Source organism: Cupriavidus basilensis (assembly GCF_000832305.1).
GTDB classification, from domain to species: Bacteria; Pseudomonadota; Gammaproteobacteria; order Burkholderiales; family Burkholderiaceae; genus Cupriavidus; species Cupriavidus basilensis_F.
The window spans coordinates 2,119,926-2,176,617 of the sequence record NZ_CP010537.1; the positions used below are offsets into that span (position 1 = coordinate 2,119,926).

At 64.3% G+C, this 56,692-nt stretch carries 51 protein-coding genes (1 of these 51 running past the window's edge); 20 read left to right on the forward strand and 31 right to left on the reverse strand.

Going from position 1 to position 56,692, the window contains the following annotated elements; genetic code table 11:
• From RR42_RS30075 to RR42_RS30085, 3 genes are all read left to right on the forward strand, one after another.
• Window positions 1-311 carry the 3' end of a succinylglutamate desuccinylase/aspartoacylase family protein gene (locus RR42_RS30075; RefSeq protein ID WP_052495074.1) on the forward strand. The gene continues 724 nt to the left of window position 1, outside the view, so only the last 311 of its 1,035 coding nucleotides appear in the window; its start codon lies off the left edge, out of view; the stop codon is at window positions 309-311.
• A gap of 82 nt (window positions 312-393) precedes the next feature.
• Window positions 394-1,782, forward strand: a complete 1,389-nt coding sequence (locus RR42_RS30080; RefSeq protein WP_043355397.1) for an MFS transporter — start codon at window positions 394-396, stop codon at window positions 1,780-1,782.
• Window positions 1,783-1,798: 16 nt separating this feature from the next.
• Entirely contained in the window at window positions 1,799-2,164 is a 366-nt protein-coding gene (locus RR42_RS30085; protein ID WP_043355400.1) for a RidA family protein, read from the forward strand.
• Window positions 2,165-2,576: 412 nt separating this feature from the next.
• Here RR42_RS30085 and RR42_RS30090 read toward each other — a convergent pair whose 3' ends face one another.
• From RR42_RS30090 to RR42_RS30105, 4 genes are all read right to left on the reverse strand, one after another.
• Window positions 2,577-3,911, reverse strand: coding sequence for a spinster family MFS transporter (locus RR42_RS30090; RefSeq protein WP_052495075.1), 1,335 nt, complete (start codon window positions 3,909-3,911; stop codon window positions 2,577-2,579).
• A 183-nt stretch (window positions 3,912-4,094) separates the two neighbouring features.
• Window positions 4,095-5,066 (reverse strand): quinone oxidoreductase family protein, encoded by a 972-nt coding sequence (locus RR42_RS30095; RefSeq protein ID WP_043355401.1) that lies wholly within the window; start codon window positions 5,064-5,066, stop codon window positions 4,095-4,097.
• A 73-nt stretch (window positions 5,067-5,139) separates the two neighbouring features.
• Window positions 5,140-6,198 carry a 3-keto-5-aminohexanoate cleavage protein gene (locus RR42_RS30100; protein ID WP_043355403.1) on the reverse strand — a complete coding sequence of 353 codons (1,059 nt, stop codon included), beginning with the start codon at window positions 6,196-6,198 and terminating at the stop codon, window positions 5,140-5,142.
• A 58-nt stretch (window positions 6,199-6,256) separates the two neighbouring features.
• The gene (locus tag RR42_RS30105) at window positions 6,257-7,105 is read right to left on the reverse strand and encodes a TauD/TfdA dioxygenase family protein (protein WP_043355406.1); all 849 of its coding nucleotides are present in this window, start codon (window positions 7,103-7,105) and stop codon (window positions 6,257-6,259) included.
• 348 nt (window positions 7,106-7,453) lie between these two features.
• On the opposite strand from RR42_RS30105, the gene RR42_RS30110 reads away from it, so the two are divergent.
• From RR42_RS30110 to RR42_RS30125, 4 genes are all read left to right on the forward strand, one after another.
• Entirely contained in the window at window positions 7,454-8,491 is a 1,038-nt protein-coding gene (locus RR42_RS30110) for an AraC family transcriptional regulator (protein ID WP_043355408.1), read from the forward strand.
• 791 nt (window positions 8,492-9,282) lie between these two features.
• Window positions 9,283-10,389 carry a porin gene (locus tag RR42_RS30115; protein ID WP_043355410.1) on the forward strand — a complete coding sequence of 369 codons (1,107 nt, stop codon included), beginning with the start codon at window positions 9,283-9,285 and terminating at the stop codon, window positions 10,387-10,389.
• 432 nt (window positions 10,390-10,821) lie between these two features.
• The gene (locus tag RR42_RS30120; RefSeq protein ID WP_043355412.1) at window positions 10,822-11,082 is read left to right on the forward strand and encodes a hypothetical protein; all 261 of its coding nucleotides are present in this window, start codon (window positions 10,822-10,824) and stop codon (window positions 11,080-11,082) included.
• A gap of 98 nt (window positions 11,083-11,180) precedes the next feature.
• Window positions 11,181-11,444 carry a hypothetical protein gene (locus tag RR42_RS30125; RefSeq protein ID WP_043355414.1) on the forward strand — a complete coding sequence of 88 codons (264 nt, stop codon included), beginning with the start codon at window positions 11,181-11,183 and terminating at the stop codon, window positions 11,442-11,444.
• Window positions 11,445-11,587: 143 nt separating this feature from the next.
• Here RR42_RS30125 and RR42_RS40565 read toward each other — a convergent pair whose 3' ends face one another.
• From RR42_RS40565 to RR42_RS30180, 12 genes are all read right to left on the reverse strand, one after another.
• On the reverse strand, window positions 11,588-11,749 hold the full coding sequence (locus tag RR42_RS40565) for a hypothetical protein (protein ID WP_158408324.1): 162 nt from the start codon (window positions 11,747-11,749) through the stop codon (window positions 11,588-11,590).
• Between the two features lie 314 nt (window positions 11,750-12,063).
• Window positions 12,064-12,438, reverse strand: coding sequence for a hypothetical protein (locus tag RR42_RS40870; RefSeq protein WP_043355415.1), 375 nt, complete (start codon window positions 12,436-12,438; stop codon window positions 12,064-12,066).
• A gap of 717 nt (window positions 12,439-13,155) precedes the next feature.
• The gene (locus tag RR42_RS30135) at window positions 13,156-14,676 is read right to left on the reverse strand and encodes a sulfatase (RefSeq protein ID WP_043355416.1); all 1,521 of its coding nucleotides are present in this window, start codon (window positions 14,674-14,676) and stop codon (window positions 13,156-13,158) included.
• Between the two features lie 145 nt (window positions 14,677-14,821).
• Window positions 14,822-15,700: an SMP-30/gluconolactonase/LRE family protein gene (locus RR42_RS30140; RefSeq protein WP_043355418.1), complete on the reverse strand. Its 879-nt coding sequence runs from the start codon at window positions 15,698-15,700 to the stop codon at window positions 14,822-14,824.
• Window positions 15,697-16,464: an SDR family NAD(P)-dependent oxidoreductase gene (locus tag RR42_RS30145; RefSeq protein ID WP_043355420.1), complete on the reverse strand. Its 768-nt coding sequence runs from the start codon at window positions 16,462-16,464 to the stop codon at window positions 15,697-15,699. Before RR42_RS30145 ends, RR42_RS30140 begins: the two co-directional genes overlap by 4 nt.
• Window positions 16,465-16,526: 62 nt before the next feature.
• Window positions 16,527-18,182, reverse strand: a complete 1,656-nt coding sequence (locus RR42_RS30150; RefSeq protein ID WP_236702074.1) for a sulfatase-like hydrolase/transferase — start codon at window positions 18,180-18,182, stop codon at window positions 16,527-16,529.
• Window positions 18,183-18,267: 85 nt separating this feature from the next.
• Window positions 18,268-20,127 carry a sulfatase gene (locus RR42_RS30155; RefSeq protein WP_236702075.1) on the reverse strand — a complete coding sequence of 620 codons (1,860 nt, stop codon included), beginning with the start codon at window positions 20,125-20,127 and terminating at the stop codon, window positions 18,268-18,270.
• 93 nt (window positions 20,128-20,220) lie between these two features.
• On the reverse strand, window positions 20,221-21,420 hold the full coding sequence (locus RR42_RS30160) for a formylglycine-generating enzyme family protein (RefSeq protein WP_043355424.1): 1,200 nt from the start codon (window positions 21,418-21,420) through the stop codon (window positions 20,221-20,223).
• A 178-nt stretch (window positions 21,421-21,598) separates the two neighbouring features.
• Window positions 21,599-22,795: a porin gene (locus RR42_RS30165; protein WP_043355426.1), complete on the reverse strand. Its 1,197-nt coding sequence runs from the start codon at window positions 22,793-22,795 to the stop codon at window positions 21,599-21,601.
• 123 nt (window positions 22,796-22,918) lie between these two features.
• Complete coding sequence (locus tag RR42_RS30170) at window positions 22,919-23,683, reverse strand: class II aldolase/adducin family protein (protein WP_043355428.1); 765 nt, start codon at window positions 23,681-23,683, stop codon at window positions 22,919-22,921.
• 154 nt (window positions 23,684-23,837) lie between these two features.
• The gene (locus RR42_RS30175; RefSeq protein WP_173430734.1) at window positions 23,838-26,015 is read right to left on the reverse strand and encodes a beta-glucosidase; all 2,178 of its coding nucleotides are present in this window, start codon (window positions 26,013-26,015) and stop codon (window positions 23,838-23,840) included.
• A gap of 30 nt (window positions 26,016-26,045) precedes the next feature.
• Window positions 26,046-27,467: an MFS transporter gene (locus tag RR42_RS30180; protein ID WP_043355429.1), complete on the reverse strand. Its 1,422-nt coding sequence runs from the start codon at window positions 27,465-27,467 to the stop codon at window positions 26,046-26,048.
• 249 nt (window positions 27,468-27,716) lie between these two features.
• On the opposite strand from RR42_RS30180, the gene RR42_RS30185 reads away from it, so the two are divergent.
• Complete coding sequence (locus tag RR42_RS30185) at window positions 27,717-28,403, forward strand: TetR/AcrR family transcriptional regulator (protein WP_236702076.1); 687 nt, start codon at window positions 27,717-27,719, stop codon at window positions 28,401-28,403.
• Between the two features lie 119 nt (window positions 28,404-28,522).
• Here RR42_RS30185 and RR42_RS30190 read toward each other — a convergent pair whose 3' ends face one another.
• The 4 genes from RR42_RS30190 to RR42_RS30205 form a co-directional block, all read right to left on the reverse strand.
• The gene (locus RR42_RS30190) at window positions 28,523-29,839 is read right to left on the reverse strand and encodes a serine hydrolase domain-containing protein (protein WP_236702238.1); all 1,317 of its coding nucleotides are present in this window, start codon (window positions 29,837-29,839) and stop codon (window positions 28,523-28,525) included.
• 165 nt (window positions 29,840-30,004) lie between these two features.
• A complete protein-coding gene (locus RR42_RS30195) occupies window positions 30,005-30,466 on the reverse strand; it encodes a MarR family winged helix-turn-helix transcriptional regulator (protein ID WP_043355431.1) in 462 nt (153 codons plus the stop codon).
• A gap of 128 nt (window positions 30,467-30,594) precedes the next feature.
• Window positions 30,595-31,218: a UbiX family flavin prenyltransferase gene (locus RR42_RS30200; RefSeq protein ID WP_043355433.1), complete on the reverse strand. Its 624-nt coding sequence runs from the start codon at window positions 31,216-31,218 to the stop codon at window positions 30,595-30,597.
• Window positions 31,219-31,220: 2 nt separating this feature from the next.
• Window positions 31,221-32,690, reverse strand: coding sequence for a UbiD family decarboxylase (locus RR42_RS30205; RefSeq protein WP_144409991.1), 1,470 nt, complete (start codon window positions 32,688-32,690; stop codon window positions 31,221-31,223).
• A gap of 151 nt (window positions 32,691-32,841) precedes the next feature.
• Between RR42_RS30205 and RR42_RS30210 the strand changes: the two genes are divergently transcribed.
• The 3 genes from RR42_RS30210 (at window position 32,842) to RR42_RS30220 (ending at window position 36,802) form a co-directional block, all read left to right on the forward strand.
• Entirely contained in the window at window positions 32,842-33,726 is an 885-nt protein-coding gene (locus tag RR42_RS30210) for a LysR family transcriptional regulator (RefSeq protein ID WP_043355434.1), read from the forward strand.
• 430 nt (window positions 33,727-34,156) lie between these two features.
• Complete coding sequence (locus tag RR42_RS30215) at window positions 34,157-35,503, forward strand: MFS transporter (protein WP_052495078.1); 1,347 nt, start codon at window positions 34,157-34,159, stop codon at window positions 35,501-35,503.
• A 90-nt stretch (window positions 35,504-35,593) separates the two neighbouring features.
• Entirely contained in the window at window positions 35,594-36,802 is a 1,209-nt protein-coding gene (locus tag RR42_RS30220) for a porin (protein ID WP_052495079.1), read from the forward strand.
• A gap of 99 nt (window positions 36,803-36,901) precedes the next feature.
• On the opposite strand, the gene RR42_RS30225 is transcribed toward RR42_RS30220, so the two are convergent.
• From RR42_RS30225 to RR42_RS30260, 9 genes are all read right to left on the reverse strand, one after another.
• Window positions 36,902-38,167, reverse strand: coding sequence for a Zn-dependent hydrolase (locus RR42_RS30225; protein ID WP_043355435.1), 1,266 nt, complete (start codon window positions 38,165-38,167; stop codon window positions 36,902-36,904).
• Window positions 38,168-38,202: 35 nt separating this feature from the next.
• Window positions 38,203-39,558 carry a dihydroorotase gene (locus RR42_RS30230; RefSeq protein WP_043355437.1) on the reverse strand — a complete coding sequence of 452 codons (1,356 nt, stop codon included), beginning with the start codon at window positions 39,556-39,558 and terminating at the stop codon, window positions 38,203-38,205.
• Window positions 39,559-39,912: 354 nt separating this feature from the next.
• Window positions 39,913-41,391: a M81 family metallopeptidase gene (locus RR42_RS30235; RefSeq protein WP_043355439.1), complete on the reverse strand. Its 1,479-nt coding sequence runs from the start codon at window positions 41,389-41,391 to the stop codon at window positions 39,913-39,915.
• 44 nt (window positions 41,392-41,435) lie between these two features.
• Window positions 41,436-41,558: a hypothetical protein gene (locus RR42_RS41540; protein WP_269083402.1), complete on the reverse strand. Its 123-nt coding sequence runs from the start codon at window positions 41,556-41,558 to the stop codon at window positions 41,436-41,438.
• 25 nt (window positions 41,559-41,583) lie between these two features.
• Window positions 41,584-43,218 carry an ABC transporter ATP-binding protein gene (locus RR42_RS30240; protein ID WP_043358217.1) on the reverse strand — a complete coding sequence of 545 codons (1,635 nt, stop codon included), beginning with the start codon at window positions 43,216-43,218 and terminating at the stop codon, window positions 41,584-41,586.
• Window positions 43,219-43,230: 12 nt separating this feature from the next.
• Window positions 43,231-44,172 carry an ABC transporter permease gene (locus RR42_RS30245; RefSeq protein ID WP_043355442.1) on the reverse strand — a complete coding sequence of 314 codons (942 nt, stop codon included), beginning with the start codon at window positions 44,170-44,172 and terminating at the stop codon, window positions 43,231-43,233.
• 46 nt (window positions 44,173-44,218) lie between these two features.
• Complete coding sequence (locus RR42_RS30250) at window positions 44,219-45,160, reverse strand: ABC transporter permease (protein WP_043355444.1); 942 nt, start codon at window positions 45,158-45,160, stop codon at window positions 44,219-44,221.
• Between the two features lie 111 nt (window positions 45,161-45,271).
• On the reverse strand, window positions 45,272-46,858 hold the full coding sequence (locus tag RR42_RS30255; RefSeq protein ID WP_043355446.1) for an ABC transporter substrate-binding protein: 1,587 nt from the start codon (window positions 46,856-46,858) through the stop codon (window positions 45,272-45,274).
• A 27-nt stretch (window positions 46,859-46,885) separates the two neighbouring features.
• Window positions 46,886-47,383 (reverse strand): MarR family winged helix-turn-helix transcriptional regulator, encoded by a 498-nt coding sequence (locus tag RR42_RS30260; RefSeq protein ID WP_043355448.1) that lies wholly within the window; start codon window positions 47,381-47,383, stop codon window positions 46,886-46,888.
• Window positions 47,384-47,740: 357 nt separating this feature from the next.
• Here RR42_RS30260 and RR42_RS30265 point away from each other — a divergent pair, with 357 nt between their 5' ends.
• The 8 genes from RR42_RS30265 to RR42_RS30295 all read left to right on the forward strand — a co-directional run bounded on the left by RR42_RS30265 (window position 47,741) and on the right by RR42_RS30295 (window position 54,911).
• Complete coding sequence (locus tag RR42_RS30265; protein ID WP_236702077.1) at window positions 47,741-48,127, forward strand: helix-turn-helix domain-containing protein; 387 nt, start codon at window positions 47,741-47,743, stop codon at window positions 48,125-48,127.
• A gap of 4 nt (window positions 48,128-48,131) precedes the next feature.
• Complete coding sequence (locus RR42_RS30270; protein WP_236702078.1) at window positions 48,132-49,451, forward strand: type II toxin-antitoxin system HipA family toxin; 1,320 nt, start codon at window positions 48,132-48,134, stop codon at window positions 49,449-49,451.
• Between the two features lie 164 nt (window positions 49,452-49,615).
• Entirely contained in the window at window positions 49,616-49,822 is a 207-nt protein-coding gene (locus tag RR42_RS41845; RefSeq protein WP_419188894.1) for a helix-turn-helix domain-containing protein, read from the forward strand.
• 536 nt (window positions 49,823-50,358) lie between these two features.
• Complete coding sequence (locus RR42_RS30275; RefSeq protein ID WP_043355453.1) at window positions 50,359-51,045, forward strand: hydrolase; 687 nt, start codon at window positions 50,359-50,361, stop codon at window positions 51,043-51,045.
• Between the two features lie 217 nt (window positions 51,046-51,262).
• The gene (locus RR42_RS30280; RefSeq protein ID WP_043358219.1) at window positions 51,263-52,084 is read left to right on the forward strand and encodes an alpha/beta fold hydrolase; all 822 of its coding nucleotides are present in this window, start codon (window positions 51,263-51,265) and stop codon (window positions 52,082-52,084) included.
• A gap of 154 nt (window positions 52,085-52,238) precedes the next feature.
• Window positions 52,239-54,089 (forward strand): amidohydrolase, encoded by a 1,851-nt coding sequence (locus RR42_RS30285; RefSeq protein WP_043358220.1) that lies wholly within the window; start codon window positions 52,239-52,241, stop codon window positions 54,087-54,089.
• A 16-nt stretch (window positions 54,090-54,105) separates the two neighbouring features.
• Window positions 54,106-54,546: a DoxX family protein gene (locus RR42_RS30290; protein WP_043355456.1), complete on the forward strand. Its 441-nt coding sequence runs from the start codon at window positions 54,106-54,108 to the stop codon at window positions 54,544-54,546.
• Between the two features lie 68 nt (window positions 54,547-54,614).
• Window positions 54,615-54,911: a XapX domain-containing protein gene (locus RR42_RS30295; protein ID WP_043355459.1), complete on the forward strand. Its 297-nt coding sequence runs from the start codon at window positions 54,615-54,617 to the stop codon at window positions 54,909-54,911.
• 31 nt (window positions 54,912-54,942) lie between these two features.
• Here the strand turns inward: RR42_RS30295 and RR42_RS30300 are convergent, their stop codons facing one another.
• Entirely contained in the window at window positions 54,943-55,458 is a 516-nt protein-coding gene (locus tag RR42_RS30300) for a type II toxin-antitoxin system YhaV family toxin (RefSeq protein ID WP_043355464.1), read from the reverse strand.
• A complete protein-coding gene (locus tag RR42_RS30305; RefSeq protein WP_043355466.1) occupies window positions 55,455-55,784 on the reverse strand; it encodes a type II toxin-antitoxin system PrlF family antitoxin in 330 nt (109 codons plus the stop codon). Before RR42_RS30305 ends, RR42_RS30300 begins: the two co-directional genes overlap by 4 nt.
• A 482-nt stretch (window positions 55,785-56,266) precedes the next feature.
• Between RR42_RS30305 and RR42_RS30310 the strand changes: the two genes are divergently transcribed.
• Window positions 56,267-56,677 (forward strand): CBS domain-containing protein, encoded by a 411-nt coding sequence (locus RR42_RS30310; RefSeq protein ID WP_419188895.1) that lies wholly within the window; start codon window positions 56,267-56,269, stop codon window positions 56,675-56,677.
• The last annotated feature ends 15 nt before the right edge of the window (window positions 56,678-56,692 follow it).

A 56,692-nucleotide genomic window follows, 5' to 3' on the forward strand; every position in this document is an offset into this window, starting at 1 on the left:
TGCATGCAACCGGACTGACGCGCGACGACAACCCGCCCCCACCGTGTCATGACACGCAGTTCATCGCCGTGGATGGCGCTAGCCACTATCTGTTTGCGCCTCGCCACGGCGTATTTGAACCGTGCTTCAAGCTGGGGCAGCAAGTGGCGGCAGGCGACCTGGCCGGTCGCCTCTTCGATCCGTACGCCCCTTGGGAACCGTCGCGCGAATTGCATTTCAATGGTGCGGGCATGGTGGTCTGCGCCCGCACCTTCGCAGGCGTCGAACCCGGCGACTGTATCGCGCTGCTCGCCGCCCCCATCACCCTATAGCCCGTTTTCAGCGGCAATACAAAGCCTGGCGCCCGTCCATAGCGCACGCCAGGCCGTCTTTTGCCGTGTCGAGGAGCCCTTCATGCAGTCCACCCAAAAAGCCGCGCCAGCCCTGGACGCCGGCGCGCCCCGTACCGAAGAGCCGGTCATTGCGTCAGCCGGCACGCCGTTCTCACATGGATACATCGTATTCATGTTCTTCATCTGCTTCGCCTTCTCCTATATCGACCGCCAGGTCGTCAGCATCCTGGTGCAGTCGCTCAAGACATCGCTGTTGCTTAGCGATACCCAGATCGGGCTTCTGCAGGGCGCGACGTTCACGCTTTGCTATGCCACCGCAGGCCTGTTTGTGGCCAGGCTGGTGGACCGCTCGAACCGCGTACGCCTAAGTGCCACCTGTGTCGCCATCTGGGCAGTGTCCACGGCCATGTGCGGCACCGCCAGCAGCTTCGGCGAACTTCTGGTCTGGCGCGCCGGTACAGCAATTGCCGAGGCAGCCCTCAGCCCTGCTGCTCTCTCCATCTTCAGCGACATGTTTCCGCCCCGCAAGGTCACACGGGCCAGCGGTGTTTTCATGCTGGGGCCCTACGTCGGCGGCGGTGTCGCACTGCTCGGCGGTGGCGTGCTGCTTGGCTGGATGGACCAACCCGCAGTGGCGGATTGGCTGACAGGTCATGGCCTGCTGCCGTGGCAAATGGTCTTCTTCGTGGTCGGATTGCCGGGCCTGGCCCTTGCAGCACTCGTTTTGGCGACCATTCGCGAACCGGTGCGGCGCGGGCTGCAGACCGCCCAAGCTGCCACTGAAGCAGCGCCACCGATAAGCGAAGTCCTGCGCGAATTGTTCGTACGAAACCGGTTCTGCCTGCCCTACTTCTTCGGCTACGTTGCGCTTATTCTGCTGTTCTACTCCTACGCCGCCTGGTTCCCGACCCTGCTGATCCGCAGCTTTGGATTAACCGCGAGCGAAGTCGGCAAGATGACCGGTCCGGTCTACATGCTCGGAGGCATGGCCGGCGTCATCAGCGCCAGCCTATTTGTCGGTAAGGTAAATGACCGCGATGCGCTGAAGAAAGTGCTGCGTATCGCCTCCGTAGCTGCCACCTTGCTGGTCCCAATTGCATGCGCGGCCCCGCTGGCACCGGTGATGTGGATGTCGCTTGCACTGTACGGCCTGTGCGCCTACGCAACCAGCATCGTCATGGCACTGGCGCCCGTACCGCTGCAGATTGCCATCCCCAATCGCATGCGCGGTCGCTCCGTGGCACTGCTGGTGTTTCTCACCAACGCTATTAGTGGCGGACTGGGCCCGTTCGCGGTCGGCTCCATCAACGAGTGGTTGGGCCATCCCAAGGCCGGACTGGCAATCGCCCTGGCAATTGTGGGTACGTCGGCAGCGGCAGTCAGCGCCTTGCTGTACTTCATCGCTGTCAAGCGTGTCGGACAGGCCGCCACTGCCGGCAATAACCAGTGAACAGGAGCAATTTCCGATGTCAGTTCAGAAGCCGTATTCCGACTGGGTGGAGCGCGCAGGATGGATCTACTTCTCGGGGAAAACCGGTGCGGGTGTGGACGGGGCGATCCCAGCAGACTTTACCGGCCAAGCCACTAACGCGATGTCCAACTCGTTCACCGCGCTACGCGATGCGGACTGCGATTGGCGCGACGTCGTGAAGGTGACAGTCTTCCTTACCGATATGAAAGACTATCAAAGTTTCAATGCCATCTACCTCAAATTCTTCGGAAATGAATTCCCGGCTCGCTCCTGCGTTGCCGTCGCCGACCTGCCCCGGTCGGCGAAAATTGAGGTTGAAGTCGTAGCGTATCGCGCCACGGCAAGCATCGAACATAGCTGAGTATTTCTCCATAGGAACTATGGCAGGTATACCTATCCTTCCTGCACCACAAAGTTCATTGGAGATGCGCCTTAAGTTCTTTCACAAACCTTGAGGGGCGGCCCGCCGTGCGTATCAGGTGGACCTCCCACTTGAAAGGTTCGATGCATACGATCGAGCTCGAAGAGTTGCCGCGTAGCGCCAATGTCCCGGCGAGCGCGACATGGTCGACGGGAATGATCGCACACGGGCGCTGCGAGCGCGGGAAGCCTCCGCAATCACGGGCTTGCGCCGCGGCTCGGTGTAGATCCATCACAGCCTGTCGTTTCGGGAACGCGATCAGTTGCTGATTTCACAGCTGCGTTGGCAAAACGAGCGTGAGCCGCATCTCTCTTCGCTGGGTCTGTCGAAAGGGTGACGCGACCAAAACCCATCAGGCGGATGCCGATGCGAGCGGTACTTCGTTATAAGTCTGCAGGCGGTTGTCAGCCCGATGCAGATCCGATTCATAATGGCGCGCCGCCAACAGGAAACATGCGGCAGCGACCAAGCCGAAGGCAGGCATCACCGCAAGGGCCGTCTGCAGGCCAAGGGCGTCTGAAATCGCCCCCCCGACGAATGGCCCAACCGCAAGGCCAAACATGTTCTGAAAGAGCGAAAGTAGTGCGGCGCCGGTGGAACGCACGCCCGGGTGAACGACGTCGAGCACAATACCCGCCGCCGGCCCTACCGTACACGTCATCAGGAAGCCGCCGAACGCGATCAGCAGAAACTGCTGGCTGGCCGGCATCGTAACGGTAAAGGCCGCAACAAAAACCAGCAGGGTCGCCACGCACAGGACAGCCACGGCGAGAGGCTTGTTGCGTGGCCGGCGAGCAGCCGCCCTGTCCACCACGAGACCCCATGCGAAGGCCCCCAGCGCGCCGCACAACACGATCAGCGCTGCCTGCTTGGCGGCGACGTCCGGGGCTGCGCCGTGGAACCGGTTGAAGTAGCTGGGGAGCCAGGCCCAGACAGTGGATACCACGATGAGCTGAAACGCTGCGCCCACGCAGGTCCACCAAACCGTACGCGAGTCAGACAACGCGCTTGCGACGTGCTTGATGAAGTTCCATGGTGACGCCTTCGCCTTGTTCAGCCGGGATGTCAGCTCCACGGTCTTGTAGTCAGGCACGAGCAGGTAGAGCAGCGCGACTGCCAGTCCCGGGAAGCCCACCACGCCGAACGCTGCCTGCCAGCCCCAGCGCTGAGCGATCACACCGCCCAGCATGACGCCGAGGACAGCACCCATGGAGCCGGCGGCAAAGAACGCTCCTAGCAACATGGAGCGCATGCGCTTGGGGAACAAGCTTGCAATCAGTGCCGCACCGACGGAACCATAGCCACTTTCGCCAACGCCGACCATGGCGCGTGCGGCAAATAACTGACTGTAGTTGCGAGTAAACATGCATGAGATAGTCGCTACGCTCCATACCGTTGCCATCACGGCGACACTCTTGACCCGGCTCATCCGATCGGCCAGAAGCGCGACGGGCAGGCCGCCCAGGGCGACAACGATGGAGATGACCGACACCAGTGCGCCAAGCTGCTTGTCCGACAAGCTCCACGCCTCTTTCAAGTGGGGAAACAACGAGACAATGACCTGCCGGTCGATGTAGTCGAACAGCATCAGCGCAAAGGTCATGGCAAAGGCAAACCAGGCTCGGGGCCGGCTGACCAGATAATCGTCGCGATCATCGGGTCCAGAATGCGGGGTGTGCGGGTTCATGCGTGTCTCCATAGTGGGTTGGCTCTTGCATTGAGAGCCACCTCTGATGCTTGCACAGTCTGCTACGTGCCACTGACATTGCCGGCAGTCTTCCGGCATGGGGCGCTCAAGGTCAGGCTGACACGCGCAGCAATGCGCCCTTGATGCGTGCCGCGCGTGCCTCGGCAACGCGACAATGCCCTGTCAGGGCACCAGGACGGTGGCGCCTACTGTCTTGCGCGACTCGAGCGCCCGATGCGCGTCGGCGGCATCGGCCAGGGCAAAGGTCTGCTGGGGTTCGCTCGCGATGCGGCCGGCCAGCACGTGGCCGAACAATTCCTTGGCCATGTCCAGCATGTGCGCGCGCGGCTGGATATAGTGCATCATGGCGGGCCGCGTGAACCAGATCGAACCCTTCACGGCCAGCATCTGGGAATCGACGATCACCGCTCCCGACGAGGTGCCGTTGCTGATCAGCGAACCGCGCGGCTGCAGGCAGTCCAGGGAGGCTTCCAGCGTGTCCTTGCCCACCGAGTCATAGACCACCGGAACCCCCTTGCCATCGGTGATCTCCTTGACGCGCTGCACGATGTTCTCGCGCGAGGTCACGATGGTGTGCGCACAGCCGTTGGCCTTGGCGATCGCGGCCTTCTCGTCGGTACTCACGGTTCCGATCATGGTGACGCCCATCGCCCGCGCCCACTGGCAGGCGATCAGCCCCACGCCACCCGCAGCCGCGTGGTAGAGGATGGTCTCGCCACCCTGGAGCGGATAGACCTGACGGAACAGGTATTGCGCCGTCATGCCCTTCATCATCAGCGTGGCGGCGGTGCGATCGGAAATGCCATCGGGCAGCGGGATCAGCACCGCGGCCGGCATCACGCGCGCCTGTGCGTAAGCGCCCTGCGGCCCGATCAGGTAGCCGACGCGGTCACCCACACGGATGTCCGTCACACCGGAACCCACAGCCTCGACCACACCGACCGCGTCGGAGCCCAGCCCGTTGGGCAGCGCCAGCGGGTAGCGGCCGGTGCGGAAATAGATATCGATGAAATTCAGCGCGATGTACGTGTGGCGCACGCGAGCCTCGCCGGGGCCGGGCTCGCCTACCTCGACGTCTTCGAACTTCAGCACTTCCGGGCCGCCGGTTTCGTAGAAGCGAATGGCTTTTGACATGATTGTCTTCCTGTGTATGTTCTGTGGGGCTTTGCGCCATCGGCTCAGTGGGTCACCGACAGCGCTGCGGCGCTCAGGCGACCTTGCGCAGGTGGCCCTGCTGGCGGCCGATGCGATTGGGCGCGAAGCCGTTGGCCGCCAGGGACTCCTCCACGGTGTCGTAGAACACGCCGATCTTGGAAATCTCGCGCGCCTGCCGCGCGGTGGCGATCGGGCGGCCGAACTCACGTGAAATGCGCACCAGTTGCTCGATCTGCTGGACCGTGCTGAACTTGCTGGAGCGCTGCTGGTTCCAGAGGTTGTCCTCGATGCCGCAGCGCACATGCAGGCCCATGGCGATGCCCATCATGTTGATCGGCAGCACGTTGAGCACGGAGCTTTCCACCGTCAGCACTGCGCCATCGGGCACGGCGCGCACGATGTTAGCCATGTTGTAGATGTTGGGCGCGTCCATGCCGCCGCTGATGGCCACCCAGTTCATGACCAGCGGGCCCTTGTAGATGCCCCTGCGCATCAGGCGCTCGACCGACTCGAAGCTGTTGATGTTGTAGCACTGGAAAGCGCTTTGGATGCCGGCAGCCGACAGGCGGCGGATGTGCTCCTCGACCCATCCTGGCTGCGAGGGCACCGTCATTTCCTTGTAAGCCTGAAAGGTGGCCGGATCCTCCATCGACGTGCCGCGCAGGTCTTCGTAATCGAAGTGCTCCAGCACATTCATCTGCGAGGTGTTCACGGTCACCGTGACCTGGTCGGGCTTGGGGTCGAGATCGGCAAGCATGTGGCGCGTATCATCGGAGAGCCACTTGGCGGCAGCGCCATCGGTCTCTGGCGCGAAGGAGATCGAACCACCCACCTGGATGATCATCTCGGGCACGGCCTTGCGCACGCCGGCGACCAGCTCGTTGAACTTGGACAAACGCTTGGAGCCGCGGCCATCGAGTTCGCGTACGTGCAGGTGCAGCACCGTGGCTCCAGCGTTGTAGCAGTCCACGGCCTTCTGGATCTGCGCCTCCATCGTCACCGGGATGTCCTCGGGAAAGTCAGAGGGGACATAGGACGGCGCGTAGGGCGCGGCCGTGATGATGAGCGGCTGCTGGTTTTCGGGGAACAGGTGTCCGTCGAGAAAATTCATGGCGTGTCTCCAGGGGAAAGGGGAAGGAACAAAGGGATAGGGCCAGCGGGAGCGAGGGTCAGAACACCTTGTCGCCGATGATGCCGGCGCGCTCCATCTTGCGATGGCTGGGCGGGTAGTCCATCACGGCGTAGTGCTGCGTCGAGCGGTTGTCCCAGATGGCGATGCTGTTCGGCTTCCAGCGCCAGCGCACCTGATACTCGGGGATCAAGGCCTGGCCGATCAGGTACTGCAGCAGCGCCGATCCGCCTTGGGTGAAGTCCTGGCCGTAACGCACGTTGGCCGCGGTGTGGAAGTTCGTGAAATGGGTGGCGAAGCCGTTGACGAACAGCACCTTCTCGCCGGTCTCGGGATGGGTGCGCACCACGGGATGTTCGGCATCCGGGTACTGGGCCTTGAGTGCCAGGCGCGTCTCAATCGGCATGGCCGCACCGAATGTGGCTTCGATGCTGTGCCGCGCACGCAGGCCGGCGATCTGGAGCTTGACCTGGTCGGGCAGCTTCTCGTAGGCCAGCGCCATGTTGGCCCACATGGTGTCGCCGCCCACCGGCGGGCATTCCACGCAGCGCAGCACGCAGCCCATTGGCGGCGTCTCGCGCCAGGTGGCGTCGCAATGCCAGCCGTTCTCGTAACGATCGTTGGGAGCCTCTGGCGATTTGTAGATGCGCACCAGGCCCGGGTGATCCGGGTCGCTGCCGACCACGGGGTGGTCCTCGAGCTCGCCGAAGCGGCGCGCGAAGCCCACATGCTCGGCGCGCGTGATGTCCTGGTCGCGCAGGAACAGCACCTTGTGCTTGAGCAGCGCGGCCCTGATCTCGGCGAACAGCCCATCGTCGTGCACGGCGTCCGCCAGGTCCACGTTCACGAGCTCGGCACCGATGGCGCACGTCAGCGGTTCGATATGCATGGTTTGTCTCCTTCTTTTTTGTTCAGATCACCACCACGGACGGGCCCGTCGTCTTGCGGGACTCAAGGTCGCGGTGGGCACGCCCCGCTACATGCGGCGCGTAGCGCTGGTCGGGCGGCTCTTGCGTTGAGAGCTACCGCCAACGTTTTGCTCGGTCTGTGGTGCAACGCGGGCTCTGTACTGCCAGAAAGACGGCTTGAAGACTGAAGCCACGCTGTGTGCCATTGATCTCGCGCCGCCGGACATCGGGGATCAGAGCCACATCAGATCCACATCGGAAGACTATCTCTGCAAGACCAAATGCGATGTATTATTTGGGACATTCAATGTCTAAATTGGGACACGCCCATGCCCGGCTACACACCCTTGATCCGAAGCGCGAGTCTTACCGGCTATACGGAACTGGCGCGCCACCATGGACTTAACCCTGAGGCGATGCTGCGCAAGGTGGGGTTGAGTCCTCGAAGCCTTCTCGATCCCGACATGCCGGTCACTTCCATGGCGGTGCGCCAGCTGCTTGAGGACAGCGCATCGATGACAGGCGTGGAAGACTTTGGCTTGCGGCTGGCCAGGGACCGGCGGCTGGCCAACCTGGGCCCGATCAGTTTTGTGATGCGAGAAGCACCTAACGCCAGGCAGGCGCTGGACAACCTGTGTCGCTATATGCGCCTGATCAATGCGGCGCTGCTGACTAGCATTGAAGACTTCGGCGATGCCGTATTGATTCGCGAAGATATCCTGGCCACCGGCAAGTATCCGGTGCGGCAGTCCATTGAAATGGCCGTGGGCGTGCTATATCGCACGATCCAGGAACTATTGGGGCCAACCTGGCGGCCCCGAAGCGTCTGTTTCGAGCACCGTCAACCGCACGGTGCCACGTGTCACAAAGCGCTGTTCGGCTCGGTGGTTGAATTCAATGCGAGTTTCAATGGCATCGTCTGTGCCGCAAAGGACCTCGCGACGCCCATGCCGGCCAATGACTACCGTATGACGCCATACGTCCGTCGCTTTCTCGACCAGGCCTTGTCTGGATCCAATGAGAGTGCGACGCACACCGTTCGGCAGGTCGTGGTTGCCATGTTGCCCGGGGGCAGGTGTACGTCGGACCAGGTGGCAAAGCACCTTGGCGTGGATCGCCGAACTTTGCATCGCCGGCTCGTTGCGGAAGGCACGAGTTTTTTGTCACTGCTCCAGGCGGTCCGAGCTGAACTCGCCTCCCGCCAGATCCTCGACAGCGATCGCTCCCTCGCCGAACTCGCCGACCTGCTCGGTTTCTCAAGCTCCAGCGCTTTCGCTTTCTGGTTCAGAAAGCACTTTGGCATGACGGTGTCGAGCTGGAAGAAAACCTCACAGGCAGTCGCAAATGCATTGCCGCAACGTGGCTGATCTTCGCCCTCTCTCGTCGCCCTCTCCCACAGTAACCTGCGCACCGAGGTAGTCCAGTTTCTGGCCAGGCTCGCCAGTATGATCGCCACATACCAAAGGACAATAGACGCCCCCTGCCCCTGCCCCTGCCCCTGCCCCTGCGCCTTGCCTTGCCTTGCGCTGACCTGGCAGCAGATATCCCTGGCGCCATACGCTGCGCAGAACTGCGCTTGGATCGGTGCTTGGAGCGGCGCTGCACCCATCTTCTTTCCGGGCCTTGGCCATCGGCGGCAAAGGCGGGGAAGTCCACGGGACGCCCGAACGCGGGCGCGTTGAGCCGCGCCTGACCAGCAGCAACCCGCCATGACCGTCCTGTCCCTATGCGCCCCGCAACGGCTGACTAATACGAAGAGACAATGGCGATGAGCACCACGCAGCTTTAACCTTCGTTCGAGGTGCTTGCGCAGAGATCCGCCACACTCCCGCGCCGCACCCGACCAGGGTGCTCGACGCGCGCCACACCGGCTCCGAGCAAAAGGCGGCCATCCATGCACACATGCGCAAGGCTACGCCTGCGTTGCCGGGCTTCGCGCTTGGCGCGGCGGCACACCTGGTGCTGGGCTTCTGGGGCGCGTTGCTGCCGATTGCGCTGTCGCTACCGTTGTCTGTCCGGCTCGCCTGCGCGAGCACCACGGCCTGGTCACGCGCGCGGATCCAACCGCACGCCGCCATCCCATTCATTCCCCACGCATTGCCATCGCGCAGTGAAATCCATAATGCAAAATCAAGCAAGAACCCGGTCCCGCCCGTGCATGCCGCAGCCACGCACCTGGCTGAGCGCGGTCGGCCTGCTGGCGGGCCTGGCGGCCGCCACGCCGCTCGCGTGGGCGCAAAGCACTGTCGCCATCTATGGCCGCCTTAACACGAGCCTGGAATACACCCGCGCCAGCACAGCCACCGAAGGCAAGGTGCGTGGCGGTGCCGCCCGGCTGACCAACAACCGCTCCGTGTTCGGACTGATGGGCGAGGAGAACCTTGGCGGCGAGCTCAAGGCAATCTGGCAGATCGAGAGCAGCCTGTCCATCGACAACGGCCAGGGCCAGATCGCCAGCCGCAACACGCGGCTGGGCCTGCAGGGCCCGTTCGGCACGATCTTCGGCGGCAACTGGCATACCCCCTACACCGAGTCCACCATGGGCTACGACCCCTACTACCCGACCACGGCCGGCTACATGGCGCTGATCGGCAACGGCTCGGCGTCGAGCACGGACAACATTGAGGACACCAGTTCCTTCGACCGACGCCAGAAGAACACGCTGCAATACCGTTCGCCCGTGTGGCACGGCCTGAGCGGCGCGCTGGCCTGGGGCTTGCCAGAGGAGAGGAATACGGCGCCGCGCAACCCGGCGCTCTACTCCTTCGCCACCGCCTACGACGCAGGGCCACTCAACCTGACCCTGGCCTATGAGGTCCACCAGCACTACCAGGTGGCCGGCCGTAACGACGACGCCATCAAGGCGGGCGTGGCCTACCAGTTCGCCACCACGCGAATCGCGCTGGTCTATGAACGACTGCACTACCGCACCGCCACCGGTGACCTGTCCCGCAACGGCTACTACGCCTCGGTGGTGCAGAAGCTGGGGCCGGGCAGCGTGCGCCTGGGCTTCGCCTTCGCCGCCAACGGCACGGCGGATGCCACCGAGACCGTGGGCTTCTTCCACGCAGGGCCGAAGACGAGCGCCACGCAGCTCACCTTCGGCTACGACTATCCGCTGTCGCGGCGCACCGCGCTGTATGCGTACTACAGCCGCATCGACAACCAGCGCAATGCCCTCTACGACTTTGCCATCAACGGCATCGGCGTGGCCGCCGGCGCCAGGCCGCAGACCTTCGCGCTAGGCATGCGCCACAACTTCTGACCCTGGCCCCGCGCGGCAAGACCACATCAGCCGCAGGAACTTCCTATTGTCGGGCTTCGTCGGCGGCGCGATGGCCAGCGCTAACCTCTACTCGCTCATCGAAACCTGCCGGGCCATTGGCATCGAGCGGTATCGGCGCCTCCCGCTCGGCCTCCCGCTTTCCGATCTACGGGATCAGCGTGTCGCGCAATGGCAAACACCCTGTGTTGTTCTGTTGGTTTGCGCCCACCAGGTCAAAGCCACCGCGCACCGTGCGTTGGCGCCATTTTCCCCACTCCGAATAATTTCTTCCCAAGCCCAGCCTGCGTTTGCGGGCGATTTTCGATGACATGGCCCGCCTTGGCACACTCCATGCGTTTGTACCTCCCGAGCGCAGCACAGATGCTCAACCCAGATGAACCAACGTCCCAATCGCTCCCAAGGAGAACTGCCATGACTACCACCCTCGCCATCAAGGACCTGTCGGTCACCGAAGAACTCGACGCCCGCGCCATGCGCGCCGTGCGCGGCGGCTTCGTGCCCTTCCTGCCCATCTTCAGCGCGGTCAAGATCGACTCGACCTTCAATGCCGAGCAACTGATCGGCCAGACGCAGAACGTCGTCAACATGAACGGCAACAACGCGGCCTTCGTCGACGACATCAAGTCCCATGTCACCTCGACGCAGAACGCCCAAAACAACATTTATCGTTGAACGGCCCGGCGCAAGCGGAGGCGGCCTCGCCCCCCTCCGCTGCCAACCAGCCAATCAAGCGCATTTCAAGTCATCCCGTGAAGCCAAGGAGAACCAACATGTCAGCCATCATCGTGCGCGACCTCGCCCTGAACCAGGAACTCGACAGTAAGTCCATGACCGCGGTGCGCGGCGGCAATTCCTGGCTGCAAGGACTGGGCCCGGCGGCCAACGTCAATGTCAACGTCAACCAGAACATCGCCCAGCTGCAAAGCATCAATGTCAACACGCTCAACAACGTCGGCGTGATCGGCTCCGGCTTCGGCCCGCTGAGCATCGACGTCAACCCGTCGCAATGGGCTGCCACCCACGCCAAGGTTTGAATCGGGCCACGACACGCTCGGCGGCGATGGGCAAGGTAACGCTGCGCATCTCGCCATTGTCGTTCTTGAAGTCGAATTGCTGCGTTTCTGAACAGTTGCCCAAGACCACAGCAAGGCTACGGCTCGACTCGCCTGGAAGTACTTTATCGGTTGCTCCGTCGCCCGGAGTGGATCGTGCGCCGCAGCCGGTCGACGAAATAGACATACGGCAGCGCCAGCCAGGGCGGCAGCACCAGGCCCGGCATCGCGTAGTAGCGGCCGTGGAAGTCACTGTGATATTCCGGAAGCGGCCAGTACGGCAACACGACGAAGCCCAGGCTGCCGAGCAGACCAGCGAGCTCGAACAGGCTGCGGCTGCCAAGACAGATAGTCGCGGCCGAAGTCCAGGCCGGTCGGCACGCGCCGATGCACCGTCTGCCACGGCAGCGCCAACGGCGGCACTGCCGCCGAGGTCATGCTGAGCATAAAGCGCGTCGATACACCACGTCGTCGCCGAACAGCCTGTCCGTGCGCAGGATGACCTGGGCCGGCAGGAAGGCGGCCGGCCCGGCCACGGCTACCTTGCCGTGGCCGGGCGAGGCCTGGACGCCTTGCGCCCGTCTTGTGTTACATCGCGTCTTTACTGGTTGCGCTCGGTGATCACCAGCGGCACGCGCACATCGCCCACCGTCATCACCGCTTGCACCGGCAGCGCACCCGCCGGCGCGAGTTGCGCCTCGCTCATCTGCTTGTTGCCGGCAAAGCGGAAGGCGGTCACCGTGACGGTGGCCTCGCCGTGCTGGCGCAGCGGCGGCGGCGCAGCCGCGCGGTCCGGCGCCACCGGACGCGGCAAGGCCGGCGGCAGCTCGGGTTCGATCTGCTGGCGCAGCGCGCCAGCGTCGGGCGGCACCTGCGCCAAGGTGGGGGCAGCGGCCAGGACGGTCAGGCAAAGGCCAGCGAGTTGCCGCGCGCCGGTGGCGGCGCGGATGGGGAAGCGAGAGGGATAGCAGCTCATTGAAGACGGGAATCGGTCACTTTTTCACAGGTGCCAATCCTATCGAGCATTTCGCGTGCAAAGCTGACAAGTTCTGACATTGGCTTGGGCGCCACCCCAAAGCGACTGCGCGTGGGCTATGGTCCTGCCGCCGCAGCGCAAGCACCGCGGCACGCCGCCAGGCGCTCTGGCGGTGCAATGCACGGTGATCAGTGACTCGGGGGAAGGTTTGAGGAAAGACGGGTGGCACGCCAGGCCGAGCGCAACCTGGAGGCCAAGGTGGCGCTGCATGGGGTGATCGTCTTTCCGTGCAAGAAATGGCGGTAGCAGGACGCACCGCCGTGCGCAGCAAGGCTTCTCGGGTCAGGTGAGATGCCCGGGACGTCGTCCCGCATCACCAGTTCGACGCCCTGCGCCACAGCGCGCCCGCATAGTGTTACCCGGCTGCCAAGCGGCGTGCAATTGACGGCGTAGTCGGCCAGCGGCGTGCGCAGCGCCCCCTGCGCCCGATCGCTCGCGCCGGTGTTGTCCGAGCGAGAGCGTGGCGGTTTCGATGAGAATACGCTTCGGTCTCAAGGGCGAGTGAGACGGCCGATTTCACAAGAGCAGTGAAATCGCAAAGTGTTGCCGAGAGCGATTTTGCAGGGGGGGCTGCCGCCAGATTTCGCACCATTCGACCGATCACCCGAAGTTGGCGACGCATCGCGCCACGACAACCGGGAGGCCGCCACCCAAGACTCAAACAAGGCGGAGATTACGAATTGGAAAAGGCGGCTTGCCCGGCTCGGCGGGCCGCTGCAGATCCTCCGCGTACTTCAGGGCGAGCGCGTCGGCCTTGGCCTCCCGCCCGGTTTCCCTCAGGCGATCCAGGTAGGCCCGCAGTTTCCCGCGGATGTGATAGGGGCCGCCTTCCTTCACAACATTGACGAGCGGGTCTCTGCCACGCGCCGCTGTGGGCAGCATTTCCGCCTCCCAGGCCCTCAGAAGTCCCATCCCCTTCTCTACGATGTCGGGCCGGTGATCGGCGAGGTTGCGCTGCTCATGGGGGTCGGCCTCCAGGTCGAACAGCAGGACGTCGTCGAACAGGTGGTATCCGTCGTGCAGGGTGCAGATCATCATCCAGTTCCCGAAGCGCACGCCGCGCTGGCAGGTCCATGCGCCTTGCGACACAACAAGGTGGTCACGCCCTTCATCGGCCCCAGCTTTCAGGCTCTGCGCGAACGATGCGCCATCCCAGGATGCGGGCACCGGCTGGCCCAGCAACTCCAGGATCGTGGCCGTGACATCGATCTGGTAGTGGAACGCGCGATACTCACGCCCGGCCTCGATGCCCGGCCATTTGAGCAGCAGCGGCACGTTGGTGGTGAACTGGTCCGCCGTCTGGTGGTCACCGTAGACACTGAGCTCGCCGAGGGTCTCGCCATGATCGGAGGACAGCATGACCGCCGTCTCGCCGTCGACGCCCAGTTCCGCGAGTTGCGCGAGCAGCTTTCCCACGTACTCGTCGGCCACCAGTACGCCGGTATCGTAGCCGTCGAACATGGCGCGGACTGCCGCCATGTCCGGGATGCTCTGCGGCTGGCGCGGGTACCACGCGCGGGCGGCCTCGTTCGGCGCGAAGCCCGTGCTTTCCTGCGCGCTGTGCGGGCCGCACCCTTGCCAGTGCTCCGCGCGCACCTCCTGCGTCAGCCATGCCGGCAAGGGATCGTCGGCAAAGGGCTCTCCGTACTCCGGCGCCGCCCGGTAGGGCGTGTGCGGATCCCACATATGCACATGCAGGAACCAGTTGTCCTCCTTGCCATGCCGCGCCAGCCAGTCCGACGCAAGGGCATGGACCTCATCGGCCGTCTCCCGGCCGAACTTGCCGACGTTGTAGGTTTCGTCGAAGCCGGTGTACCAGTGGAACGCCGAGTGCCGGTGCGCGAACGAACTGACGCTCACGGTCTTCAGCCCGGCCTGCTGCAGGCGGAACGGGAAACTGTCGAAATGGAGCTGCGACCAGAATTGCCGGTCGGGGCCGCCGATCACCGGATCGGCATCTTCGCCGCCATGATTGACGACACCGTTGTGGATACCGAAGCGCCCGGTCAGCAAGGCGGTGCGGCTCGGCAGGCACGGCGTGTCCGACGCATGGACGTTGCGAAACAGCGCGCTGCGGGCAGCCAGCTTGTCGATGTTGGGGCTTGTCTTGCGATGGTAGCCATAGCAGCCGAGGTGGTCGGGCCGCAGCGTGTCAATGTCAATGTAGATCAGTCGCATCGTTGAAATTCTCCACTTGTTGATGAGATGCGGGCGGGTCTGCGTACCCCGACCCTTGCCGCCGCGCCCCTGTTGATCGGGCCGCACGCCCGCGATACCGGACCGAGGGGCCGGCCCGCGGCCCCGCTTCTTGCCGCGCCTCCAGTCAGAACCGCGCCTTGCATGACATCTGAGGCAGCCCCCTCGTCGGCGCGCGGAACGAGAACAGCCCGCCGGCGAGCGGCTGCAGCGCGAGCGCCGCCGGAGACAGGCCTTTGCGCGCGGTCGTGACGTAGACGGTCCTGAGGTCGTCGCCGCCGAAAGCCAGCTTGGTGACGTTGTCGCACGGAAAGCGAACCACACCGGCCAGCCTGCCGTCCGGTGACCACCGCTCGATCCTTGCCCCGCCAAAGACGGCGATCCAGAGATGGCCGTCGGCGTCGACCGCCATTCCGTCCGGATAGCCCGTGCCGCAGAGCCGGGCAAATTCGCGCCTGCGCGACAACGCGCCGTCCTGGCCCACGTCGAAGGCGTAGACGAGGCGCTTGACGGTGTCCGCGTGATAGAGCGTGCGGGCGTCCGGGCTCATGGCCGGGCCGTTGGTGATGACATAGCCGCTGTCCCGGCGCCATGTCCGGCCGTCGTCGCCGACCTGGTAGAGCGAGCCGCTCGGCGCGGCTTCGCCGTCATCCATCGTGCCGAACCAGAGCCGGCCGGCGGGATCGACGAAGCCATCGTTGATGCGGTTGCCCGGCAGGTCAGGCTCCACCTCCTTGAGCCGGCGGCAAGCACCGTCCGCGGGATCGAAGCGATAGAGTCCATCCTGCATGCCGCACAGGAACCCCCCGTCGTCGAGCGGAACGATAAAGCCGGGCTGGCTATCGACCGGCCAGGAGCGCATTGCGCCCGTCGCGATGGCAAAACGATGGATTCTCCTGCCCTTGATGTCGACGAAATAGACCGCGCTCGAGCCTTGGTGCCAGACCGGCCCCTCGCCAAGCTCGGCGCCGAGCTGCCACACGCAGAGAGGATGGTTGTCTTTCATGCGCCAAAGTACCCCGCATCGACGAAATACTCGCGCCCGGAGCAGCGCTCCGCGTCATCCGACGCCAGGAACAGCGCCATGGCCGCCACGTGCCGCGGCTCGATGCGGGCGGGAAGGCATTGGCTCTGGAGCAGCCGCGCTTCGCTCTGCGCTGTCTGCCAGAGCAGGGTCTGGCGTGGTGTGCGCACGGCGCCCGGGACGATGCAGTTCACACGGATGCCGTCGCGGCCAAGATCCCGCGCCAGCCCGCGCGTGAGTCCCTCGATGCCGGCCTTGGCCGTCATGTAGATGGAGAGATCGGGCACCGCGACATGCCACGAGGCCGAGCCCAGGTTGAGGATGACGCCCGTCCTGGCCGTGCGCATGCCGGCGGCGGCCAGCTGGGCGCAGAAGAACTGATGGCGCAGATTGACGGCAATGCACTCCTCCCAATCGGAGGGCGTGACGGCATCGACCTGGTGCCGGTCATCCCTGCCCGCATTGTTGACCAGCACGCCAATCGGACCGCAGGCCTGCGCGATGCGGTCGAAGACGGCCGTGGTGGCGCCGATATCCCGCAGGTCGCAGGGGTGAAAGACGGTATGCAGCCCCTCGGCAGTCAGCGCGTCTTGCAGTTGCCTTGCCCCCACCTCGCAGACATCGATGAAATGGACGTGCGCACCCTGGCGCGCAAAGGCTCCCACCATTTCCGCGCCGATGCCGCCGCCGCCGCCCGTGATGACGACAGACTTCTCTTTCAAGCTAGGGTAAATCGCGTAAGACATCTGAATCTCCGGTACTACCATGATTCGGCGAAGGCAGCCCCGCGGCGCCAGCCGCCGAGGCCTCAGTTCGCACCTAGCCCTGCTGTGCCGTGCTCGATGGTCACCCGGTCGAACTCCGGCGCCGCCGCCGTGATCGAGTGCTCGAATGCCTCGGCATGTTGCTGCAGGCGCTGCAGGATCTCGGGCTCGCTCGCGGCCTTGTCGAACTTCTCACCCGGATCGCGGCCCAGGTTGTACAGCGTCGGCTTGGCCATCTTGGCTTGCAAGCCGCCCTTCGGATTGCGCCCGCTGACGTCGTAGAAATTGACTTTCCACTCACCTTCGCGCCAGGCCTGCAGGCGGCCGCGGAAGTAGTAAGGCAACACCTGGCGCGGGCTCGGCGCTTGCTCGCGCAGCGTCTTGCCCAGGTCGCTGCCGTCGAGGGCGGCGTCGGGCAGCCGCGCCCTGGCCAGCGCGGCGAAAGTCGGCAGCAGGTCGTAGGTAGCGCCGATGCCGTCCACCACCGCGGGGCGGATGGTGCCCGGCCACCAGAACAGCGCCGGTACCCGCGCGCCGCCTTCATAGGTCGAGCCTTTGCCGTCGCGCAGCATGCCGGCCGACCCCACCAGCTCCTCGTACAGGATCCAGGGGCCGTTGTCGCTGACGAACACCACCAGGGTGTTCTTGGCATCGGGGCTGCGCCGCACGGCCTCCAGCACCCGCCCCACGCTGTGGTCCAGCTCCGCGATGGCGTCGCCCACCGGGCCGCCCTTGCTGCTGCCGACGAACTCGGGGGCAGGCATATGCGGCAGGTGGGGCTTCTCGTAGCCCACCCAGGCCAGGTAGGGCTGGTTACGCTTGCGGCCGACGAAGTCGACGACCTGGTCGGTCAGCCGTCTGTTGTAGCTGCGCTGGTCCACCGGCTGCTCGACCACGCGGTCGCGGTAGTCGGCCTTGCCGTTGTCCACCACCCGCTCGCTCGCGATCAGCGGCGAGTTCCAGTAGGCGTTCTTGGGATCGCGGAAGGCCGCGACCGCCTGCCGGTAGTACAGGGCGAACAGCGCCTTGGGCGACTCGCCATTGGCGAAGCGCTGGCGCAGTTCGGCGATGCTGACGCCGCCGGGAATGCCGGCGAAGTACGCATCGTTCGACATCGGCATGCCCCACCAGGAATCGAAGCCGTGCCGCGTGGGATAGGCGTGCGGTGCGTCGCCCAGATGCCATTTGCCGAACAGCGCGGTGGCGTAGCCAGCGTCGTGCAGCACGCTGGCTACGCTCGTCTCGCGGTCGGGGAAGCCGTAGGGATCGCCCTCGACCGCCACGCTGTTGAGCGCGCCGTACAGGCCGGAACGGGTCTCGACCCGCCCGGTCAGCATGGCGCCGCGGCTGGGCGAGCAGACCGGGGAGCTGACGTAGAAGTTGGTCCAGCGCTGGCCTTCGGCCGCCATCCGGTCCAGGTTGGGTGTGCGAAATACCGGATGGCCGTAGCTGCCGAGATCGCCCCAGCCGAGGTCATCGGCGATCAGCAGGATGATGTTGGGGCGGGTGCGTGGGCCAGTGTGCGGACCTGTATGCGGGCCTGTGTTCGGGCCGCTGTCGGGTGCCGCCTGCGCCTGGGACAGCGGCGCCGCCAGTGCCAGGGCGCCGGCCAGCAGCAATAGCTTGCGCAGGCAAGGCGCGCCGCGCCCGGGGGCTTTCTCATGGGAACCCGGGCGCACCGTGCCTGTGCGCACTGTCATCCCAGGCCGCATCGTCTTAGAAGCTTCTTCCATTGTCTAATCCCTGTCTCTTCGAGGTGAATCTGGCGCCGTTACGGCGCGCGTCCTATTTCGCCGCGGGCGATACGACCGCGCCATCCGCGTAGTCGATCGCAGCCGGCCTGAATCCGATGCGCATCGCGTTGACATGGAGGATCTCTCCCGGTCTGAGCGCAATGGTCTCGCCGCCATAGACCGACCAGCTGGGCGGCACGGGGCGCATGTCCCCGACCTTGGCAAGGCCCATGCCGAACAGCTCGCCCGCCAGGCGCTCGTAGTCCCAACTCTGCACCACGTGGGTGGCGGCCGTGGCGCGTGCGGCGGGGCGCTCGATCCAGTAGCCAATGGAGGCGCCGGGCGTGGCGCAGGCGATCTGCACGCCATCCACGCCATCCACCCCATTGCCGGCCCTGCGCACTTCGGGAATCGCTGTCGCGGGCGGCTCGCTGCCACCCTGCCACATCTGCTTGAGCATCTCGCGCTCTGGCACCCCGCCCTTGTCGCCGACCTTGGCCGTCCACGCCTGGAACGCATGCCTGAGCTCCTCGAGCTTGTTCTTGTACTTCGGGTCATCCGCCAGGTTGTGTTGCTCCCATGGGTCCTGCTCCGCATCGTAGAGTTCCTCCACCGGCTTGGTCTTGAACCATGCGGCCGTGGCGGGAGGGAGGCTGCCTTCGGCCCTGAGCTTCAGGATGTCACGCATCATGGGCAGCTTCATGCGGAACTTCAGGTCTTGGTAGTACGGCAATTCCGGCATGTAGTTGTACAGATAGCGATAGCGCTGGTCCCGCACCATCCGTACCCTGTCGTACTCGGTATCCATGCGGTCGCGCGCCGCGAAGACGTAGCGGCGCGGTATGCTGGCCCGCTGCTCACCAAGGAAGGCCTGGCCCTGCATATAGCCCGGAACCGGCACGCCAGCCAGGGAAAGCACCGTCGGTGCCATGTCGACGCCGCTGACCAGTTCGTCCCGGCGAGTGCCCCCGTGCTGGCCGCCGGGATGTCGCACGATGAATGGCACATGCGTGCCGCGCTCGAGGAGCTCCCGCTTCATCCACGGCAGGTTGCCACCGTTGTCGGCAAAGAAAAAGATGATGGTGTTGTCGTACAGGCCGTCGTCCTTCAGCATCTGGATCAGTTCGCCAACCTGCCGGTCCATCAGCTCGATATTGGTGTACATGCGAGCGATGTCGCCGCGTACGGCCGCCGTGTCCGGGAAAATCGGCGGCACCGGCACGCTGACCGGATCATTGAGCAAGGGATCCTTGCGCAAGGCCACCATGACTTCGTGGGTCAGGAAGAAGTTGAAGACCGAGAAAAACGGCTTGCCCTTGGGGCGGTTGCGAAAGGACGCCGCGGGTCCGTTCTCATCCCAGACCGTGACGGGCGCCTCGAACTGGTAATCCTGCTTCTGGTTGTTCGTGGTGTAGTAGCCCGCCTTGCGCAGGTACTCCGGGAAGGCCTTGACTTGCTCGGGCAGCACGACAGAGTAGGTGGCGGGAAGCCCATCCGGCCTCTGGGAGGCGCTGCGCCCGGGCATCTGTATCTCCCCGGGCCCGGTACGCATGTGTTGCGCACCCACTGAAGTCGGGTACATGCCAGTGATCAGTGCCGCGCGCGCAGGCGCGCAAACGCCTGCAGTCTGGTAAGCGTGGGTGTAGAGCACCCCTTCCCTGGCCAGCTGGTCGATATTGGGGGTCTTCACCTCGCGATCGCCGTACGCGCCGATGAAGGTCGTGATGTCCTCCACCGTGATCCAGAGGATGTTGGGCTGATTCCGCTGCTGCTGCGGCTGCGGCTGCGGCTGCTGCTGCGCATGGAGCAGTCCCGACTGCGCGGCCACGAGCAGCATGAAGCCATGCATGGCCAGGCGCATTGCGCGAGGCAGGCAGGCAAACGGATTCCTGGTGCGGTTGTGAACGTTCATGCTACGTCGATTCCAGTTGGATTAAATTCGTTCCGGCAGGCACAGCACACGGCCGCCGGATGCCATTGCATTCGCCTGTCAGGCCCGGCGGCCTTATCCGGCTGGCGCGGCAGCCTTGGCCGGTGGTTGGGACTGGCCTGCCTGGCGTTGCCGCATGGCGTGCCAGCTGCCCTGGTCCATCACCAGACGAAAGCCCAGGTGCGACATGCTGGCGTAGGGGTCGGTACCACGGCGCGCGCTCGGGCGGTAGCTCAGGCAGTAGTCCTGATTGCAAAGGAAGGAGCCGCCGCGGATCACCCGCCTGGGCGCTTGCTCAGGCACGCCGGGCTCCGAGGGATCCCAGCTGTCGGCAGGGCCCTGTGGATCGACCGCCACCCTGTCCGCCCCGGCTGCCCGCTTGAACTGGTCGGCGCGGTACCAGTCCGCCACCCACTGCCAGGCATTTCCTGTCATGTCGTAGAGTCCATATCCATTGGCCGGGAAGGTGCCGGCGGCGCTCGTGCCGAGCGCACCGCCGGCCTTGGGACTCACCACGGGAAAGGGGTGCGCTTGCTGTCCCTGCCAAACGTTGGCCATCTGCTTGCCGCCGGGGGAGAACTGGTCGCCCCATGCATAGGTCGCCTGCTCCAGCCCGCCGCGCGCCGCGAACTCCCACTCGGCCTCGGTCGGCAGTCGCTTGCCGACCCATCTGGCATAGGCTTGTGCATCCGCGTAGGAGACCTGCACAACGGGATGAGCGTCCTTTCCTTCGATGGAACTGCCCGGGCCTTTGGGATGGCGCCAGTCCGCACCGGGCGCGAAGCGCCACCAGCGGGCGTAGTCGCTCAAGGGCACCGGGCGGTCCGTGCCGACAAAGACCAGGCCCCCGGGCACCAGCACGCTGTCGGGCGGGCGCGGCGTGCCCGGTGGCAGCTGCACCTTGAGCGTTTCCCAGTCCGGCTTCTGTTCGGCGGTGGTCACATAGCCGGTGGCTGCCACGAACGCGCGGAACTCGGCATTGGTCACGTGATGCCGGTCCATCCAGAAACCATGGACGCGCGTCTTGTGCGCCGGACGTTCGTTGGCCTGCGCCAGCGGGTGATCGCTGCCCATCAGGAAATCGCCGTCGGCAATCCATGCCATGTCGCGTGGGCCATTGACGCCGTCGCCAAAGATGATGTGCGGCGAAGCGCTTGCGCCAATCAGCGGCTTGGCGTCGCCCCGCAATCCGCCGGCACTGGCCAAGGCGGCGATCGCCGCGGGCACGGCAATCGCCGCTGTGATCCACGCCGCGGCACGCAGGCGCCGGGGCATGGATCGCGTCCCGACCTGGCTGTGCGCAGACACTGCGGCCGCCGGCTCGCGCCTGGCTGCGTGTGGCTCGCTTCGCTTTCTGCTTTTCATGGAAACCGTCATTGCAATAGAAGGCTGAATGCCGGCAGGTGGCGTCGCTGATCGGCGCCGCCTGCCGGATGTAGCGCGCCTCGACCCGCTAGAACTTGTGACGAATGCCGATCGCCGCCCCGGTCTGGCTGTTCTTCCCCTGGCCTAGATAGGCGCCGTTGCCGAATCCGATCGCCGCCGAATCCAGGTTCAGGCCGGAATTTCGCACGTACGCCACGGTCGCATAGACGTCGGTACGCTTGGAAAGCGAATAGTCCGCAATGAAGTTCACCTGCCACGGATTCACTGGATTGCCGTTGGGCTGCGCAGCATTGGTCTTCAGCGTCTTGCGGACATCGTAGTAGTAGCCCAGCGTCAGCGTTAATGCGGCAGTGGCGTCGTAATTGACCCCTGCCCACCAGAAATCATCCCGGACCAGGGTTCTGCCTGCCGCGTCCTTGATCTGCCCCCAACGATAGCCAGCCATCAGCTTGGTTCGCTCGAATGAATAGCTTGCCGCGAACGCCGCCTTCCTGGATGTGCTGGTGCTGCCAACGGTAACGGCCGGATTCCACTGATCGTAGGTTGCTGTCGCGCCAAGGCCCGCGCCCAGGTACGTCAGGCCAGCGCCATAGGCTGTATTGTCCTTGGCGTGGCCCGGCGTTTCTCCCGCGCCTTGACCCGCAACCGGCGTGATCTCGAATTGGCTCAGCCCGGCACCGAAACTGTAGTGGGCCCTGAACGTAACCGGGCCGGTCTCCATCGTATATTTCACGGCATTGTCCACGGCGCCTGAGCCAGCCGTCCCGCCCATTAGCGCCAGGGTTGGCTCGAACAGCGGGGCGAACTTCGCCGGCATGAAGTCTCCCAAGCTCTCATACAGGCTGGTGTTTTGCCTGCCGAGCGAAATCTGCCCGAGACTGCTGCTTTGCAAGCCGACGAATGCCCGCCGGCTGAACATGGCTCCCGCGCGGTTCACCTGTCCGGTATCGGCGGCAAAGCCGCTCTCCAGCACGAACAGCGCTTTCAGGCCGCCGCCGAGATCCTCCACGCCGCGTATGCCCCAGCGCGAACCGGACATGCCACCGGCGCCCTGTATGCCGAACCTGTTGGCACCCGGCTGCCTCGTCTCCACGCCAGTGACCGGATTGATGGTCGGGGCGCTCGCCGCCAGATTGTTGGCGTAGCCGATAGGCAGATCGACGACACCGTACATGGTCACGCTCGACTGCCCATGCGCCAGACCTGCGCAGCCCGCGGCCGACACCAACGCGGCAGCGCGCGCAAGGTATTTAGTCCTTTTCATACTCCTCCATATTATTGTTTCGGCGCGAATGGGGCGCCTTCTCGTTCTTCCCATCGACTGCTTGGGATGTCCTCTGGACCGGCCAAACGGCGAGGTCCACAGGGTTGCGCTGCAATGGCGCTCCTAGTTGCGGAAACCGGGGTCGATCCGGTCAAGCTTGCGGAGCAACGCCGGCCAGGCAAAGGCTCCCCCAAGGCCGCCGGTCTGCACGCGCATGGACTCCGCAACACCGCGCACGATCTGCTCGGGGACGTGCATCAACTCCCCGCCAGCCTGGGCCGAGATTTGGATCTGGCAGGCGGATTCCAGCACGTACATGCTCAAGAATGCATCGGCCACCGTCCTGCCGACTGTCAGCAAACCGTGATTGCGCAGGATCATGTGATTGGCCCGGCCGAGGTCTGCCTGCAGGCGAGGCTTCTCCTCCTCGTGCATGGCAACGCCTTCATAGCCGTGGTAAGCAAGCGATCCGAGAATGAACGTGGACTGTTGGCTGAGCGGCAGGAGACCCGCCTTCTGCGCACTCACGGCAACGCCACTTCGCGTATGGGTATGCAGGACGCACTGCGCGTCCGGGCGCGCCTCGTGCACCGCGCTGTGGATGACAAAGCCAGCCGGGTTGACCGGATAGGGGGAGGCCAGGATCTTGTTGCACTGCGCGTCGATCTTCAACAGGCTGGATGCCGTGATCTCGTCGAACATCAGCCCATACGGATTGATCAGGAAGTGGTCCGCTTGCCCGGGCACACGCGCGCTGATGTGCGTGAACACAAGATCGGACCAGCCATGCAGTGCGACGAGCCGATAGCAGGCCGCAAGGTCGACGCGCAATTGCCACTCCTGCGGACTGACGAGTTCCTGGATGCATGCGGAAGCGGTAGCAGTCATGTTTTGACTCCTGTCGGACAATATGTGAAAGGGGTGTTCTTTCCCACCGGTGGACCAGATCGGCCGTTGCGCTGGGAATCGAACTGTGCGAGGAAGGTGTCGGCGGGCACGTGCGCCGCCGGTATTCACGCCCTCCCTCTAAGGGCAGCATCCGTCAGCGGCCGAACTCGCGCTCCTCGAGGCATAGTTCAATGCTGAGTTCAAGGTCTTGCGCCGAACGCCCCAGCGCAATGCGGTACTGGCCCGCTTCCATGCGCCAGCATCCCAACTCGGACTGGAAGCAGGCAAGCAGGCGCGGATCGGCGGTAATGCGGACTCGCGCCGATTCGCCAGGGCGCAGCGACACACGCTCGAATCCGAGCAGCCGCATGCGCCAGTCACCTGCCGCATCCGTGAGGTACACCTGCGGGACGTCATCGCCTTGGCGCGCCCCCGTATTTGTCACGGTGAATGCCACGGTCAGCGACTCCGCATCAACGACCTCCAGGTCGCGGTAGGCGAAGGTGGCATAGCTCAGGCCGTGGCCGAAGCCGAACAGCGGCTGGCGGCCAGTCTTGGCAAACCAGCGGTAGCCGACCTCGGCGCCTTCGTGGTAGTGCACCTTGATTGGCGTGCCGAGCTCGACGTCCGAGCCCGGCAGCGTGGGGTGCGGTGTTTGCCCGACATCGAAAGGAAAGGAAATGGGCAGCCGGCCGGACGGATTGATCTTGCCTGTAAGGACTTCGGCAATCGCTTGCGCGCCGAGCTGCCCGGGGAACCACGCCTGCACGATGGCCCGCGCCTTGTCGCGCCAGGGCATGGCCACCGGGTTTCCGGTCTGCAGCACAACGATGAGATTCCGGTTTTCGTTCGCGACCGCTTCGATCAGCGCGTCCTGCCCGAACGGCAACGTCATGTCCGGGCTGTCGAAACGCTCTGCTTCGTGCCGGTAGGCAAACATGACGACAATGTCCGCGCGCTTCGCCATCGCCACGGCATCCGCGATATGCGCACCGCAATCGAACTCGATGATGGCCTCCGGCAACTGCTTGCGCAGCGCCGCCAACGGAGACGATCCGAACAAGCGCATGACGGTGGTTCCCAGCAACGGATGGCTGCGCAACGGCACTTGCGCCGCATATCCGCTCGTGGGCATGACCTGGCTCGATCCGTCCCCGGACAGCACGCCGGTCTGGGCGTATCCGCCGATGATCGCGATTCGTTGCCGTCCCGCTGCCAGGGGGAGCGCCTGCCCTTCATTCTTCAGCAGCACGATACCTTCGCGCGCCGCCTGCAGCGCGACCGCATTGTGCGCGGCAAAGTCGACCGGCGCCGCCGCACGCTGCTGGTCAATGCCGATTGCGTAGTAGGAGCGAAGCATGCGCCGGACCATGTCGCTGATGCGCTCCTTGGGCACCTTGCCTTGCTCGTAGGCCTGCCGCAGCGGCCCGTTGAACCACTCCTGCTTGTCGAGTTGGGCGCCCGCGTGCTGATCAAGGCCGGACAGCGCAAACTCCCATCCGTAGACCGCCAGCCAATCGGACATCACCCACCCCTTGAAGCCCATGGCGTCCTTGATCGTCTCCTGCAGGATGGCGCGATTTCCACAGGCGTATGCACCGTTGACCAGGTTGTAGGCACCCATCAGGGCGCCCGGCTGGCTCTTCTCGATCGCGATCTGGAAGGCCAGCAGATCGCTTTCCCGGTGCGCCGCGGGATCGATGATGGCATCAAGGAAGAATTTGTTCGTTTCGCTGGCGTTGAGCGACACATGCTTGAGCACGGCGATGACGCCCTCTTCCTGCGTACCGGATACGATTTCCGCCCCGATCAGGCCAGAGAGGAGCGGATCTTCCGATATGTACTCGAAGTTCCTGCCGTTGCGCACATCGCGCACGAGGTTGATCCCGCCCCCCAGCGCTACGTTGAAGTCCCTCGCACGCGCTTCCTTGCCAATGAGATTGCCGATCGTGCGCGCCAACGACGGGTTGAATGTCGCGCCGATGGCAAGCCCGGCGGGGAGCGCCGTGGCGCAATCGTCGGGTCCGTCGGTGTGACGAAGCCCAAGGCTGGCGTCGGCCAGCTTCAGCGGGGGAATTCCCAGGCGCGGCACGCCTTTTACGTAGCCGGCGACAGCCGGCACGTCCGCCGGCACGCGCGGCTCGCGCGCGCTTGTTCCGAACACCCGGACCATCAGGCTGTACAGCATGGAGAACCGCTCGTCGTCCGTCATGCGTGCTTCGGTATCGCGGGCGAGCGCGTCGGGATCGCGGCCTGCGGCTACGGACGATGAAGATGGCATCAACACGGCGGTCGACACTTCACCCGTGTTTGCGAGAATTTCCTGGTGCATCGGCTTGCGTTTCCTTCTCTATCGGTAACGTCAGTTGGAGGGGGTTCTTGCGGCCCGGCGCTGATGCAGCGCCTCGAGGATCTTCCGGTGTTTGCCCGGCGACAGCGGGTAGAGGAAAGCAAGCCCCACGGAGATGCCGAGGAAGATCATCGGCCCCTGCCACAGCATGGCCCAGATGCCATCGATGGTCGACTGCGCCTGGCTTCGATTCGCGACGAAATCCACAGCCCCGAGCATGTGCCCGACGCCGCCGACCGCCATCGCCAGGGCCACCTTGTGCGCAAAACTGAAAACGCCGAAGATCGTCCCCTCCCCCCGGATGCCGGTACGCCACTCTCCATACTCGACCGTGTCCGGGACCATGGCCCACATGGAAAGCAGCGCCGCTGCAATCGAAAAGCCAATCAAGCCAATGAGGATGAAGAAGACGCTGATGCTTGGCATGCCGATTGCGCCCAGCGCTGCGTAGCCACAGATGCCCAGGCAGCCTCCGGCCATTGCGACGAATCGCTTCGACGTGCGCCGCATCACCCATGCCCAGAACGGGATGGCAATGAACACCTGGACGGCGACCGTGCCGAGGGCGGGCCCGATCAGGTCTTCCCTGTGCAGGCCGTACTTCATCACATAGGGAAGCGTCTTCGAGAAGAAGGTTCCCGCGCCGACGATCGCAACCGTGATGCCGCAGGCCAGCAGGAATGGCAGGTTGTGCGCCACCGTGGCGAGCGCCTCGCGAATCGTGATCCCGTGCGAGTCTGGCTGAACCCGCTCCTGCGTGGAAAAGAATGTGAGGAGGAACACAGGAATCGAAGCGACGGCATACAGCGCCATCACGACAAAAAAGCCTCGTTTCTGATCCGCCATCCCGAAAACGTGCACGAGCTTGAGGGTCAGCAGCGCTACCACAAGGCCGGCCGCACTCGCACAGACCATCCGATAAGCGGCGAGGCTTCCGCGCTCGCGGCTATCGCAGGTCAGCGTTGCCATCAGCGCGTTATAAGGCATCGAGAGAACGGTGTAGGTCGTCCTGAAAATCATGTGCGTGACCAGAACAAGGGCCAGCAGCGTCGTGCCCTGGAGGTTCGTGGGAAAGAACATGGCCATGAAGCTGAGCGCGAGGGGGACAGACCCGAACAGCAGATAGGGACGATAGCGACCCCAGCGGGTTCTCGTGCGATTGGCGATGTAGCCTGCCACGGGGTCGCATAGCGCATCCCAGAGCAATGCGCCGCCGAAGATCCAGCCCGCCGTAACGGGGGGAAGCCCCAGCACATCCGTGTAGTAGTACAGCAAGTACAGCGTGGTCGCCTGCCAGTACAAATTGAACGCAAAGTCACCGAGGCCAAAGCCAAGCTTCTTTCGCAGCGCAAGCCGTTCGTCGTTTCCCGGCGCCGGCGCCGGAGCCGGCAGCGCCGTCGGCGACACCGCGCAGTCGAGATTTGCAGCCGTCATGTAATCCACCTCGCAAACAAGGCATTCCTGCCGATATATCTACGCACAGACCAGCAGCGCCACGATGGTGGCGATCTCCGCATGCCCTGGACTCTTTATTTATCCACTCGGATAACTTTATCAGAACGACCGAAACTGGTTACTAGTACAATCCCTGACTCATTTGCGCAGCAAAGGCGGAAGCCAGGAATGCGGCGGCACGGTGCAAGGCGTGACCGCTATACAGGCGTCGAGCCGATAGATCCGGAGATGTTTCGCATTGCATTTCCGGATGCCAAGGGCGGAGATCGGGGCTTACCTCAGAGAAGGACGAAGATGCAAACCGTCAGGCTGGCACAGCAGGACCGAAGCGAGCAAACACGAGCGGCGATACTTGGCATTGCGCTGGAGCAGTTCTCCACGCGCGGCTTCGATGCCGTGAGCCTGCGAGAAATCGCCGACACGGCCGGGGTCAACCACGCGATGATCCGCTACTACTTTGGGAGCAAGGAAAATCTCTGGCGTGAGAGCGTGGCTCACCTGTTCGACCGATTCGTGGAGGAGACCCTGCCGCCGGGGCCGGACACCGAGGGGTTTTCACTGGATGGCGCGAAAGAGTACGTCCGCAGCTATGTCAGATACTGCGCGCGGCACCCGGAGCATGCTCGCCTGATGATGCAGGAAGCCAACCGGGACTCGGAACGCCTGAAATGGATGGCGGAGAAATTCATTCGCCCGCGCCATGACCGGACGATACCGCTTGTCAAGCAACTCGGTGCCTTGACGCCAGGGCTGGAGCGTATCGACGCCGTGATGCTGCTCTATATGATTACGGCCATTGCGCAGGTTCCGTATTTGCTGACCTCGGAAATCAAGTACGCCCACGGCATCCAGGTCATGCACGAGAAGACGGTCGAAGCCCATTGCGATGCGGTGCTGGCGTTCATCTTTCGATAGCCCGGCACGCAACGTACCTGCGAGGTGCAGCGACTGAGGGCGGATTGCGCAATCCCGACAAAAGCGGCGGCGTTCGCGGGAGTTCGTCGCCCGTGAAGCCGCGCGCCTGCTCTGGCTTGTCACTTCATCAACGATTGCGCCAACGCGTCGAAGGCACGGAACGTGATCGGATTGTTGGCCGCATTGCTGGCAACGGGGTGCGAGGCATAACGGACGATGGTCAACTCGGCCTTGGGGTCGATGTAGATGCGCTGACCATAGACACCGAACGCCTGATACACGCCGTGGCTATCGTGGGTGACCCACCACATATCGCGGTAGCTCCATCCAGGCAGGGCCGGCCCGCTGGTTGAATTGGCGAACTTCGCACGATCCCCGCCCCGACGAATGTCTGCGACCACGGAAGTCGGAATGATCTGACGGCCATTGAAGCGGCCGTCATTGCGCATCAGTTCGCCGAAGCGAGCCAGGTCCCGCAGCGTCGTATTGAACCCGCCGCCGCCAGATTCGGTGCCAATGCTGTCCACCGTGAAATAGGCATCCTGCTCTGCGCCCATCGGCTGCCAGATGCGGGCCGAGAGCAGCTGAGCAAGCGACTGGCCGGACACCCGCCGCAGAATCCAGGCCAGCACTTCGGCGTTGACCGTCTTGTAGGCAAAGACCTGGTTGTGATCGCCTTCCTTGCGCAAGGTCCGGAGGAAGTCGTAGAAATTGGGCGGACCGCTGTAGCCAGCCGGACGTGCCAGCATGCCGCCGGCACGGGCATAGTCCCAGATCTCGGCCTTGGGATTGGCGTAGTCCTCCGAGTAGTGCACGCCCACGGTCATGTCCATCACTTCGCGCACTGTTGCGTCGCCGTAGGCAGTGTCAGCCAACTCGGGCAGATAGCGTGTCACGGGGGCCGCCGGATCCAGTTTGCCGTCAGCCACGAGCATGGCGGCGAGTGTTCCGACGAGAGACTTGGTGACCGACATGGCGATATGCGGCGTGTGGTCGTTCAGCGCGCCAAAGTACCGCTCATAGATGACCTTGCCTTTGTGCATCACCAGAATGCCGTCGGTATAGGTCAACGTCAGCATGTCCGCGAAAGTGCGGCGCGTGCCGTCGACATCGGTAAACGGAATCGATCCGATGTCGCGTTCGGCGCGAGGCAGAGGGCTGGCCGGACCGTTGCCACGCCAGACCGTTGCAGTCGGAACGAGTTCGCGGATATGCGAGAAGGCCCAGCGATTGCGGGGATAGACGACACTTTCGGGCGTGTGCATGACCAGCTTGGCTGCCGGCGGCGGGAAGCCCTGCATCCATCCCATCGTAAGCGGGTCACTGCTCACGGCCTTGGCCAGTGCGGCGACGCTGGGCGACAGCGCCGGGCCGCCCTGGGCCGGTGCGGCGGGCGCCTGCCCGATTGACGGCATGCTCAGCCCGAGAAGCGTCATGGTTGCCAGCCAGTGCTGCCATCGGCATCGCACGTCATTGACTGGGCGCGTGGATTTCGCCTGCATCGTGTCTCCTCTCGTGGTGTCTTGTGTTGTGTTGTGTTGTGCTGCTTGCGGCGGTTGCCGCCTTATGCATTCGCAGGCCTGCACAGACCTGGGTGGTGCCTATCGTTCGCCACCGCTCTTGTGCGCGATCAACGCGACGACCAGCTTCTCGATGCATTGGTTGAGCGTCTTGCGCTCTGTCTCTGTCAGGGTATCGAGCAGCATCTGTTCCAGCACGTCGCCGCGCCGATACGTAAGCTCGATCATTTCGATACCGGTCGGGGTCAGGTAGAGATTGACCTGGCGCGCATCCTGCTCGCCAATCTGCCGACGCAACAACCCTCGCTGCGCGAGCGCGGTAACGCACTTCGACGTGACCGATTTTTCGAGCAGCGTCAGTGCGATCAGCCGTGTCAGCGTCAGCCCAGGCTCCAGTGCAACGAGGCGCAGTACCCGAAGATCCCGCACACCGATACCAAACTCCCGCTCATAGAGCGCTGATGCTGCACTCTTGGTCATGTCGGAAAGACGATCAAGCCGGAACGAGAGATAGTCGAGGAGCGAAGGCTGGGACGGGGACATGGATCGGCCGCAAGCGGCAACGTTTGGCTGAATGGATTCTATTAGAAATAGTTTCCACACGCAACCAAATCACCGACGCCTTGAAGCGATGCCTACAAAAGCGACTCCCGAGCCTGTATCAGGCCAGGTCACGCAACATGTGCGGCATCCCCGGGATTCCGTTTGGCCGCCACCCCACTCCACCGGCCGGCCAACGACGCTTCCAGCCCAAACAGATCCAGGACCCTGCCGAGGGAATAGTCGACCATGTCTTCCAGGCTGGCGGGTCGCGCGTAGAAGGCCGGAACCGGCGGATAGACGATGGCGCCGATGTCGGTCACGGTGGCCATGCTGCGCAGGTGCCCGGCGTGCAACGGGGTTTCCCGCACCATCAGTACAAGCCGGCGGCGCTCTTTCAGCATCACGTCGGCAGCCCGCGACATCAGGGAACTGGTGACGCCGCTCGCGATTTCGGAGAGCGTCTTGATCGAACATGGCGCGATGATCATGCCGTCGGCGTGAAACGAGCCGCTGGCGATGGCGGCGCCAATATCGCCGTTGGCGTGAACGACGTCCGCCAAGGCGTGGATGTCCGCCGGGCGCAGCTCAGTCTCGCAGTTGAGCGTGAGATGGGCCGAGCGGCTCATCACCAGGTGGGACTCCACATCCAGGCCCCGCAGCAGGCGCAATAGCCGGATGCCATAGATGGCGCCGGAGGCGCCGGTGATGCCGACCACGATGCGCCGGCGCCCCTGACGATTGGGCGTTTCCATCGTTATGGCCTCCAGTCGGAGCGGCCGGTGTCGAGCCGGCCGTCCGCGTGCAGTCTGGCCCTGACGCGCTCCATGACCTCGGCTGGCGGCACGGCGCGATGCCAGTCCTGGCGATCGCTTGCCTTGCGGGTCGCGTCCACCCCCATCTTGGTGGCCACGCCGTCCTGCTTGATCGGTTCGGAGCGGTCGGTCCGCGCGCCAGGGGCGATCAGCAGGTCGCGGTCGGGCCGCATGCGTGTGGCAACAGCCCATTCCACCTGGGCGGAATCCCAGGGGTCGATGTCGTCATCGACGACGGTCACGTTCTTGATGAGATTCACGCTGCCCCAGATCGCGAACATCACCTTCCTGGCCTCGCCTGCGCGATGGGCTGCGATGCTCACGACCGCGTTCAGGCGGCCGCAGCCGCCATGCCCGACGGCGACCTCACGCACCGGTATCGCGGCCGCGCGCAGCATGCGCGCCAGGCCCGCAGCAATCGCTACGCCGCCGATCAAGGTGTGCTCGGGATAGTAGCCGGGCTGAATCACCTGGAAGAAGGCGTCGTCGCGCCGCGTCATGCAGTGAAACTCGGCAATCGGCCCGTCGCCGTATGGCTCATACATGCCGTGGTACTCGGACACGAGCTGTTCGTCGTGCCGGCTCCCCACGTCAAGCACGCCTTCGAGCACGATCTCGCATTGCGCCGGCACGTCGAGGTCGATGGTGCGGCAGGCCACGGTCTGTACCGGCTCGCCCAGCAGCGCGCCCGCCACTTCAAGCTCGTCGTCGCCAAGGCGCAGGTAGAGCGCCGCGGCGATCAGGACAGCAGGATGATTTCCGATTGTGACCGCGATCTCAAGTTTCTCGCCACGCTTTCTGGCGGCCTCGGCCATGACGGCCAGATGGTGATTGGGTGCGATGCCGACCATGCCGCGATTGCCGTCCAGCAACTTGACCCGGGCAAATGAGACATTGCCGCGGCCGCTCGCGCGGTCACGCGCGAAGATCACGCCGGCCGTGATGTAGGCGCCGGTTTCCCGGGGAAAGAATAGCGGCGCGGGAAGCTCGCGCTGCAGGTCCGGCCTGTCGATGACGGTCTGCTGGCAAGGCCCGTTGCCGACGCGCTCTGGCGCGAGGCCGCTTCCGATCGCGTCGACGATGCGCTGCTGCAGGGTCTGGGGCGTTGCGCCGATGCCGCGGGCAATGCGCGGCAATGTGTTGAGGAGGTTGCCAACGGCAGGCAGCCCGTGGCCGGCGATGGCCTCGAAGCGCAACGCGGGGCCGTCGGGCAGTTGTGCCAGATAGGCTGAGATCTCGTATTGGGTGCTTACCGGTTCGCTAACACGCATCAGTTCGCCGCGCTCGTCGAGGGACTGGACAAAGCCGCGCAGCGACTGGCGTTGCAGGCTGGCGCTTCCCGCTATCTGGCGGGGCTCCTTGGTACGCATGGTGACTCCTTCGTATTGCTGGGTTGTCGAGGCATCCGGCAAGCAGTCTTGCCGGATGGTTGCGACGGCCGTCGGATGACGACGCTGCAGGCGAGGCTGCCGGGGCAGCAAGCCCGGCGCTTTCGCGAGAGTCTAGGCCAATCAATGGCAAAACATCGTATGCTTATATATTCCACCCAATTAACATGATGTTATGAAGCTGAACCTGCGCCAGATCGAGGTATTTAGAGCCATCATGCTGAGCGGCTCCATCAGTGGGGCGTCAAAGCTGTTGTACGTCTCGCAGCCGGCCGTGAGCCGGCTGATTTCATATACGGAACAGCGCCTGGGATTGCTCCTCTTCCAGCGCATCAAGGGGCGGCTCTATCCGACGCCGGAGGCACGCCGTTTGTTCGATGAGGTCGGCGCCGTCTACCAGAGCGTGCAGCGGGTCAATGAAGTGGCCGAGAATCTGGCCGAGAATCGCGTAGGACAGTTGCGAATTGCGTGCAGCCCCAATATCGGCCAGTCGCTGATGCCGCGGGCGGTAGCGATCTTTTGCCAGCGTTACCCGGACGTGAGGATTGTGCTGCACACGCTGATCCCGGGTGCCCTGCTGCAGGGCCTGCTGACGCACCAGGTCGAGTTGGGGATCACGTTCATGCCAGTCGGCCACCCCAGCCTCCAGGTGCTTCCGCTCTACAGGAATCGCATCGTCGCGGTGTTGCCCAAGGATCACCGTCTGGCGGCACGCGATTGCATAGACGCCAGCGACCTGATCGATGAGCCGTTTGTCGGCTATAGCAGCGACATCCCGTTTGGCCAGCTGGTGCAGCAGGTCTTCGGCAGCGAGGACCGCCAGCCGGTGCCGCGCATCGAAGTGCAGCAGGCCCATGTCGCTTGTTCCATGGTTCAGGCGGGGGTAGGCGTGGCGCTCGTGGATGAGATCACGATGCAGGGGCCAATCTGGTCCGGCGTGGTGGCCCGGCCGATCACACCTGAAGTGCATGCGCCAATCGACGTGTTCCGCCTGGAGCTGCAGCCGCTCTCCCGCCTCGCGCAGGAATTCATTATCGTCCTCAAGTCACTGGGAACCTGACGGGCTGGCATCCCTTGATGAGCCTCGGATGCCTGCGCCGGTTTTCCGCGGTGTTTGGCGGCCGCGCCGGCTGTTCTTATGGGCACGCATCGTTTGCAATGCAGCTGCATTTTCCGGATGCCGTCCGCTGTGGTTTGCGCAACGCCAGTGCGTGGCCGCCTCAACGAGCGGCACAATCGCCTAGTCATAACAAGTTGTTATGAAGTTGGAACAAAAAGTAAAGCGACATTATTTGGTGAGCTACCTAATATCCCGTCGATCAAAACCGCAACAAGGCAGGACCTAGCCGTCCGCGTTGCGCTCGCCTGAACAGACACCCCCTGCGATCGCGGTTCCGGTCGTGCGAAGAAGAGCTTGTCACCCAGGCATCCCGACAGTCCGCAGCCTAGCGAGACGATCGATCCACATGGCGAACATTAGGAGCATTGGCATGAAAGAAGTAGTTCTCGATCCGCAGAGCAGACCAGGAGACGACTCGATACAGCGGGATGACCAAGAGGCTCGCAGCGCGGGTGCGGGGCGCCGCGCCGTCATCGCCGCCTCGGCGGGCAATGCGCTGGAATGGTATGACTTCACGGTCTACGCACTGTTTGCCGTCTACATCGGCCAGAACTTCTTCCAGAACGACAATCCGACCGTGCAACTGATGGGCTCGTTCATGGCATTCGGCCTGGGATATGTGGCGCGCCCGCTGGGCGCCCTGTTTCTTGGCTCCTATGGCGACCGCAAGGGCCGCAAGGCCGCGCTGACCATGACCATCATGCTGATGGCGCTTGGCACGCTGCTGATTGCGGTGGCGCCGCCCTATGCCGCCATCGGTGTTGGCGCGCCGCTGCTGATCGTATGCGGCCGCGTGCTGCAAGGTTTCTCGGCGGGGGGCGAAGTCGGCGGCGCGACGGCTTTCCTGGTCGAGCACGCACCGGCGCACAAGAAGGGGCAGTACGCCTCGTGGCTGCAGGCCAGCATGGGTATCTGCAATATCCTTGGTGCGCTGGTGGCCACCTTGGTGACTACCTTCTATACGCCGGATCAGATCACGGAATGGGCGTGGAGGATTCCGTTCATCATCGGACTGGCGATTGCCCCGGTTGGCCTGTGGATGCGCAAGACGCTGGACGAAACGCCGCATTTCAAGCAGGAGGAGGCCCGCATGAAGCAGCAGGGCATCACGAAGAAGGCGCCACTGCTGCAAGTCGTGCGCGAATGCCCCAAGCAACTGCTTTCCGGCTTCGGCCTTTCGGTGCTATGGGCAGCGGGCCCGTATTCACTGATCATCTTCATGCCGATCTACGTGCAGAAGTCGATGGGCTTCACCGGGTCGCAGGCCTTCCTGGCGGCCTTCATCGGCAACATCTTCCTTACCGCGGGCTGCGTATTCGCCGGGACATTGTCCGACCGCTTCGGCCGGCACCGCATCCTGCGGATCGGTGCGACCTCGCTGCTGGTCTGCGTCTATCCGCTGATGATGTGGTTGCAGTCCTCGCACACGACATTGACGCTGGTGATCGTGCAATCGGCGTTCTGTGCGCTGATCTCGCTGTTCGTCGGGGTGGCGCCGGCAGCCTTGTCCGAGATATTCCCGACCGCGGTGCGCTCCTCCGGCATGTCGCTGTCCTATAACACGGCCGTCACACTGCTGGGCGGCTTTGCTCCCGCGATCCTGACCTGGATCACCTACACGACCGGCGTGGCATTCGCGCCGGCGCTGTACGTCATGGGCGCCGCCATCGTCGCCCTTGTCGCCATTTCCCTGCTGCCCAAGGCACGCGAGGACTAAGACTGATACGCAAGGCGGGCCATGCCGATTCCGGTGGCCCGCCAAATGGTCAGTCCGCAAAAGACCACACCACAAGAAGGAGAGGAAACCATGAAGATCCGGAAAAAATACCGGAGGAGCGCCCCTGCGCGCTCGTCTCGCCGCCTGCTCGGGCTATTTGGCCTGCTTGCGCTTTCGGCCGCTAGCAGCGCCTATGCCGATTCGAGTGTCCAGATCACCGGCGTCATCGATACGTACGCCGGATCGCTCAAGCGCAGCGGTGAAGCCGGCAGGACGGGCGTGGTCAACAGTAGCGGGATGACGACTTCCTGGTGGGGCTTCAAGGGCGTCGAGGACCTGGGCGGCGGCCTGAAGGCGCAATTCAACCTGACGAGTTTCTTCCGGCCCGACACCGGCGGCGCGGGGCGCTACGATGCCGACACGCTCTTTTCGCGGGACGCCAACGTCGGACTGACGGGCGCTTTCGGGCGCGTGTCGCTGGGCCGCGACCTGGCACCCAACTTCATCCCATCGGTTTCCCTCAATCCGTTTGGCGGTTCGTTTGCCTTCGCGCCGCTGCTGGTGCAGACGCAGGCGTCGAGCGGCTACACGCGAGGACAGAAATGGGCTGCCACCGAAGCCGGCGATACCGGCTGGAGCAACGAGGTCATGTATGTGACCCCCAACCTCGGCGGCCTGGTGGCGAGCGCCTTCTATCAGTTCGGCGAACAGATTGGCAATGCGGGCAAGAACAATATTGGCGTCAATGCGATGTACAGCAATGGCCCGGCGACGTTGGGCGCCTACTATCAGCGCGTCAAGGTCAACAATCCCGTCGACAATGCCGCAGGCAATTCCGGCGTTTTTTCCTTCACGCCCTATAACAGCCAGACCGGTGCGATCTACAAGCTGACGCCGGCCAGGGAGCAGGGAACGTGGTTCGTCGGCGGCGCGTACGATCTGCGTGTGGCCAAGTTGTTCGCGACCTATCAGCACTCATCCAACGCGCTGCCCGATGGCTTCGACAGCGCGCATTTCAAGCTCCAGTCGAGCACGATGCAGCTTGGCGCGAGCGCGCCGCTCATGCAGGGAACCGCCATGTTGTCCTGGGCCAGGACAACCATAAAGGCTGACGGAGACTATCGCGCCAGCCTGGGCAGAGACGGATGGCAATCCACGGTCAGGCGTGACACGGTATCGCTCGGCTACGACTACCTGCTGTCCAAGCGGACCGACCTGTACGCGGTGGCAATGTACGACAAGATCACGGACCAGGCGGGCGGCGCCAGCTTCGCAGTCGGCGCAAGGCACAAGTTCTAGCGTTCCAGAGTTCCAGCAAGCTGACAGATTGCTGGCAGCGAAGCTTGCGTGCCGGCATCCACAGGATGCCGGCACGCATCAGGCACTGCATCAGACACGTCAGGCGCGAGTGAGTACCGTGTCCAGTTCCAGCACGGACTGATACAGCACGCGTGTGCCATCGAGCAGCTGCGAGGGGTCGATCCATTCTTCCGGGCAATGGCTGCGGCCATTCAGGCAAGGAATGAAGATCATGCCGATCGGGCCCGTGGGTGCCATATACACCGCGTCGTGGCCCGCACCGCTTGGCAAGCGCATCGAGGCATAGCCGAGCCGGTTGGCGGCAGCTTCCACCGCATCCATGACCACTGGCGAGCAGTCGGTGGGCCGCGCCCGGCTGACCGGCGACATATCCACGCTGAGCCGCAGCGCGGCGATGTCGGGCGCCACGCCAGCCATGAGCGCCTCGGGGAAACTGCCCAGCACCTGCTCGCTGTCGCTGCGAAGCTCCAGCATCAGTTCCACGTGGCCCGGCACGGCATTGGGCACATTCGGCGTCATCGCGATGCGGCCGATGGTGGCAACGACGTAGTGCGGATTTCCACTGAGCGCACTGGCGTGACGGTGGGCGGCATCGATGATGCGCGCGGCACCGACCAGCGCATCGCGCCGGATGTCCATCGGTGTGGTGCCGGCGTGGTCAGGCTGGCCCTTGACCGTGATCAGCGCGCGGCGAATGCCCACGATGTTGGTCACCACGCCGATCGGCAGCTTGCGGGTTTCCAGCACCGGCCCTTGCTCGATGTGCAGTTCCACGAATGCCGCGGTGCCGCCGGCGCCGCGCAGGGGCGCGCCCAGCGCCGCCGGGTCGCCACCGATACGGCGTATGCCTTCGGCGAGCGTTTCCCCTTTCGCATCGCTGGCCGACAACATATCCGCAGGAAGCTGGCCCGACAGCGCGCGGCTGCCCACGCAGGAGATGCCGTAGTCGCTGGGTTCTTCCGACAGGAAGTCGATTACCTCGAATGGGTGCGCCAGCGTGACGCCATGCTCGTGCATCGCATGCGCGACCTCGATGCCAGCCAGCACGCCGATGATGCCGTCAAAGCGCCCACCGCCGACCACCGTGTCGCAATGCGACCCCGTGACAATCGGCTTGCGCTGCGGATCGCGCCCGGCGCGCCGGCCCACGAGGTTGCCGCCGGCGTCCTGATGCACCGCCAGGCCAGCGGCTTCGAACTCCTGGCGCAGCCAGGCGCGCGCTTGCGCAAACATCGGCGAAAAAGCCCGGCGGGTCCAGGGAACCTCGGGCTGCGTCATGCGCGACAGCGTTTCGACCCGCGCCCACAGGCGCTCGGCATTCAAGGGAGGGAGAGTATTCGACATGGATTCCAATATGCGTAGTGACAGGCGATGCGGGCTCAAGCCGCGTAGGGGCGCAGGAAACGGCCATCGCCCGGGTTGTTGACGATGCGCTTGCCGTCGTAGACCTGTTGGCCGCGGCACCAGGTGCCGGCCACGCGCACGCTGAACTCGCGGCCTTCGAACGCACTCCATTGCACGGCCGACAGGCTGCCGGAGGGATCGAAGGCATGGCGCTCGGGGGCAAGGATCACGATATCGGCATCGTAGCCAACCGCCAGCGAGCCCTTCCGGTCGTCCAGCAGGAAGTGGCGCGCGGGGTTCCGGCAGAGCTGCCTGGCCACCATGGCCGGCGTGATGCCATGCTCTTCGCAGCCGGTCCAGAAGGCGGGCAGCAACGTTTCCAGACCCGGCCCGCCAGACGCATTCTTGAACACATTGGGATCCTGCTTGCGCTCCAGCCCCCAGCTGACGTGGTCCGAAGAGACGAAGGTGCACTCGTCACGCGCGATGTGCGTCCACAACAAGTCCACCTCGGCTTTGGGCCGAATCGGCGGATAGTGCTTGGTCCTGGCGCCGAAGCGGCGCGTATGCTCCTCGTGGTTCAGCATGAGGTATTGCACGCACGTTTCGATGCTGGCGTGGTGGCCCGCGCGGCGGTACATATTGCACAGCTCGAAGCCGCGCGACGTGGACACATGGACGGCATGCGCGCGCGCGCCGGTTTGCGCGCCGATCTCATAGATGATGCCGGTTGCCAGGTTCTCGATCAACGGCGTGTGGGCACGCAGGAAGGCATCCCAGCCGGTGTCGCCCGCTTCGGTCATGCGGGCGATGTTCTTGCGCGTCAGCTCCTGCATCTGATTGTGGACACCGCAGGCCAACCCCGTTGGCGCGATCAGGCGGAAGGCCTCATAGAGATCATCTTCCGCGACGCGGGGGAAACGCCCGGGCGTGGCCTCGAAGGTCGAAAACTTGAAGGCGCAGACGCCGCCCTCGATCAGCCCGGCGGCGGCCTGCAGGCCGTGGGTGGCATTCAACGTGCCAAACAGGGCCACGTCCACATGGCAGTCCCGCTCGGCTTGTGCGATCTTGGCGTCCAGTTGGGCGCGCGCCGCGACCGGCTCGGGGTCGTCGTAGGGCATGTCGACCATCACCGTCACGCCACCGGCGGCGGCCGCGCGGGATGCCCAGCCCAGACCTTCCTGGTCGCGTTGGCTGCCCGAGTGGACCTGTCCATCGATGACCCCGGGCAAGACCCATTGACCACGCGCATCCACCGTATCGCGCGCAGCCGGCGCCGCACCGGTGCCGCGTGCCGCAACCCTCCCCTCGCGTACCGCCAGCCAGCCATCGTCCACCACGCCGTGCGCTTCCACAAGTCTGCCTCGTACCACCAGATCAAAATCGCCCATGACACTCCTGTCGGTTCGTGCTGTTTAGATCCCGGTAGTGTAGTGAGCGATATGCCAGCACGTCCTATGCCAATATGTGTGAAGGCGTTGAGCAAATGTTATGACTTGAGCGTCTGCCTCCGGGCCGTGCGGGCATCTTCCACGCGGACCGAAATCCGGGCATGCTCGGGCAAGGATGTGAACCCGCTTGGGGCAGTCATGGAGGTGGGTGAATAGGTGGCTGCTGTGCAGCGCTATCGCGACGTCGCGCGAGTTCGCTTTGGAGGCCGGCCGATGCGCAGTCCCGGCTGCCCTGCCCTCGGTCGACCGCCGCTGCCGGACGCCGCGGCGAGTCAGGCTGGCCTGCCTGCCACCCTAGATGTCGTCAAGGGGATAGATCGGCCGCCGCACGTTCTCGAAAGTCAGCTTGCCGAAATCGGAAGTCGTCACGCCAATGCTGTCGCACTCGAAGACATGCGCCGCCAGGTCGCCAAAGCCGGCGCGCCAGTGAACGCGGCTCTTCATCACCAGGAACTTCTTGCGCGCGGGATCGATGCCGAGTGCCTGGAAGCAGCTGAGATCGAAGGGTTCCATGTGCGAGGAGACCACGACGACCTGGATCGTACCGGTGTCCAGCACAACCGTCTTGCCGGTGCTCACCTCCACGCCCGCATTCATGGGGCCGCGCAGATGGAAACGCCCATCGCTGATAAGACGCACGCGCGCGGTGAGCCGGATGGGCTCATTGCGATCCCCCGTTGCCTGCAGGGCGGTCCGCCCGCCAAGCGCAAGCGAGACCTCGTTGCCGATGCCGGCCAGAATCGCCTCTTCGACAGCAAGGGGATCGTGAATCGCATAGAAGACGGCGTCCGTGAGTTCTTGCCGAAGCACCTCCCGGAGAACCGCGGTGGTATCCATCGTGCCGCCCGACGCCACATTGTCGCAGTGGTCCAGCAGCACTACCGGGCTGCCTTCGGCCGCATTGGCGCGGGCGACGGTTTCGGCCAGCGGCGCGCCATGATAGAGAAAACGGGAGCGCTGCTCCCATGCCTGGCCCAGCAGCGCCTGGCAGGCCTGCCAGGCGCCGACGCCGTCCGCATCGGCGCAGATGACCGCGGACAGGCCCGCATTGCGGACATCGGCGTGGGGAAATCCGGTGAACATTGAGGCGGCGAGAATGCCGCAACCCGCCTGTTCGAGCGCGATGCACGATGCCTGCAAGGAGCGATTGGGCTCGGCGTGCGTGCCCTGGCGCATCACATGCGGGAGCATGGGACGGTTATCCCATGCCAATACCGGACGGATTTCCCCCTGGATGGCGCGGCACAACAGTTCCGCGGCGCGCTTGCCGGCGGCTGCCATGTCGACGTGCGGGTAAGTGTGATATCCGGTCAGCACGGTGACGCGGGAGATCATCTCCGGATACAGGTTGGCGTGCATGTCCAGCGTGACGCCGATCGGCGTATCCGGCTGCACGTCTCGCAGGCGCCGCAGCAGTTCGCCCTCCCCGTCCTCGTAATCGGGCGTCACCATGGCGCCGTGCAAGTCCAGCAGGATGCCGTCGAATGCCTCGCTGGCCGCCGCCTGCACGATCAGCCCGCAGATGCGCTCGTAGGCCTGCGGATCGACCGGGCCGCTTGGAGATGCTTCGGCCACCACCGGCACCACCATGTGGGCGCCAAGGCGTTGCGCCACTTCGATAAAGCCGCCCATCGCGGTGCCTGTGCCACGCCGCGCGGCGATCGCCTCGGCGCCGCCAAGGACCGCACCGTCGCGAAAAAAACGCTGGAACGGCGTGGGAACCGGTGAAAACGTGTTGGTCTCGTGTTTGAACGAGGCAAGCAGCAGCCGCATCTTTGCTCCTTCGGTTGGGTCGATTTCAGCGTCACGCGACGCGCTCAGGTTTCCGTGCGCGCCAGAACGGCTTGCGTCACCTCCACTGGCGATAGTGCCTTGCTGGCGTAGAGGTCGAGCATCGTCGTGGCACTCAGTTCATTGAGTGCGGTCGTCACGGTTGTCATGGTGTCGTTGCTGGGTGAAGGTGCATCAGCCGGCACCGAATTCGTAGTCCTGGCCCGGCGCGGCCGCAAGCAGGGCTTGCGTGTACGGCTGCCTGGGCGAAAGGAAAATATCGCGGGCGCTTCCCTGCTCGACGATGCGCCCTTGGCGCATGACGATCACGCGGTCGCAAATCTGGCTGGCGACGCGCAGGTCGTGCGTAATGAACAGAATGCCGAGCTTCAGCCGCTGCTGGATGTCGTTGAGCAGCGCGATGATCTGGGCCTGCACGGAAACATCAAGCGCGGACACGGCCTCGTCCGCGATCAGCACCTCGGGGTCGCAGGCGAGCGCGCGCGCAATGCAGATGCGCTGGCGCTGCCCGCCCGAAAACTCGCTGGGATAGCGCTGCAGCGCATCCGGGTTCAGGCGTACCAGGTGCATGAGCTCCTCCGCGCGGGCCCAGGCCTGGCGCGCCGGCACGCCGAAGTTCAGCGGGCCTTCCACGATCGATGCGCCCACCGTCTGGCGCGGGTTCAAGGAACGGTAGGGATCCTGGAACACCACCTGGACCGTGCGCCGGAAGGCGGATATGTCGCGTTTCGCCGCTTTGGCCATGGAGCGCCCCTGCGCCCAGATCTCGCCGGCGGACGGCTCGATCAGCCGCGCGATGCAGCGTGCCACCGTCGATTTTCCCGATCCCGATTCGCCGACGATGCCCACCGTCTCGCCGGCGTGCACCGCCAGCGCGACATCCTGCACCGCCTGCACGATCCCGCGCCTGGCGGGCCAGTTTCCCGTCACATAGGTTTTGGCAAGGCCGCTCGCCTTGAGCAGCGGCGCCGCCGCCTTGACTTCCGGCCGACCGGCAGGGCGCAACCGGGGAACCGCGCCGAGCAGCATCTTCGTGTAAGGCTCCTGCGGGCGGCGCAGCACGGCTTCCTTCGGGCCCTGCTCGATCAGCTCTCCCAGCTGGAGTACCGCGACATCGTCCGCAATCTCCGCGACCACGCCGAAATCGTGGGTGATGAACAGCACGGCGGTGCCGCTCTCGGCCTGCAATTCGCGGATCAGCTTGAGGATTTCGGCCTGGGTCGTGACATCCAGCGCGGTGGTCGGCTCATCGCAGATCAGCAGCGCCGGCCTGAGAATCATCGCGATCGCGATCACGATCCGCTGGCGCTGTCCGCCGGACAACTGATGCGGATATGCGCTGTAGATCCGCTCAGGCTCGGGCAGCCGCGTGCGCGCGAAGATCTCCAGGATGCGCGCGCGGCGCTCTGCCGGCCGCAGATCGGTATGCCAGGCCAGTACCTCGTCCACCTGCGCGCCGCAGGTCATCACCGGGTTGAGTGCCGTCATCGGCTCCTGGAACACCATCGCCATGGCAACCCCGCGTAGCGCGCGCAGGCGCCGCGTGCTGGCTTCAAGCAAGTTCTCGCCCAGAAGCTCGATGCGTCCCGCGCATGGCTTGAGCGTGGGCGGCAGCAGCCCCATGACCGCCTGGGCGATCACTGACTTGCCGGAACCGGATTCACCGAGCAGGCACATGATGCGGCCCGGCGCCACCTCGAAGCTGATGTGCCGCACCGCCAGCGGCCGGTCACTGCCGGCCGGCAGCGTGACCCAGAGGTCCCGCACCGCCAGTACCGGTCCGGTACCCGTCACTGTCGTCCGTTCCATGGCCTGCATCCTTTACCTCCCGCGCTTGCTGAATTTAGGGTCTAGGGTGTCGCGCAGCCCATCGCCCAGCATATTGACGGCCAGCACGCTTGCCGCGAGGAACAGGCCCGGCAGCAATACGGTATGGGGATAGCTGTTGAACTGCGACCGGCCCTCGGCCATGATGTTTCCCCAGGTCGGGATCTCCGGCGGCAATCCGATGCCAAGAAACGACATGCCGGCCTCCACCAGCATGGCGGCGGCGCAAACGTACGTGCCTTGCACGATCAAGGGCCCGATGGCATTAGGCAGGATATGGCGGAACATCAGGGCAGGCACCGTGCTGTCGAGCGCGATGGCAGCCTCCACGTACGGCTCTTCGCGTACCGTCAGCACCACCGATCGCACCAGTCGCGCGACGCGGGGTATCTCGGGCACGGTGATGGCGAAGATCACCGTCATCAGGCTCGGTCGCCACAAAGCCACCAGAACGATGGCGAACAGGGTGCCCGGAATGGCCATCATGCCGTCCATCACGCGCATCACCAACCCGTCGACGCGCCTGAAATAGCCGCAGAACGCCCCGATCGCCAGCCCCAGGCACAGCGACAACACCGCAACCGCACCGCCTACGGCCAGCGAAACGCGTGTCCCGTACAGGACGCGGCTCCAGACGTCCCGGCCCAGGCTGTCGGTGCCGAACAGGAACCAGCGCTGGATCGGTTCGGCGGCGCTAAGGCTGAGGAACTCGCCATGCGTGAGCGGCGCCAGATTGGCGGCGGCCGGATCCATGGACGTGGGATCGATGGTGTAAAGCCATGGCGCGCCGGCCGCGAGGAGCGCCAACAGGATCAGGGCGCCCAAGCCGAGGCGCACACTGGTATTGCACAACGCCAGGCGCCACAAGGAGGGACGGCGCGCCGGCCCGGACGCCCGCAGGGCCGGGAGGCTGCTTGAGAGGAAATCGGTGGACATGTCGGAACCTCAACTGCTCAATAGCTCAATAGCTCAATAGCGATGTTCAATAGCGAATACGCGGATCGAAAAAGATGTAGCTGAGATCGACCAGGAGATTGACCAGCACGTAGACGAAGGAGAAAAACAGCGTCACACCCTGGATTACCGGATAGTCGCGCGACAGGATGGCTTCCACGGTCAATGCGCCCAGGCCTGGAATGGCGAACACCGTCTCGGTGATGACCACGCCGCCGACTAGCAGCGCGACGCCCACGCCGATCACCGTGACAATGGGCACCGCCGCATTGGCCAATGCATGCCGGATCAGCACCCGATACTCGGGGATGCCTTTGGCACGCGCCGTGCGCACGTGATCCTCGGTCAGCGCTTCGGCAACCGCGGCACGCGTGACGCGCGCTATCAGCGCGATGTCGACGATTGACAGCGTCACGGCGGGCACCACCAGCTGACGCAGCCAGGCGCCCAGGCCCTCGGAGAGGCGTGCGTATCCCTGCACCGGCAGCCAGCCGAGCTTGAGCGAAAAACCCCAGATCATCAGATAGCCGACCACGAACACCGGAATCGAAAAACCGAGGACCGAAAAACTCATCAGGCACCGGTCCAGCCAGCCACCATGCCGCCACGCGGCAAGCACCCCGAGCGGCACCGCGATCAGTACCGCCAGCGTGATCGTCACCCCCGCGAGCGCCACCGTCGGCTCGAGCCGCTGCGCGATCAGCTCGCTGACGCTGCGCTTCAGGTAGAACGATTCACCCAGGTCGCCGTGGACAAGGCGGGCCGCCCAGGCCAGGAACTGGTGGGCGAGCGACTGGTCCAGCCCGAGTTGCAGCCGGATTCGTGCGATGTCGGCAGCCGTGCCGGCGTCGCCGACGATCGCCGCGGCAGGGTCTCCCGGCGTCAGCCTCAACATCAGGAAGACAATGAAAGCCACGATCACGAGGACGGGCAAGGTCGCGATCAAGCGACGCAACACGAAGAAGGCCATGGTCAACTCAGAACATTGTTCGCAGGGGCACCCGACGAACGGGTGCCGTTCGGGACGAAGTCATGGAGGGAGTCGCGCCGGGCTGCGCGGCGTGCTGTCGAGGCTGTCCGCTCAGTGCTTGCGGATGTTCCAGTACACGAACGCCGGCGCAGGCACCACGCCGTCCACTACGCCCTTGCGCACCGCCGTTGTCAGCCAGCCCTTGCCAATCGGCGCCATCAACCCGGTCTCGTAGACGCGCAACTGGATCTCTTCGGCCAGGCGCTTTCGCTCAGCCGGATCGGCACTGCCAGAGAACGCCGACTTCAGTTCCTCCAGCTTGTTGTCGGTGGCCCAGCCAAACCACCCCTTCTCGCCGTTCCCCGTGAGGAAGGACATGAACATCGGGTTGAGTAGCGTGGCATCCGGCCACACGCTGATGAAGGCATTCCATCCGCCCTTGTCGGGCGCATCCTTCTTCGCCCGGCGCGTGATCAGGGTGGACCAGTCCATGGTCTGCAGATCCACGTTGAATCCGGCCTGCTTTAGCAACTGCGCATAGACGACGGGATACTTGTTGAGAGAGGCGAGGTCGGATGGATAGAGCAACACCACCGGCTTGCCGTTGTAGCCCGCCTCCTTGAGCAACTGCCTGGCCTTCTCGAACTGCGGCTTGCCGGTGAAGCCGCCGGCATTCTGGCTGGCATACATCGTGCCGCAGGGGTAGATCGAGACGCAGGTGCTATAGAGTTCGCGGTGAAGCCATTGCGCGCGCATCATCGCGTCCTGGTTGATGGCAAGCAATGCCGCCCGCGCGATGCGCGGATCGTTGAACGGCGCAACGAGATGGTTCAGGTGCAGGGTTGCCATGCCGCCAGCCAGCTTCAGCAGCGCTATCGCAGCATTCTTGCGTAGCGCGTCATACTGCCCGGACGGCAACAGTTCGAGCATGTCCACCTCGCCGCTGAGCAGCGCGTTGACCTGCGTCTGCTCGTCCTTGAGGATGACCCATTCGACACGGTCCACATAGACCCGCTTGCCTCCGGCCGTGCCCGACGGGGGTTCCGAGCGCGGGCGGTATTGCGCGTTCCTGACATAAACCACCTTCTCGCCAGGACGGAATTCATCCTTTTTGAAGATGAAGGGGCCGGACCCGGTGTAGTCGTCGATCTGCTTGTCGGCCGGCGTCTCGGCCACCCGCTTGGGCATGATGAACGGCGCGCTGGTGTTCGGCTTGGCAAGGGCATCCAGCACCAGCGGGAACGGCTGGCGAAAGACAAGCCGGAAGCCGTTGGGAGGAACCGCCTCGATCGCTTCCAGCGCGGCGAACATACGCTGGCCGAGCGCATCGCGCTTGGCCCATCGCGAGAGGGAAGCGACAACATCGTCTCCCGTCACCGGCTTGCCGTCGTGGAACGCCAAGCCCGGACGGAGCGTGAAATTCCAGGTCCGGTTGTCCTTGCCGACAGTGAACTTGTCCACCATCTGCGGCTGCACCTTGCCTTGCGCGTCCAGCCCGAACAGCGTGTCATAGATCATGTAGCCATGATTCTGCGAAATAGTGGCCGTGGTCCAGATCGGGTCGAGCACCTTGAGATCCGATGTCGGCACCGTGCGCAGTGTGCTGACCGGCGCTTGCGCGCCCGCGGTGCCGGCGGTGCCGGCGGCGGCTGCGATCAGCAAGGCGGCCGCCCACCCCCTGAACGATTGATAGAGCATGGATATCCCTCCGCGGGAATGAAGAATCTATGCGGCCCGCTTGGGCTTGGCGCTGCCCGGATCGTCGCTGCCGGCATTCTTCGCGCGGCGCTCCAGCGTATCCGTCAACTTGTCGATGCAGCGATTGAAAATCTTGAGCTCGGCCTCGGTCAGCGTCGCAAGAAAATCCTTTTCGAGCGTGTTGCCGCGCTCGTAGGTGCGCTTGACCATGCTCTCGCCCTCGGCGCTCAGGAACAGATTTATCTGCCGGGCATCGACTTCGCCGATCTGCCGCCTCAGCAGCCCTTGCCGCACCAGTGCACTGACGAGCTTCGACACCAGCGTCTTCTCTAGCAAGGAAAGCTCGATGAGCCGGCCCAGGGTCAGGCCTGGCTCCAGCGCAACCAGCCGCAGCACGCGCAGATCCCGCACCGTGACGCCGAATTCGTTCTCGTAATATTGCGAACCCGCCGCTTTGCTCAACTCGCTCAGGCGATCGAGGCGGAACGACAGGTACTCGAGGATGGGATGATCCGAGGCTGGCATATCAGGCTTCAAAAATCAGTAGATATTGACAAACGATTCTCGTTGCAATAGATGCTCGTTGCAACCAAGTACAAATACCTACGCATGGGCGTATCTGGCCTCTCGCAGCAGGCCTGCCGCATCGTGTGGTCTGAGCGGGGAAACCACCTGCTACGTCTTGATGCCCTGCTGACTATCGGCTCCGTCAGGCGCGAGACATTTGCCTGCGCGTGCGAAGCCTAGAGTCGCATCGGTGCGATAGCCCCATGCGGCGGGGCCTACACCACACCGCTTATTGCATCGTTACGCCTTCTATTCCGGTAGTTATGTCGTCTCAGGCACAATACGCCCGCTATAGCAAGCTTATCGGCGCGTGTCTTGACATATCACCCTGATTGTACTACCGTACAAAATAACCGCCTTTACAGGCGCAATGACAATATTAAATACGTTATGCCTGCTATTCGAAGCACATCGACAGGTGATGAAATTGCCGCTGAAATCGGGGTCCGCCTGCGCTCCAAGCGCATAGAACGCAACTTCACGATCGAAGACCTGGCGAAGCGCGCCGGCATCGGCCGGACCGCCCTGGGCGACCTGGAGGCCGGACGGGATGTGCGCGTATCCACGCTGGTAAAGGTGTTGCGAGCGCTGAGCATGATCGGCAGCCTGGACGCAGCCTTCCCGGATACCTTGCCATCAAGCGAAGCGCTGTCTGCGCGAGGCGAAGTCCGCAAGCGCGCCTATAAGCCCAAGGAGCGCTAGTTTGGTGACGCAAAGAAAGTCGCGCTCGCCGCAGCGCGCCCGTCCGGTACAAGGCGTTATCGCCAGCGCCCATGTCCTCATGCGCGGTCAGGCCGTGGGTGTCGTCACTGAGTTCGATAGCGGCCGGATCGGCTTCAACTATGACCTGGAGTACCTGGGCACCGGGGGGCCGAGCATTTCCCCGGAGTTCCTGCCACCCCAGTCTGGCACGTTCGAATTTCCCGAACTGCGGCGGGTCAACGCGTTTCTGGGTCTGCCTGGCGTCCTGGCGGACGCGCTGCCGGACACCTTCGGCAACCTGATCATCAAGAAGTATTTCGAGGACCGAGGCGAGCCTGACAAGGCGATGAGTCCGGTTCAGCGCCTGCTTTATATCGGCGACCGCGCAATGGGGGCGCTCGAGTTCCGGCCCAGGATCGACCGGCGGGCGACGGCAGGCGAGAGCGAAGCCCTTGAGGTTGGCGCACTGGTGGAGGCCGCGCGCAAGCTCGTGGCCGGCGAACAGGATGGCGCGATCCAGGAACTGATGCGGATTGGCGCAAGCGCGGGCGGCGCGCGGGCCAAGGCGCTGATTCTCTGGAACCGTCGGGACAAGCAGATCCGTTCCGCGTTCGTCAAACCGCGCAAGGGCGAGGAAAGCTGGCTGATCAAGTTCGGCGGCGTCGAGTCAGCCAACCCGAATGACCATCACGCCCAGCCTTTCAACCGGGTTGAATATACCTACGCTCTCCTGGCGAAAGAACTCGGCATCGACATGGCGCCGGTCGACTTCATCGAAGAGGACAACGGCAGATTCCACTTCCTGACCAAGCGATTCGATCGCAGCGAAGACGGTGGCCGAGTGCATATGCACAGCCTGGCCGGCCTCACGCACATCGACTACAACATCCCGCGCGCCTACAGCTATGACCAGTACTTCCGCCGGATCCGGGCCTTCCAGATGCCCCATGCAGCGATTGAGGAAGCTTACCGCCGGATGATCTTCAATGTCGTGGGGCGCAACCAGGACGACCACGTGAAGAACTTCGCTTTCCTGATGTCACCCACCGGCGAATGGAGCCTGTCACCGGCCTATGACCTGACGTTCTCCGCAGGCACGGGTTACACGCTGCAGCACCAGATGACCATCGGTGGCAAGGCAGACAATTTCACCGTGGACGACCTCATCGGTTTCGGCAAGAAATTCGATGTGACCGGCCCCAAGGCAGTGATCGAGCGCACCGTCGATGTGTTCAGCGGCTGGGCGGCGCTGGGACGACTCTGGAAAGTGGCACCGAAGGAGATTGAGGCGCGCGCCGGACGCCTGCGCCTGTTTAAACTCTGAGCGCGCAAGCGCAACCATTCCTCGGGGACCAGGGTCGAGACCGTGCACGAGAGATCGGCGCAACTCACGCCGACACTGCTGACGTCCGCCGAACGGCCAATCGATCAAGATGTCGCGCCGCGCGTAGCGCAGCATCCTCCATTCACCGTCGCCGGTTTTCACGGTTGCGCCTATTCCTCATCATTCCTCCGCCCTGTGTCCGGTTTGTTGCGCAAGACACACCTTCCGTACTGAGTCGCGCAATCGCCCGCATGGAATCGCGCCCGGGGCGGCAGCTACTGCGGCGAGCCACGCATCGCCTCGGTCTGACCGAAGCCGGGCGTCCGCACCTGGGCCGGGCCCAAATGGCAAAAGACTTCGACGTAAGGTGAGAGCGCCAACACAAAACTGGCAGGCCGCAAGCCTTTACCGCCGCCGCCGGCCCATGGCGATGCGACAGCTCGCCGGTATGATCGCCTCATACCAAAGGGCAATAGACGCCCCCTTCCCCCGCGCCTAGCCTTACGCTGATCCTCCTGGCAATCCGGTATTGGCCAGGCTGCCTGGCCTGGCCGGGCCTCAAACGCAGACGCAGCGCAGCGCAGGTCGGCGTTTGGATCGGCGCCGCGCACGTCGCTTCTCCGGGTCCTGGCCTTATCGGCGTCAAAGGACAGGAATTCCGCTGGATTCCCGGACTCGGGCCGTTGATCCGCGCATGAGCGGCGCTCACCATGCCCATGTACGCCCCGACAGCGGTTGACTAATACGAAAAGACAATGGCGACGAGCATCATGCAGCCTTAACCTTTGTTCGAGGTGCTTGTGCAGAGATCCGCCACACTCCCGCGCCGCACCCGACCGGGGATCGGCCGTCGCCTGTGCCGCGCCATGCCGGCACGATCCCGCCAACCCAACTTCAGGAAGAAATCATGACCAACGCCAAGCTCGAAGTACTGACCCCGCAAAACAGCCAGCTGATCTTCATCGACCAGCAGCCGCAGATGGCCTTCGGCGTGCAGTCGATGGACCGCCAGGTGTTGAAGAACAACGTGGTCGGACTGGCCAAGGCCGCCAAGATCTTCAACATCCCCACCACCATCACCACGGTGGAAAGCGAATCCTTCTCCGGCTTCACCTATCCCGAGTTGCTGGACGTATTCCCCGGCCAGCAGACGCTGGAACGCACCTCGATGAACTCATGGGACGACCAGAAGGTGCGCGACGCGCTGGCCGCCAACGGCCGCAAGAAGGTCATCGTCGCCGGCCTGTGGACGGAGGTCTGCAACACCACCTTTGCCCTGTGCGCCATGCTCGAAGGCGACTACGAGATCTACATGGTGGCCGACGCCTCCGGCGGCACCACCAAGGAAGCGCACGACTACGCCATGCAGCGCATGGTGCAGGCCGGCGTGGTGCCGGTGACCTGGCAGCAGGTGCTGCTCGAATGGCAGCGCGACTGGGCCCACCGCGACACCTATGACGCCGTGATGAAGGTGGCCAAGGAACACTCGGGCGCCTACGGCATGGGCGTGGACTACGCCTACACCATGGTGCACAAGGCCGAGCAACGTACCGCCACGCCGCACGCCTCGCTCGCGCCGGTGCCGGCACGCTGATTCGCCCACAACACCACCCTTATCTCTCGGGCAGACAAGCATGAGCGCGCAATCCAATCAGCAAGGCATAGCCCTGAACCCATCGCGGCGCGAGTTGCTGGTATCCGGCGCCAGCACGGCCGGCGCCGCCGCCCTCGCGGCCCTGGGCAGCACCGCCGCCGTTGCCGCCGGCAAGCCGCAGGGCCACGCCGCACCCCACCATACCGGAGCAAGCAGCATGAACACCATCACTACCAAGGATGGCACCCGGATCTACTACAAGGACTGGGGCACCGGCCGCCCGGTCGTGTTCTCGCACGGCTGGCCGTTGAACGCCGACGCCTGGGACGCGCAGATGCTGTTCCTGGTGCAGCACGGCTTTCGCGTGATCGCGCATGACCGCCGTGGCCATGGCCGCTCCGACCAGCCCGCCAAGGGCAACGACATGGACACCTATGCCGACGACCTGGCCGCGCTGATCGAAGCCCTGGACCTGAAGGGCGCGGCGCTGGTCGGCCACTCCACCGGCGGTGGCGAGGTGGCCCACTACATCGGGCGCCATGGCACCAAGCGCGTGTCCAAGGCCGTGCTGATCGGCGCGGTGCCGCCGATCATGGTCAAGACCCCGTCCAACCCCGGCGGCCTGCCGATGGACGTGTTCGACGGCATCCGCAAGAGCACGGCTGAAAACCGCTCGCAGTTCTTCAAGGATCTGGCGGTGCCCTTCTTCGGCTTCAACCGTCCCGGCGCCAAGGTCTCGCAAGGCACCATCGATGCGTTCTGGGCGCAGGGCATGACCGGCAGCATCCTGGGCCAGTACCTGTGCATCAAGGAGTTCTCGGAAGTCGACTACACCGAGGACCTGAAGAAGATCGACGTGCCCACGCTGATCCTGCACGGCGATGACGACCAGATCGTGCCGATCGACGATGCGGCCAAGCTCAGCGCCAAGATCGTCAAGAACGCCACGCTGAAGGTCTACCCGGGCGCCTCGCATGGCATGTGCGTGGTGCAAGCCGACAAGGTCAACGCCGACCTGCTGGCCTTCCTCTCGGCCTGATAACATGCCGTCCCGCGACCAGCAGACAGGCCGGGACGGCCTGTGCGCATCCGATGCCTCCCTGTCCTCCTCGCCTTTTGCCTCACTGACCCGCCGACAGTTCATTGCCGGCGCCGCCGCGCTCGGCGCGGCAGCCGCCAGCCGGAGTTTCGCCATGACCCAAACCAGCACGCCCGAGCTCATCCTCGTCAACGGCAAGTTCGCCACGCTCGACCGCGCCAATCCGCAGGCCGAAGCCGTAGCCATCAGCGACGGCAAGTTCATCGCCGTCGGCACCCGGCACGAGATCATGCAACTGGCCGGCGCCGCCACCAAGGTGGTCGACCTGCAAGGCCGCCGCGCCATTCCCGGGCTGATCGACAGCCACATGCACATCATTCGCGGCGGGCTGAACTACAACATGGAGCTGCGCTGGGATGGCGTGCGCTCGCTGGCCGATGCCATGCGCATGCTCAAGGACCAGGTGGCGCGCACGCCCGCGCCGCAGTGGGTACGCGTGGTCGGCGGCTTCACCGAGCATCAGTTCGCCGAAAAGCGCCTGCCGACCATCGAGGAGCTGAACGCGGCGGCGCCGGACACGCCGGTGTTCATCCTGCACCTGTACGACCGCGCCATCCTCAACGGCGCCGCCCTGCGCGCCGTGGGCTATACCAAGGACACGCCGAACCCGCCGGGCGGCGAGATCGTGCACGACAAGGCGGGAAATCCCACCGGCTTGCTGCTCGCCAAGCCAAACGCCACCATCCTCTACGCCACGCTGGCCAAGGGCCCCAAGCTGCCGCCCGAATACCAGAAGAACTCCACGCGCCATTTCATGCGCGAGGTGAACCGTCTTGGCGTGACCGGCGTCATCGACGCTGGCGGCGGCTACCAGAACTACCCGGAGGACTACCACATCATCGAGGAGCTGCACAAGGACGGCCAGCTCACGGTGCGCCTGGCCTACAACCTGTTCACGCAAAAGCCCAAGGACGAGCTCAGCGATTTCAGCGGCTGGTCCAAGCAGATCAAGCCTGGCCAGGGTGACGACCTGTACCGCCACAACGGCGCCGGCGAGATGCTGGTCTACAGCGCCGCCGACTTCGAGGACTTCCGCGTCGAGCGGCCCGACATGCCACCGTCGATGGAAGGCGACCTGGAGCCGGTGATCCGCCTGCTGGCGGAGAACCGCTGGCCCTGGCGCCTGCACGCCACCTACAACGAGACCATCTCCCGCGCGCTGGACGTCTACGAGAAGGTAGCGAAGGATGTGCCCTTCGATGGCTTGCACTGGTTCTTCGACCACGCGGAGACCATCACCGACCGCAACATCGACCGCATCGCGGCGCTGGGCGGCGGCATCGCCGTGCAACACCGCATGGCCTACCAGGGCGAGTATTTCGTCGAGCGCTACGGCGCGCGCGCGGCCGAGGCCACGCCGCCGATCAAGCGCATGCTCGAGCGCGGCGTCAAGGTCGGTGCCGGCACCGATGCCACGCGCGTGGCCTCGTACAACCCGTGGGTGTCGCTGTACTGGCTGACTACCGGCAAGACCGTGGGTGGGCTGTCGATGTATCCGCAAGCGAACCTGCTCGACCGCGAAACGGCGCTGCGGCTGTGGACCGAAGCCAATACCTGGTTCTCCTCCGAGGAGGGCAAGAAGGGCCAGATCCAGGCCGGCCAGCTGGCCGACCTGGCGGTGCTGTCCGCCGACTACTTCAGCGTGCCCGGAGACGAGATCCAGGACATCACCTCGGTGATGACGGTGCTGGGTGGCAAGGTGGTGTATGGCGACGGCGACTTCGACAAGCTCGCACCGGCACTGCCGCCGGCGATGCCCGACTGGTCACCGGCGCGCCACGGCAGCCGTTACCAGGCACGCCCGCTCGCGGTGACGGCCTCCTGCTGCGCCACGGCCTGCGGACTGCACGGCCATGGGCACGCGAAGGCATGGACCGCTGAGGTGCCGGCCTCGGACGAGAGTACCTTCTGGGGCGCGCTGGGCTGTTCGTGCTGGGCCTTCTGAGCCGGGGAGCATCGTCATGAACCGTCCCGCTTCCGCCTTCGCGCCGGCCGCCGGCGCCGTGCGTCCGCCGGCATGGCTGCGCTGGCTTGCACTGCTGGCGCTGTGCGCCGCCTACCTGCAAGGCGGCCTGGTCAAGGTCATGAACTTCGCCGGCGCCATCGGCGAGATGCAGCACTTTGGCCTCGCGCCGGCGGCGCCGCTGGCAGCCGCGGTGATCGCGCTGGAGCTGGGCGCGTCGCTGATGATCCTGTGCGGCTTCTACCGCTGGCTCGGCGCACTGGCGCTGGCGGTCTTCACGCTGCTGGCGACCCTGCTGGCCAACCGCTTCTGGGCGGCGCCGCCAGCCGAGCAGTTCATGCTGGCCAACGCCTTCTTCGAGCATGTCGGCCTGGCCGGCGGCTTCGTGCTGGTGGCATGGGAAGACCTCGCCCGCCGCGCGGCCGGGAAAGCAGCTTGAAGCTGGCCATGGCCCGCCCATGCCGCGAGATCCGCAACCCACACTGAACTCAGAATATTGGAAATGCGATGAAGCTCTATATCGTTTCGCTTGGCGCCGGCATCCTCGTCGGCATCATCTACGCCCTGCTGCAGGTCCGCTCGCCCGCTCCGCCCGTGGTCGCGTTGATCGGGCTGCTCGGCATGCTGATCGGCGAGCAGGTCGTGCCGCCGATCAAGCGCATGCTGGCAGGCGAGCCCGTCACCGCCGCCTGGTTCCACGCCGAGTGCGTACCCAAGATCACCGGCACACCGCCGCCGGCAACCTTGGTCGCGGCCCGCGACGGCATACCACCAGCGCCGCGCGGCACCACTGATTCGCGCTGAGCCCGCCTCACAAGCCAAGCCTTCCGGCGATTCAAGGCTGTACCTGCGCTGCTCCCGCAGCCATCCGCTGCAAGCGCAGGTCTTCCGCGCGCGCCTCGGCCAGTAGCTGATTCCAGTCGTCTGGAGGGTGGCCGCTTTCCAGCATCTTGCGGAATACGCGGTAGGCGTCGTCGCTGCTCTCGCAGGCGCGCTTGGTGTCTTCATCGTTGACCCAGGCAAATACGATTACCCTGCTTTGCGCGTGGTAGCGAAAGAACAGCCGGTACTGTTGAAAGAACTTGGCCCGGAACCAATGTTTGTGATCGTCGCCGAGAGTGCCGCGCTGCCGGTATTCCGGCCGTGCCGGGTCCTGCGCGATCACCTCGAACGCCAGCCTGGTGATCGCCGCCAGCCGTTTGCTGGCGTTCTTCTTCACGTAGCCGGTTGGGTCTCTTTGCTTGAGCGCTTCGACTTGTCGGGTCAGCCCCTCAAGTTGAGCGAGAAACAGCGGATGGGCGAAAACAGTCCAACCGTTGATGATCAAAGGCGCAGGCTGACTCGCGCTCATTCATCGTCAGCCGAAAGGGCGGCATCAAGATCCACTTCGATGCCACCGACCAGCGACTGGATGCGCCGCACGAAACTGGCATCGACGGCCTGCAGGCGCTCTGGATGGCTGGCGATGTCGCGGACCAGGAAACTCAGGAAGTTGCCCAGCACCGGATCGTCCCCCTCGGGGGCCTCGGCGCGCGTCAGCACGACTTCGCCGCCGGGGCGGATCGTGTAGTGGATCTTGTCGCGCTTGCCCAGCCGCAGGGCGCGGCGCACGGTTTCCGGCACGGTGGTCTGATAGCGGTCGGTCAGCGTGGATTCGACTTCAAGGGTGGCAGCCATGGGGCTCTCAGGTCAAAGGAGTGGATGCCCTGCACGGTAATGCGATTGCCTTACCGCGTCAATGCAAGTGCATTGCCTCCGACGTGTGTCATCCTGCCCCCAAGCCCGGATGGAGACGTCCTACCAACCACATCTCGATGGCGTTTTCTTCACTTTTCTCCATGAGGGGCCACCAGAACGGCGGCCGAAATGGGCCCACATTCCACAATCCACAAGCCTCGGCGCCTGGTCGGGACGGATGCGAGGCTGCCAGCACGCGGCGGCTGCAGACCATGTCAGCAGGTCCAGCGCGTGCCGGCGCAGGCGCGGATGGAGGCGGTCAGCGATGCAAACGAATGCAGGGTCAAGTTTTCCCCCGGGTGGTCGATAGAGAAGATCACGGCTTGGGTCTGTGACCGGCCAGGCGCACGCACGCGCATGCGGATCGCTTACGACCATAGGAAAAGACAAACATGGAGCTAGTAGTGAGTATTGATAGCATCATGTCCAAAAAGCTCGTCACCGTCGTGTTCGACGACACGTTGGAAACGATCAAGAACATCTTCGACGAGGCGAAGTTCCATCACCTGCTCGTCGTCGAGGACGGGAAGCTGCATGGTGTTGTATCGGACCGCGATCTGCTGCGCGCGATGAGCCCGTTTATAGGCAGCACGGTAGAGTCGGCCAGGGACGTCAATACCCTCAAGAAGCGCGTGCACCAGATCATGACGCGCAAGCCGGTAACGCTGCGCCCGGAGGCCGGGATTGCCGATGCCATTGCACTATTTCTCGCCCACCAGGTCTCGTGCATTCCCGTCGTCGACGAGCAGTTTCGGCCGGTTGGCATCGTGAGTTGGCGGGACATCCTGCGATCGTTGGCGGCAAGTTCCACGCCGCCGGATAGCGCCGCATAGGAAGGGCATGGCATC

What these genes read in the sequence shown, in the direction of transcription:
- RR42_RS30295 (WP_043355459.1), top strand. Translation starts at nt 54,615, where the DNA reads ATGAAGCTCTATATCGTTTCGCTTGGCGCCGGCATCCTCGTCGGCATC.
- RR42_RS40870 (WP_043355415.1), bottom strand. Translation starts at nt 12,438, where the DNA reads ATGAGCTGCTATCCCTCTCGCTTCCCCATCCGCGCCGCCACCGGCGCG.
- RR42_RS30120 (WP_043355412.1), top strand. Translation starts at nt 10,822, where the DNA reads ATGACTACCACCCTCGCCATCAAGGACCTGTCGGTCACCGAAGAACTC.
- RR42_RS30110 (WP_043355408.1), top strand. Translation starts at nt 7,454, where the DNA reads ATGCCCGGCTACACACCCTTGATCCGAAGCGCGAGTCTTACCGGCTAT.
- RR42_RS30185 (WP_236702076.1), top strand. Translation starts at nt 27,717, where the DNA reads ATGTTTCGCATTGCATTTCCGGATGCCAAGGGCGGAGATCGGGGCTTA.
- RR42_RS30230 (WP_043355437.1), bottom strand. Translation starts at nt 39,558, where the DNA reads ATGGGCGATTTTGATCTGGTGGTACGAGGCAGACTTGTGGAAGCGCAC.
- RR42_RS30215 (WP_052495078.1), top strand. Translation starts at nt 34,157, where the DNA reads ATGAAAGAAGTAGTTCTCGATCCGCAGAGCAGACCAGGAGACGACTCG.
- RR42_RS30250 (WP_043355444.1), bottom strand. Translation starts at nt 45,160, where the DNA reads ATGGCCTTCTTCGTGTTGCGTCGCTTGATCGCGACCTTGCCCGTCCTC.
- RR42_RS30300 (WP_043355464.1), bottom strand. Translation starts at nt 55,458, where the DNA reads ATGAGCGCGAGTCAGCCTGCGCCTTTGATCATCAACGGTTGGACTGTT.
- RR42_RS30245 (WP_043355442.1), bottom strand. Translation starts at nt 44,172, where the DNA reads ATGTCCACCGATTTCCTCTCAAGCAGCCTCCCGGCCCTGCGGGCGTCC.
- RR42_RS30220 (WP_052495079.1), top strand. Translation starts at nt 35,594, where the DNA reads ATGAAGATCCGGAAAAAATACCGGAGGAGCGCCCCTGCGCGCTCGTCT.
- RR42_RS30235 (WP_043355439.1), bottom strand. Translation starts at nt 41,391, where the DNA reads ATGCGGCTGCTGCTTGCCTCGTTCAAACACGAGACCAACACGTTTTCA.
- RR42_RS30285 (WP_043358220.1), top strand. Translation starts at nt 52,239, where the DNA reads ATGACCCAAACCAGCACGCCCGAGCTCATCCTCGTCAACGGCAAGTTC.
- RR42_RS30275 (WP_043355453.1), top strand. Translation starts at nt 50,359, where the DNA reads ATGACCAACGCCAAGCTCGAAGTACTGACCCCGCAAAACAGCCAGCTG.
- RR42_RS30150 (WP_236702074.1), bottom strand. Translation starts at nt 18,182, where the DNA reads ATGACAGTGCGCACAGGCACGGTGCGCCCGGGTTCCCATGAGAAAGCC.
- RR42_RS30305 (WP_043355466.1), bottom strand. Translation starts at nt 55,784, where the DNA reads ATGGCTGCCACCCTTGAAGTCGAATCCACGCTGACCGACCGCTATCAG.
- RR42_RS30290 (WP_043355456.1), top strand. Translation starts at nt 54,106, where the DNA reads ATGAACCGTCCCGCTTCCGCCTTCGCGCCGGCCGCCGGCGCCGTGCGT.
- RR42_RS30100 (WP_043355403.1), bottom strand. Translation starts at nt 6,198, where the DNA reads ATGAATTTTCTCGACGGACACCTGTTCCCCGAAAACCAGCAGCCGCTC.
- RR42_RS30190 (WP_236702238.1), bottom strand. Translation starts at nt 29,839, where the DNA reads ATGACGCTTCTCGGGCTGAGCATGCCGTCAATCGGGCAGGCGCCCGCC.
- RR42_RS30225 (WP_043355435.1), bottom strand. Translation starts at nt 38,167, where the DNA reads ATGTCGAATACTCTCCCTCCCTTGAATGCCGAGCGCCTGTGGGCGCGG.
- RR42_RS30255 (WP_043355446.1), bottom strand. Translation starts at nt 46,858, where the DNA reads ATGCTCTATCAATCGTTCAGGGGGTGGGCGGCCGCCTTGCTGATCGCA.
- RR42_RS30240 (WP_043358217.1), bottom strand. Translation starts at nt 43,218, where the DNA reads ATGGAACGGACGACAGTGACGGGTACCGGACCGGTACTGGCGGTGCGG.
- RR42_RS30160 (WP_043355424.1), bottom strand. Translation starts at nt 21,420, where the DNA reads ATGCCCCGGCGCCTGCGTGCCGCGGCGTGGATCACAGCGGCGATTGCC.
- RR42_RS30310 (WP_419188895.1), top strand. Translation starts at nt 56,267, where the DNA reads ATGTCCAAAAAGCTCGTCACCGTCGTGTTCGACGACACGTTGGAAACG.
- RR42_RS30115 (WP_043355410.1), top strand. Translation starts at nt 9,283, where the DNA reads ATGCCGCAGCCACGCACCTGGCTGAGCGCGGTCGGCCTGCTGGCGGGC.
- RR42_RS30140 (WP_043355418.1), bottom strand. Translation starts at nt 15,700, where the DNA reads ATGAAAGACAACCATCCTCTCTGCGTGTGGCAGCTCGGCGCCGAGCTT.
- RR42_RS30135 (WP_043355416.1), bottom strand. Translation starts at nt 14,676, where the DNA reads ATGCGACTGATCTACATTGACATTGACACGCTGCGGCCCGACCACCTC.
- RR42_RS30165 (WP_043355426.1), bottom strand. Translation starts at nt 22,795, where the DNA reads ATGAAAAGGACTAAATACCTTGCGCGCGCTGCCGCGTTGGTGTCGGCC.
- RR42_RS30200 (WP_043355433.1), bottom strand. Translation starts at nt 31,218, where the DNA reads ATGGAAACGCCCAATCGTCAGGGGCGCCGGCGCATCGTGGTCGGCATC.
- RR42_RS30170 (WP_043355428.1), bottom strand. Translation starts at nt 23,683, where the DNA reads ATGACTGCTACCGCTTCCGCATGCATCCAGGAACTCGTCAGTCCGCAG.
- RR42_RS30210 (WP_043355434.1), top strand. Translation starts at nt 32,842, where the DNA reads ATGAAGCTGAACCTGCGCCAGATCGAGGTATTTAGAGCCATCATGCTG.
- RR42_RS30155 (WP_236702075.1), bottom strand. Translation starts at nt 20,127, where the DNA reads ATGAACGTTCACAACCGCACCAGGAATCCGTTTGCCTGCCTGCCTCGC.
- RR42_RS30105 (WP_043355406.1), bottom strand. Translation starts at nt 7,105, where the DNA reads ATGCATATCGAACCGCTGACGTGCGCCATCGGTGCCGAGCTCGTGAAC.
- RR42_RS30145 (WP_043355420.1), bottom strand. Translation starts at nt 16,464, where the DNA reads ATGTCTTACGCGATTTACCCTAGCTTGAAAGAGAAGTCTGTCGTCATC.
- RR42_RS30095 (WP_043355401.1), bottom strand. Translation starts at nt 5,066, where the DNA reads ATGTCAAAAGCCATTCGCTTCTACGAAACCGGCGGCCCGGAAGTGCTG.
- RR42_RS30125 (WP_043355414.1), top strand. Translation starts at nt 11,181, where the DNA reads ATGTCAGCCATCATCGTGCGCGACCTCGCCCTGAACCAGGAACTCGAC.
- RR42_RS30195 (WP_043355431.1), bottom strand. Translation starts at nt 30,466, where the DNA reads ATGTCCCCGTCCCAGCCTTCGCTCCTCGACTATCTCTCGTTCCGGCTT.
- RR42_RS30080 (WP_043355397.1), top strand. Translation starts at nt 394, where the DNA reads ATGCAGTCCACCCAAAAAGCCGCGCCAGCCCTGGACGCCGGCGCGCCC.
- RR42_RS30085 (WP_043355400.1), top strand. Translation starts at nt 1,799, where the DNA reads ATGTCAGTTCAGAAGCCGTATTCCGACTGGGTGGAGCGCGCAGGATGG.
- RR42_RS30280 (WP_043358219.1), top strand. Translation starts at nt 51,263, where the DNA reads ATGAACACCATCACTACCAAGGATGGCACCCGGATCTACTACAAGGAC.
- RR42_RS30180 (WP_043355429.1), bottom strand. Translation starts at nt 27,467, where the DNA reads ATGACGGCTGCAAATCTCGACTGCGCGGTGTCGCCGACGGCGCTGCCG.
- RR42_RS41540 (WP_269083402.1), bottom strand. Translation starts at nt 41,558, where the DNA reads ATGACAACCGTGACGACCGCACTCAATGAACTGAGTGCCACGACGATG.
- RR42_RS30090 (WP_052495075.1), bottom strand. Translation starts at nt 3,911, where the DNA reads ATGAACCCGCACACCCCGCATTCTGGACCCGATGATCGCGACGATTAT.
- RR42_RS30175 (WP_173430734.1), bottom strand. Translation starts at nt 26,015, where the DNA reads ATGCACCAGGAAATTCTCGCAAACACGGGTGAAGTGTCGACCGCCGTG.
- RR42_RS30260 (WP_043355448.1), bottom strand. Translation starts at nt 47,383, where the DNA reads ATGCCAGCCTCGGATCATCCCATCCTCGAGTACCTGTCGTTCCGCCTC.